The organism is Catenibacterium mitsuokai, from assembly GCF_025148785.1.
Taxonomy (GTDB): Bacteria; Bacillota_I; Bacilli_A; order Erysipelotrichales; family Coprobacillaceae; genus Catenibacterium; species Catenibacterium mitsuoka.
In genome coordinates this window covers 2361611-2417500 of record NZ_CP102271.1, presented here as the reverse complement: position 1 = coordinate 2417500, position 55890 = coordinate 2361611, and the positions used below count along the sequence as shown (strand labels likewise).

Annotated in this window: 57 protein-coding genes, 2 rRNA genes, 1 pseudogene and 1 riboswitch (1 of these 61 running past the window's edge); of the genes and pseudogenes, 34 read left to right on the top strand and 26 right to left on the bottom strand. The window is 35.7% G+C overall.

Features of this window, described 5'->3' with window-relative positions; all coding sequences use genetic code 11:
• Positions 1–53 precede the first annotated feature (53 nt).
• The 6 genes from NQ499_RS12485 (at position 54) to NQ499_RS12460 (ending at position 7577) form a co-directional block, all read left to right on the top strand.
• A 23S ribosomal RNA gene (locus tag NQ499_RS12485) occupies positions 54–2941 on the top strand.
• A 61-nt stretch (positions 2942–3002) separates the two neighbouring features.
• Positions 3003–3111 (top strand): 5S ribosomal RNA (gene rrf / locus NQ499_RS12480).
• Positions 3112–3236: 125 nt separating this feature from the next.
• Positions 3237–3283, top strand: a riboswitch (PreQ1 riboswitch).
• 61 nt (positions 3284–3344) lie between these two features.
• Complete coding sequence (locus NQ499_RS12475; RefSeq protein ID WP_006506789.1) at positions 3345–3821, top strand: QueT transporter family protein; 477 nt, start codon at positions 3345–3347, stop codon at positions 3819–3821.
• A gap of 279 nt (positions 3822–4100) precedes the next feature.
• Entirely contained in the window at positions 4101–5258 is a 1158-nt protein-coding gene (locus tag NQ499_RS12470; RefSeq protein ID WP_259848532.1) for an IS4 family transposase, read from the top strand.
• A 310-nt stretch (positions 5259–5568) separates the two neighbouring features.
• Entirely contained in the window at positions 5569–6588 is a 1020-nt protein-coding gene (locus NQ499_RS12465) for a Gfo/Idh/MocA family oxidoreductase (protein ID WP_040390049.1), read from the top strand.
• A gap of 11 nt (positions 6589–6599) precedes the next feature.
• Positions 6600–7577, top strand: a complete 978-nt coding sequence (locus NQ499_RS12460) for a Gfo/Idh/MocA family protein (protein ID WP_006506304.1) — start codon at positions 6600–6602, stop codon at positions 7575–7577.
• Between the two features lie 21 nt (positions 7578–7598).
• On the opposite strand, the gene NQ499_RS12455 is transcribed toward NQ499_RS12460, so the two are convergent.
• The 4 genes from NQ499_RS12455 to NQ499_RS12440 all read right to left on the bottom strand — a co-directional run bounded on the left by NQ499_RS12455 (position 7599) and on the right by NQ499_RS12440 (position 11284).
• The gene (locus tag NQ499_RS12455; protein ID WP_040390046.1) at positions 7599–7871 is read right to left on the bottom strand and encodes a hypothetical protein; all 273 of its coding nucleotides are present in this window, start codon (positions 7869–7871) and stop codon (positions 7599–7601) included.
• A 109-nt stretch (positions 7872–7980) separates the two neighbouring features.
• Entirely contained in the window at positions 7981–8598 is a 618-nt protein-coding gene (locus NQ499_RS12450; protein ID WP_006506302.1) for a flavodoxin family protein, read from the bottom strand.
• 12 nt (positions 8599–8610) lie between these two features.
• On the bottom strand, positions 8611–9531 hold the full coding sequence (locus NQ499_RS12445; RefSeq protein WP_006506301.1) for an aldo/keto reductase: 921 nt from the start codon (positions 9529–9531) through the stop codon (positions 8611–8613).
• A 1-nt stretch (position 9532) separates the two neighbouring features.
• Positions 9533–11284: an aminopeptidase P family N-terminal domain-containing protein gene (locus tag NQ499_RS12440; protein WP_040390045.1), complete on the bottom strand. Its 1752-nt coding sequence runs from the start codon at positions 11282–11284 to the stop codon at positions 9533–9535.
• A gap of 73 nt (positions 11285–11357) precedes the next feature.
• Between NQ499_RS12440 and NQ499_RS12435 the strand changes: the two genes are divergently transcribed.
• The 6 genes from NQ499_RS12435 to NQ499_RS12410 all read left to right on the top strand — a co-directional run bounded on the left by NQ499_RS12435 (position 11358) and on the right by NQ499_RS12410 (position 15898).
• Positions 11358–13103 (top strand): M3 family oligoendopeptidase, encoded by a 1746-nt coding sequence (locus NQ499_RS12435; protein ID WP_006506299.1) that lies wholly within the window; start codon positions 11358–11360, stop codon positions 13101–13103.
• Positions 13096–13695, top strand: a complete 600-nt coding sequence (locus tag NQ499_RS12430; protein ID WP_006506298.1) for a PTS sugar transporter subunit IIB — start codon at positions 13096–13098, stop codon at positions 13693–13695. The genes NQ499_RS12435 and NQ499_RS12430 overlap by 8 nt, the downstream gene beginning before the upstream one ends.
• Positions 13692–14267, top strand: coding sequence for a sugar O-acetyltransferase (locus NQ499_RS12425; RefSeq protein WP_006506297.1), 576 nt, complete (start codon positions 13692–13694; stop codon positions 14265–14267). The genes NQ499_RS12430 and NQ499_RS12425 overlap by 4 nt, the downstream gene beginning before the upstream one ends.
• On the top strand, positions 14264–14836 hold the full coding sequence (locus NQ499_RS12420; protein WP_006506296.1) for a phosphatase PAP2 family protein: 573 nt from the start codon (positions 14264–14266) through the stop codon (positions 14834–14836). The genes NQ499_RS12425 and NQ499_RS12420 overlap by 4 nt, the downstream gene beginning before the upstream one ends.
• Positions 14833–15630: an MBL fold metallo-hydrolase gene (locus NQ499_RS12415; RefSeq protein WP_006506295.1), complete on the top strand. Its 798-nt coding sequence runs from the start codon at positions 14833–14835 to the stop codon at positions 15628–15630. Before NQ499_RS12420 ends, NQ499_RS12415 begins: the two co-directional genes overlap by 4 nt.
• Before the next feature lie 121 nt (positions 15631–15751).
• Positions 15752–15898, top strand: a complete 147-nt coding sequence (locus NQ499_RS12410) for a hypothetical protein (RefSeq protein ID WP_022424163.1) — start codon at positions 15752–15754, stop codon at positions 15896–15898.
• Between the two features lie 16 nt (positions 15899–15914).
• Here the strand turns inward: NQ499_RS12410 and NQ499_RS12405 are convergent, their stop codons facing one another.
• The 4 genes from NQ499_RS12405 to NQ499_RS12390 all read right to left on the bottom strand — a co-directional run bounded on the left by NQ499_RS12405 (position 15915) and on the right by NQ499_RS12390 (position 21943).
• Positions 15915–17009 (bottom strand): glycerol dehydrogenase, encoded by a 1095-nt coding sequence (locus tag NQ499_RS12405; RefSeq protein WP_006506293.1) that lies wholly within the window; start codon positions 17007–17009, stop codon positions 15915–15917.
• A gap of 67 nt (positions 17010–17076) precedes the next feature.
• Positions 17077–17757 (bottom strand): fructose-6-phosphate aldolase, encoded by a 681-nt coding sequence (locus NQ499_RS12400; protein ID WP_006504381.1) that lies wholly within the window; start codon positions 17755–17757, stop codon positions 17077–17079.
• A 13-nt stretch (positions 17758–17770) separates the two neighbouring features.
• Complete coding sequence (locus NQ499_RS12395; RefSeq protein ID WP_040390044.1) at positions 17771–20185, bottom strand: glycyl radical protein; 2415 nt, start codon at positions 20183–20185, stop codon at positions 17771–17773.
• A gap of 357 nt (positions 20186–20542) precedes the next feature.
• Entirely contained in the window at positions 20543–21943 is a 1401-nt protein-coding gene (locus NQ499_RS12390; RefSeq protein WP_259848531.1) for an IS110 family RNA-guided transposase, read from the bottom strand.
• A gap of 307 nt (positions 21944–22250) precedes the next feature.
• Between NQ499_RS12390 and NQ499_RS12385 the strand changes: the two genes are divergently transcribed.
• The 3 genes from NQ499_RS12385 to NQ499_RS12375 are packed head-to-tail and all read left to right on the top strand — an operon-like array spanning position 22251 to position 24170.
• The gene (locus NQ499_RS12385) at positions 22251–23144 is read left to right on the top strand and encodes a glycyl-radical enzyme activating protein (RefSeq protein ID WP_040389532.1); all 894 of its coding nucleotides are present in this window, start codon (positions 22251–22253) and stop codon (positions 23142–23144) included.
• 28 nt (positions 23145–23172) lie between these two features.
• On the top strand, positions 23173–23928 hold the full coding sequence (locus NQ499_RS12380; RefSeq protein WP_006504326.1) for a DeoR/GlpR family DNA-binding transcription regulator: 756 nt from the start codon (positions 23173–23175) through the stop codon (positions 23926–23928).
• A 41-nt stretch (positions 23929–23969) separates the two neighbouring features.
• Positions 23970–24170: a hypothetical protein gene (locus NQ499_RS12375; protein WP_006504325.1), complete on the top strand. Its 201-nt coding sequence runs from the start codon at positions 23970–23972 to the stop codon at positions 24168–24170.
• A gap of 56 nt (positions 24171–24226) precedes the next feature.
• Here NQ499_RS12375 and NQ499_RS12370 read toward each other — a convergent pair whose 3' ends face one another.
• Entirely contained in the window at positions 24227–25018 is a 792-nt protein-coding gene (locus tag NQ499_RS12370; protein WP_238319807.1) for a metallophosphoesterase, read from the bottom strand.
• Between the two features lie 115 nt (positions 25019–25133).
• On the opposite strand from NQ499_RS12370, the gene NQ499_RS12365 reads away from it, so the two are divergent.
• The 4 genes from NQ499_RS12365 to NQ499_RS12350 all read left to right on the top strand — a co-directional run bounded on the left by NQ499_RS12365 (position 25134) and on the right by NQ499_RS12350 (position 27082).
• A complete protein-coding gene (locus NQ499_RS12365) occupies positions 25134–25739 on the top strand; it encodes a PTS sugar transporter subunit IIB (RefSeq protein ID WP_006504323.1) in 606 nt (201 codons plus the stop codon).
• A 76-nt stretch (positions 25740–25815) separates the two neighbouring features.
• A complete protein-coding gene (locus NQ499_RS12360) occupies positions 25816–26235 on the top strand; it encodes a Fur family transcriptional regulator (RefSeq protein WP_006504322.1) in 420 nt (139 codons plus the stop codon).
• Positions 26228–26812: a rubrerythrin gene (gene rbr, locus NQ499_RS12355; RefSeq protein WP_006504321.1), complete on the top strand. Its 585-nt coding sequence runs from the start codon at positions 26228–26230 to the stop codon at positions 26810–26812. Before NQ499_RS12360 ends, rbr begins: the two co-directional genes overlap by 8 nt.
• 81 nt (positions 26813–26893) lie before the next feature.
• The gene (locus NQ499_RS12350) at positions 26894–27082 is read left to right on the top strand and encodes a hypothetical protein (protein WP_040389530.1); all 189 of its coding nucleotides are present in this window, start codon (positions 26894–26896) and stop codon (positions 27080–27082) included.
• 23 nt (positions 27083–27105) lie between these two features.
• On the opposite strand, the gene NQ499_RS12345 is transcribed toward NQ499_RS12350, so the two are convergent.
• The 6 genes from NQ499_RS12345 to aroE form a co-directional block, all read right to left on the bottom strand.
• A complete protein-coding gene (locus tag NQ499_RS12345; RefSeq protein WP_006504319.1) occupies positions 27106–27939 on the bottom strand; it encodes a bifunctional 5,10-methylenetetrahydrofolate dehydrogenase/5,10-methenyltetrahydrofolate cyclohydrolase in 834 nt (277 codons plus the stop codon).
• Positions 27933–28565 carry a cyclodeaminase/cyclohydrolase family protein gene (locus NQ499_RS12340; protein ID WP_006504318.1) on the bottom strand — a complete coding sequence of 211 codons (633 nt, stop codon included), beginning with the start codon at positions 28563–28565 and terminating at the stop codon, positions 27933–27935. The genes NQ499_RS12345 and NQ499_RS12340 overlap by 7 nt, the downstream gene beginning before the upstream one ends.
• Positions 28566–28626: 61 nt before the next feature.
• Positions 28627–29256, bottom strand: a complete 630-nt coding sequence (locus NQ499_RS12335; protein WP_006504317.1) for a TIGR01906 family membrane protein — start codon at positions 29254–29256, stop codon at positions 28627–28629.
• Positions 29243–29755: a tRNA (cytidine(34)-2'-O)-methyltransferase gene (locus NQ499_RS12330; RefSeq protein ID WP_006504316.1), complete on the bottom strand. Its 513-nt coding sequence runs from the start codon at positions 29753–29755 to the stop codon at positions 29243–29245. The genes NQ499_RS12335 and NQ499_RS12330 overlap by 14 nt, the downstream gene beginning before the upstream one ends.
• Positions 29755–30348, bottom strand: a complete 594-nt coding sequence (locus NQ499_RS12325) for an XTP/dITP diphosphatase (RefSeq protein WP_006504315.1) — start codon at positions 30346–30348, stop codon at positions 29755–29757. The genes NQ499_RS12330 and NQ499_RS12325 overlap by 1 nt, the downstream gene beginning before the upstream one ends.
• A complete protein-coding gene (gene aroE / locus NQ499_RS12320; protein WP_040389529.1) occupies positions 30345–31202 on the bottom strand; it encodes a shikimate dehydrogenase in 858 nt (285 codons plus the stop codon). Before aroE ends, NQ499_RS12325 begins: the two co-directional genes overlap by 4 nt.
• A gap of 95 nt (positions 31203–31297) precedes the next feature.
• Here aroE and chbG point away from each other — a divergent pair, with 95 nt between their 5' ends.
• Together chbG and NQ499_RS12310 are read left to right on the top strand one after the other, a co-directional pair.
• Positions 31298–32035 carry a chitin disaccharide deacetylase gene (gene chbG / locus NQ499_RS12315; protein WP_006504313.1) on the top strand — a complete coding sequence of 246 codons (738 nt, stop codon included), beginning with the start codon at positions 31298–31300 and terminating at the stop codon, positions 32033–32035.
• A 53-nt stretch (positions 32036–32088) separates the two neighbouring features.
• Complete coding sequence (locus NQ499_RS12310; RefSeq protein WP_006504312.1) at positions 32089–33276, top strand: aminotransferase-like domain-containing protein; 1188 nt, start codon at positions 32089–32091, stop codon at positions 33274–33276.
• 24 nt (positions 33277–33300) lie between these two features.
• Here the strand turns inward: NQ499_RS12310 and groL are convergent, their stop codons facing one another.
• From groL to NQ499_RS12280, 6 genes are all read right to left on the bottom strand, one after another.
• The gene (gene groL / locus NQ499_RS12305) at positions 33301–34920 is read right to left on the bottom strand and encodes a chaperonin GroEL (protein WP_006504311.1); all 1620 of its coding nucleotides are present in this window, start codon (positions 34918–34920) and stop codon (positions 33301–33303) included.
• Positions 34921–34932: 12 nt separating this feature from the next.
• Complete coding sequence (locus NQ499_RS12300) at positions 34933–35193, bottom strand: co-chaperone GroES (RefSeq protein ID WP_006504310.1); 261 nt, start codon at positions 35191–35193, stop codon at positions 34933–34935.
• 151 nt (positions 35194–35344) lie between these two features.
• Positions 35345–36367, bottom strand: a complete 1023-nt coding sequence (locus NQ499_RS12295) for a lysylphosphatidylglycerol synthase transmembrane domain-containing protein (protein WP_040389528.1) — start codon at positions 36365–36367, stop codon at positions 35345–35347.
• An 82-nt stretch (positions 36368–36449) separates the two neighbouring features.
• Entirely contained in the window at positions 36450–37247 is a 798-nt protein-coding gene (locus NQ499_RS12290) for a metallophosphoesterase (RefSeq protein ID WP_006504307.1), read from the bottom strand.
• On the bottom strand, positions 37247–38992 hold the full coding sequence (gene rnjA / locus NQ499_RS12285; RefSeq protein ID WP_006504306.1) for a ribonuclease J1: 1746 nt from the start codon (positions 38990–38992) through the stop codon (positions 37247–37249). The genes NQ499_RS12290 and rnjA overlap by 1 nt, the downstream gene beginning before the upstream one ends.
• Positions 38993–39121: 129 nt before the next feature.
• Positions 39122–39982, bottom strand: coding sequence for a DegV family protein (locus NQ499_RS12280; protein WP_040389527.1), 861 nt, complete (start codon positions 39980–39982; stop codon positions 39122–39124).
• A 116-nt stretch (positions 39983–40098) separates the two neighbouring features.
• On the opposite strand from NQ499_RS12280, the gene NQ499_RS12275 reads away from it, so the two are divergent.
• From NQ499_RS12275 to NQ499_RS12245, 7 genes are all read left to right on the top strand, one after another.
• Complete coding sequence (locus NQ499_RS12275; RefSeq protein ID WP_050772140.1) at positions 40099–40893, top strand: mechanosensitive ion channel family protein; 795 nt, start codon at positions 40099–40101, stop codon at positions 40891–40893.
• Between the two features lie 48 nt (positions 40894–40941).
• The gene (trxA, locus tag NQ499_RS12270; protein WP_006504303.1) at positions 40942–41250 is read left to right on the top strand and encodes a thioredoxin; all 309 of its coding nucleotides are present in this window, start codon (positions 40942–40944) and stop codon (positions 41248–41250) included.
• Between the two features lie 238 nt (positions 41251–41488).
• Positions 41489–43099 carry a peptide ABC transporter substrate-binding protein gene (locus tag NQ499_RS12265; protein WP_040389526.1) on the top strand — a complete coding sequence of 537 codons (1611 nt, stop codon included), beginning with the start codon at positions 41489–41491 and terminating at the stop codon, positions 43097–43099.
• An 87-nt stretch (positions 43100–43186) separates the two neighbouring features.
• Positions 43187–44134 (top strand): ABC transporter permease, encoded by a 948-nt coding sequence (locus NQ499_RS12260; protein ID WP_006504301.1) that lies wholly within the window; start codon positions 43187–43189, stop codon positions 44132–44134.
• A 1-nt stretch (position 44135) separates the two neighbouring features.
• Entirely contained in the window at positions 44136–45068 is a 933-nt protein-coding gene (locus NQ499_RS12255) for an ABC transporter permease (RefSeq protein ID WP_006504300.1), read from the top strand.
• 2 nt (positions 45069–45070) lie between these two features.
• Positions 45071–46171, top strand: coding sequence for an ABC transporter ATP-binding protein (locus tag NQ499_RS12250; RefSeq protein ID WP_006504299.1), 1101 nt, complete (start codon positions 45071–45073; stop codon positions 46169–46171).
• Complete coding sequence (locus NQ499_RS12245) at positions 46158–47111, top strand: ABC transporter ATP-binding protein (RefSeq protein WP_006504298.1); 954 nt, start codon at positions 46158–46160, stop codon at positions 47109–47111. The genes NQ499_RS12250 and NQ499_RS12245 overlap by 14 nt, the downstream gene beginning before the upstream one ends.
• Positions 47112–47204: 93 nt before the next feature.
• Here NQ499_RS12245 and NQ499_RS12240 read toward each other — a convergent pair whose 3' ends face one another.
• Entirely contained in the window at positions 47205–47405 is a 201-nt protein-coding gene (locus NQ499_RS12240; RefSeq protein WP_155812546.1) for a transposase, read from the bottom strand.
• Between the two features lie 110 nt (positions 47406–47515).
• Here NQ499_RS12240 and NQ499_RS12235 point away from each other — a divergent pair, with 110 nt between their 5' ends.
• From NQ499_RS12235 to NQ499_RS12220, 5 genes and pseudogenes are all read left to right on the top strand, one after another.
• Entirely contained in the window at positions 47516–47788 is a 273-nt protein-coding gene (locus tag NQ499_RS12235) for a type II toxin-antitoxin system RelB/DinJ family antitoxin (RefSeq protein ID WP_040389525.1), read from the top strand.
• 137 nt (positions 47789–47925) lie between these two features.
• Positions 47926–48018, top strand: a pseudogene (locus NQ499_RS13720) (hypothetical protein); the annotation flags it as partial.
• A gap of 159 nt (positions 48019–48177) precedes the next feature.
• On the top strand, positions 48178–48531 hold the full coding sequence (locus NQ499_RS12230) for a hypothetical protein (protein ID WP_040389524.1): 354 nt from the start codon (positions 48178–48180) through the stop codon (positions 48529–48531).
• Positions 48532–48559: 28 nt separating this feature from the next.
• Complete coding sequence (locus NQ499_RS12225) at positions 48560–49165, top strand: TetR/AcrR family transcriptional regulator (protein WP_006504296.1); 606 nt, start codon at positions 48560–48562, stop codon at positions 49163–49165.
• Between the two features lie 839 nt (positions 49166–50004).
• Complete coding sequence (locus tag NQ499_RS12220; RefSeq protein WP_040389523.1) at positions 50005–51303, top strand: ATP-binding protein; 1299 nt, start codon at positions 50005–50007, stop codon at positions 51301–51303.
• A 198-nt stretch (positions 51304–51501) separates the two neighbouring features.
• Here the strand turns inward: NQ499_RS12220 and NQ499_RS12215 are convergent, their stop codons facing one another.
• The 3 genes from NQ499_RS12215 to NQ499_RS12205 form a co-directional block, all read right to left on the bottom strand.
• On the bottom strand, positions 51502–51759 hold the full coding sequence (locus NQ499_RS12215; protein WP_006504293.1) for a type II toxin-antitoxin system Phd/YefM family antitoxin: 258 nt from the start codon (positions 51757–51759) through the stop codon (positions 51502–51504).
• A gap of 109 nt (positions 51760–51868) precedes the next feature.
• Positions 51869–53083: an L-lactate MFS transporter gene (locus NQ499_RS12210; protein ID WP_006504292.1), complete on the bottom strand. Its 1215-nt coding sequence runs from the start codon at positions 53081–53083 to the stop codon at positions 51869–51871.
• Between the two features lie 10 nt (positions 53084–53093).
• The gene (locus NQ499_RS12205; RefSeq protein WP_006504291.1) at positions 53094–53870 is read right to left on the bottom strand and encodes an SDR family NAD(P)-dependent oxidoreductase; all 777 of its coding nucleotides are present in this window, start codon (positions 53868–53870) and stop codon (positions 53094–53096) included.
• A gap of 160 nt (positions 53871–54030) precedes the next feature.
• Between NQ499_RS12205 and NQ499_RS12200 the strand changes: the two genes are divergently transcribed.
• A complete protein-coding gene (locus tag NQ499_RS12200; protein ID WP_006504290.1) occupies positions 54031–54834 on the top strand; it encodes a MerR family transcriptional regulator in 804 nt (267 codons plus the stop codon).
• Here the strand turns inward: NQ499_RS12200 and NQ499_RS12195 are convergent.
• On the bottom strand, positions 54827–55890 hold the 3' portion of the coding sequence (locus NQ499_RS12195) for an AI-2E family transporter (protein WP_259848530.1). Its footprint extends 202 nt past the window's final position; the window shows 1064 of its 1266 coding nt (coding positions 203–1266); its start codon lies off the right edge, out of view; the stop codon is at positions 54827–54829. The genes NQ499_RS12200 and NQ499_RS12195 overlap by 8 nt on opposite strands.

The window sequence follows — 55890 nt, the reverse complement described above, 5'->3', positions numbered from 1 at the left end:
AAAAAATACTAAGAACAGAAATACTCAAGCGAACTAAAGAGAACCAATCACAAGGTCAAGGAAGAAAGGGCGTACGGAGAATGCCTGGGCACAGAGAGGCGATGAAGGACGCAGCGAACAGCGAAATGCGGCGGCGAGCGGTAAGCACGCGATGACCCGCCGATATCCGAATGGGGAAACCCCTCCGCTTTCGAAGCGGAGACCGCATGACGACCGTCATGACGGGGCAATACGCAGGGAACTGAAACATCTAAGTACCTGCAGGAAGAGAAAGAGAAGTCGATTCCGTAAGTAGCGGCGAGCGAAAGCGGAGGAGCCCAAACCGGACATAGTCCGGGGTTGTAGGACCGCCGAGAAAGATGACATGAAGAGTCAGGAGAATCCCATGGGAAGGGGATCCGCAGAGGGTGAGAGACCCGTATCCGAAGGCTCGACATGGATCGAGGCGGCACCTGAGTACGGCGGGGCACGTGGAATCCTGCCGGAATCATCGGGGACCATCCCGAAAGGCTAAACACTACTCTGTGACCGATAGCGAACCAGTACCGTGAGGGAAAGGTGAAAAGAACCCCGGGAGGGGAGTGAAAGAGAACCTGAAACCGCATGCCCACAAGAAGTCAGAGCCCGTCAAAGGGTGATGGCGTGCCTTTTGTAGAATGAGCCGGCGAGTCACGATCAGCAGGCGAGGTTAAGCAGGAGATGCGGAGCCGCAGCGAAAGCGAGTCTTAACAGGGCGACATAGTCTGAGGTCGTGGACCCGAAACCGGGTGATCTAGCCATGAGCAGGTTGAAGTCGGGGTGAGACCCGATGGAGGACCGAACCGACCCCCGTTGAAACGTTGGCGGATGACTTGTGGCTAGGGGTGAAATTCCAATCGAACCCGGAGATAGCTGGTTCTCCCCGAAATAGCTTTAGGGCTAGCGTCGCAGCGAGAGAGCCGTGAAGGTAGAGCACTGAATATGCGATGGCCGCATCCCGCGGTACTGAGCATAATCAAACTCCGAATGTCACGGTGTCATCTGCGGCAGTCAGACGGCGAGTGATAAGGTCCGTCGTCAAGAGGGAAACAGCCCAGACCATCAGCTAAGGTCCCAAAGTGCATGCTAAGTGGAAAAGGAAGTGGAGACGTGCAGACAACTAGGAGGTTGGCTCAGAAGCAGCCATCCTTCAAAGAGTGCGTAACAGCTCACTAGTCGAATGACTCTGCGCCGATAATTTACCGGGGCTAAGCATGACACCGAAGCTATGGACAGGAATGTGGTAGGGGAGCATTGCATGCAGCGGAGAAGCATGACCGAGAGGGCATGTGGAGCGCATGGAAGAGAGAATGCCGGCGTGAGTAGCGGCACGTGGGTGAGAATCCCACGCACCGATGGCCCAAGGTCTCCAGAGGAAGGCTCGTCCTCTCTGGGATAGTCGGGACCTAAGGCGAGGCCGAAAGGCGTAGCCGATGGACGACGGGTGGATATTCCCGTACCCGATGTGTGGCGATGGAGTGACGGAGAAGGCTCAGGCAACCAGCTGCTGGAATAGCTGGGGCAAGCGAGATACCTGCGCACCAGGGAAATCCGGTGCGCGCAGGGGGAAGGCGCGAAGCATACGGAAAGCTGCGGCAAGTACGGAAAAGCTGAGAGCAGGCTTCCAGGAAAAGCTTCTAGCACAACACGCATCGGCCCGTACCGAAAATGGACACACATGGGCAAGGAGAGAATCCTGAGGTGAGCGAGAGAACTATAGCTAAGGAACTCTGCAAAATGACCCCGTAACTTAGGGAGAAGGGGTGCTCCAGAAATGGAGCCGCAGTAAAACGGCCCAAGCGACTGTTTACCAAAAACACAGCTCTCTGCGAAGGCGCAAGCCGAAGTATAGGGGGTGACGCCTGCCCGGTGCTGGAAGGTCAAGGGGAGCTGTCAGCGCAAGCGAAGCAGCGAGCCGAAGCCCCAGTAAACGGCGGCCGTAACTATAACGGTCCTAAGGTAGCGAAATTCCTTGTCGGGCAAGTTCCGACCCGCACGAAAGGCGTAACGATTTGGGCGCTGTCTCAGCTGTAGACTCGGTGAAGTCTTAGTACCTGTGAAGATGCAGGTTGCCCGCGACTAGACGGAAAGACCCCATGGAGCTTCACTGCAGGTTGACATTGGGCTTGGATGCATGATGTACAGGATAGGTGGGAGGCTGTGAGCCGTGCGCGCCAGCGTACGGGGAGCCGCTGTTGGGATACCACCCTTCATGCATCTAGGTCCTAACCGGAGGCAACGGGCCACGGGACAGTGTCAGTCGGGCAGTTTGACTGGGGCGGTCGCCTCCCAAAGAGTAACGGAGGCGCCCAAAGATACCCTCAGCATGGATGGAAACCATGCATAGAGTGCAAAGGCATAAGGGTGTCTGACTGCGAGACATACAGGTCGAGCAGGGACGAAAGTCGGGCTTAGTGATCCGGCGGATCCGAATGGAAGGGCCGTCGCTCAACGGATAAAAGCTACCCTGGGGATAACAGGCTGATCTCCCCCAAGAGTTCACATCGACGGGGAGGTTTGGCACCTCGATGTCGGCTCATCGCATCCTGGAGCTGAAGTCGGTTCCAAGGGTTGGGCTGTTCGCCCATTAAAGCGGTACGCGAGCTGGGTTCAGAACGTCGTGAGACAGTTCGGTCCCTATCTGTCGTGGGCGCAGGAGGTTTGAGGAGAGCTGCCCCTAGTACGAGAGGACCGGGGTGGACGGACCGATGGTGCACCAGTTGTCACGCCAGTGGCACAGCTGGGCAGCCAAGTCCGGACGGGATAAGCGCTGAAGGCATCTAAGCGTGAAGCCCCCTCCAAGATGAGACCTCCCATTGGCGACAAGTAAGGCCCCTCGAAGACGACGAGGTTGATAGGCCGCGAGTGCAAGCGCAGCGATGTGCTTAGCGGGGCGGTACTAATAGGCCGAGGACTTGGCCAAGATTGGAGAGAGTAGAGAATAGTAGAGATGACGTATCTGGTTTTGAGGGATCCCTCGAGGATCTGGCGGCGATAGCATGATGGACACACCCGTTCCCATCTCGAACACGGAAGTTAAGCATCATAACGGCGACGATAGTGTGAAGACGCGACAATAGCAAGCTGCCAGGTCGCAATTTAAAAATGCGATGAGCCGATGAGTCAAGTACCGCTTGACTCGTTTTTTTTACTCTTTTTCTTGACTCGTTTTTTTTACTCTTTTTCTTGTCTCCTATACTTATAAATGATATAGTAGTTGGGAACTGGTTCGAGAGCCAAACCCAGTATAAAAAACTAAGAACATATGAATATAATTCATGATGTTTGGCTTCTAACTGTTCTTTAGAAGAAGGAGAAAATCGAATATGAAAAAACTAGACATTAAAACGATTGCATTAAACGCAGTCATCGCTGCAGTTTACGCAGCACTCACTATTGGCTTAGCGCCAATTTCTTATGGGCAGGTGCAGATGAGAATTTCAGAAGTAATGATCTTCCTTGCATTCTACAATAAGAAATATATCCCAGGATTAGTATTAGGATGCTTCATTGCGAACGTTCCATCATCTCTTGGTGCTTATGACATGGTATTTGGTACATTTGCGACTTTACTTGCAGTTATCGCAATGAACAAAGTATCTAACCGTTATGTTGGTGGTATCTTAGGTGGTTTAATCAACGGTATCATTGTAGGTATCGAATTAACACTTGCATTCCATACACCATTCCTATTAAATGCAGTTTATGTATTTGTAGGTGAAGTTGTTGTATTAGAAATCGGTGCATTCTTATTTGGATTATTAGAAAAGAATGAATCAGTATTAAAGATTATTAAAGCATAAAAGAACCTCTGGGCAATGTCATTAAGTTAAGAATTGACAGCTATCAAGGCATACAAACAAAATGTATGCCTTTTTTATTGTCTCTTGACAAAAGCCCAATTGTTTATAGATGTCGTCGGAGGTATACATTATGGACAACTATAAACAACTTGAGAAAACTTTAAATCACATTATCAAAAAATGAATGATTCACGTTCTATTTTCTGTGAAAATCCCAGAACAGACTTCATTCGTTCTCGTAAACTGGATTTTCAAAATACCATCAAAATCCTCTTCTGCATGGAAAACGGCTCTTTAAGAGATGAACTATTTAAGTCTTTTGATAATGCACTTGATACACCTACTGCATCTGCGTTTGTGCAGGCTAGAAATAAAATCAAGGTGGATGCTTTTAAACATATTTTCAATAAGTTTAATGATAGAACTCATGAAGACATACTGTATAAAGGATATCGCCTTCTCGCTATTGATGGGAGTGAATTGCCAATCGATAATTCCATATATGATAAAGAAACAAGAGTTCTAAGAACAGGCGGTACCAATAAGCCTTATTCCGCATTTCATATTAATGCCAGCTACGATCTCCTTGAGCGATCATATGATGATCTTATTATACAGGGTCAGGCAGTAAGGGATGAAAATGATGCTTTCTGCCAGCTTGTGGATCGTTATCAGGGAAGGAAAGCGATTTTTATAGCGGACAGAGGATATGAATCTTATAACGGTTTTGAACATGTTGCGAAATCTGGAAACAAGTATCTTGTCAGAGTCAAGGATATCAATTCTAAAACCAGTATGACAAGATCTTTAGGGCCGTATCCGAATGATGAGTTTGATATTGACGTGTTTAGAATGCTTACTCTGAAATGTACATCAATGATAAAAGCATGCCCTCAGCTATATAAAGTATGTCCTACTAATATGCGATTTGACTATATGTCTAAAGAAGATCCCTGGTATGAGTTTAATTGCAGGATAGTTCGATTCAAAATCACTGAAGATACATATGAATGTATAATTACTAATCTTGATAGGACTGAATTCTCATCTGAAGACATCAAGGAACTATATAATAAACGCTGGGGTATAGAGACTTCTTTCAGACATGTAAAGTATGCAATAGGTTTGAATTCACATCACGCAAAGAAGAGAAAATATATAAAGCAGGAGATTTATATAAGTCTTACTCTTTATAATCTGATACAGAGATTTATAAGGAAGATAAAGATTGAAAAAAGAAACAAGAAATATATTTATCAGATTAATTTCACTAGAGCCTGTCATTTAGTAAGAAGTTTTCTAAACAAAAAAGATGGAAAAAATCCATCTTTAGAGAATCTGATAGCTAATGAAATCTTACCAATTCGCCCCGGTAGATCTCATAATAGAAACGTCAAACGAAAGTCGTTCATATATTTTAACTACAGATTTGACTAGTCGGACAAATTATAAACCTTTTTGCGATGAAATAGAATATTTTTTAAAAAATCGTGAAAACGATACTTTTTTGGCTGCAATAAAATAAAAGTCAGAATAATATATCTGCTGATATATCATCTGACTTAAATTCTAGCATTATTAACTTAATGACATTGACCTCTGGGTTCTTTTTTTTGTGAACTATTAGTTCTCTCTAAAAAAAGTTATTCACATCTATTACGTACTTTTTTTACGATTCTAATGTGAATACTTGTAATTGATCTTCAAATAATAAAGAATAGTAGTGAAGAAGAGAGGAACATATATGATGCTTACAATTGGATTTATTGGAAATGGTAAAAGCACGAATCGTTACCATATGCCATTTATACTCACTAGAAAAGATAAAATTAAAGTAAAGACAATCTATAACCGTTCTATTCACTTTGATACTTGGAAGAAAATAGAAGAAATTCACTATACAGATAACTTAGATGAATTACTCCATGATAAAGACATTCAGGTTATTGTAGTGACTTTAAAATCGAGTCTTCATTATGAATATGCGAAAAAAGTATTAGAAGCAGGAAAACATTGCGTAGTAGAAAAGCCATTCGCAGCAAGTTATGCACAGGCAAAAGAACTATTTGATTTAGCTGAGTCTAAAGGACTCATGCTTCAATGTTATCAAAATAGAAGATTTGATAGTGACTTCTTAACTGTTCAGGAGGTCATTGAATCTGGAAAACTAGGGGACCTATTAGAATTAGAAATGCATTTTGATTACTATCGTCCAGAAGTACCAGAAAGCATTCATGAATTCTCAGTAATCGATTCTTATCTCTATGGTCATGCTTGTCATACCTTAGATCAGGTGATCTCTTATTTTGGTAAACCAGATCATGCACATTATGATGTGCGCCAGTTATTAGGTACAGGACGTATGAATGATTACTTTGATTTAGATCTTTATTATGGAACTCTAAAGGTCTCAGTAAAATCATCATATTTCCGTATAAAAGAGCGTCCTAGCTTTGTTTTATATGGTAAGAAGGGAATGTTTACTAAAACAAAAAAAGACCGTCAGGAAGCGGATTTGAAACATTTCTATATGCCTTATGAACATGATGACTTTGGCTTAGATACACCAGCTGATTATGGCACTCTTATCTATGATGAAGAGGGTCATTATCATGAAGAGAAGATCGAGACAGTGAAAGGTGATTATGGTTACTACTATGATGCATTGTATGAAACAATCATCAATCATAAGCCACAGCTTGTTACTAAGGAACAAACATTATTACAGATGAAGATATTAGAAGATGCAATCAAAGGATTAAAATAGGAGGGTATATTATGAAACTTGGTATTGTAGGATCAGGAATGATCGTTAAAGACTTTTTAAAGATGTTTAATGAATTAAAGGGTATTGAACTATTAGGTATCTCAGCACGAAATGAAGAAAACTTAAAGAATCTTTGTGTTCAGTATCCTATTGAACGTTATTATTTAAGTTATGAAGAAATGTTGGAAAATAAAGATATTGATACTATCTATGTTGCTGTACCAAACGACTTACATTTCATTATGTCTAAAAAAGCGCTTCTTGCAGGTAAAAACGTGATATGTGAAAAACCATTCACGACTAACCTCAAAGAGGCCTTAGAACTCAAGGAAATCGCTAAGAAAGAGGATTTATTCCTTTTGGAAGCTATTCCTAATCGATTCTTCCCTAACACTTATCTACTAAAAGAAAAGGTAAAGGAACTAGGTAATATTCGTGTGATTAACTTTAACTTCTCACAATATTCATCAAGATATGATCGTTTTAAAAAAGGAGATATTGCGCCTGCTTTTGATCCAAATCATTCAGGTGGTTCTCTAATGGATTTAGGTGTGTATAATATCAATCTTATTATGGAATTGTTTGGTAAACCTGAAAACGTGGATTATTATCCTAATATTGAAAGAGGTATTGATACATCAGGTGTACTTGTGATGGATTATGGTTATATGAAAGCAGTTTGTGTTGCCGCAAAGGATTGCCAGGCACCGCTATCTTCTACTATTCAGGGAGATGAAGGTTATATTGTCATGAGAAGTCCATCAAGTCAGATTACTGAATTCCAGATGGCTTTTAATAAGCAGGAAGAAGTGACTTATAACGAAAACGGACCACATAACCGTATGTATTATGAATTTGTGGAATTAAAGAACATTATTGAAACAAATGATAAAGAAAAGATGGATGCACTTTTGCAGGATACATTAGATGTTATGGAAGTACTTACTGAAGCAAGAAAAAAAGCAGGGGTTATATTCCCTGCTGACTAAGAGATGTTCAACATCTCTTTTTTATATTTTTAAATCTTTATGAACTATTCCAACAAAAAATAGAATAAGAATTGTGACTAAGACAGTAATCACAAAGAGTTCTAAAGTATTCTGCTTAGGTTGATCTTTCTCTTGAACTGTTACTGAAGCATTCTTATTTGTATTATTTGTATTTTGAACTGTTTCTGTAAGAACAGGTGAATAAGCCTGTACAGAGGTTGGCTGTACACAGCCAATCACTAACATTATAATTGATAAACACTTAATTAATCGCATCATGATAGAGTTACTCATTGAAATGCCTTCTTTCCCCATATACAACTGTATTCTAGTCCTCATATAAACAATCGTCAATATAACAAGCGCTTACAAATATATAAAAAAGAGAAGAAAAATTCTTCTCTTAGTGATGGAAATTTGTATGTCCAGTAGAAAGTTCTGGTCTTTCAAGACCAGCTTTTTTACCTGCTTCAATAGACTTAAGAAGCCAGCTCATATTTTTTGCGATATTCTGCATAGTCGCAACACCTTCTGCATCTTTATAAACATCTTCAGGTTCACTTCCAAAGACTTCATTCCAATAATTGGCAGATACAATAGGCATATGAGAAATACTGAAATGTTTGTTGACAACATCCATGCTTGCCACCTGTCCAGCACGTCTTGCACTAAAGATACAAGCTCCTGGTTTATAGACAAAGACACTCTTATTTGAGTAGAAGGCTCTGTCTAATACCGCAAGTAATCTTGCACTCGGATGAGCATAGTAGACAGGTGAGGCAAAGATAAAGCCATCACAGTCTTTTGCTTTTGTAGTGATTTCATTGACGACATCATCAAATATACATTGATGTTCAGTTACACACTTCTTACAGTTCATACAATCCGCAATAGGCTGATTGCCAATAAAGATGATTTCTGTTTCAATACCTTCTTCTTTAAATGTTTCAGCCATAATATCTAAAGCTGCACGTGTACAGCCATTATTACGGGAACTTCCATTGATCATAAGTACTTTCATAAATTTACCCCCTTATGGTAAAGGTTTATCACTTGCTAGATAAAGATCATACCATTCCTGACGTGTTAATTCGATATTCGCAGCTTCTGCTGTTTCAATTAAATGTTTAGGAGAAGTCGTACCAGTAATTGCTTGAATATGGGCAGGATGTCTTAAAATCCATGCAGTCGCAATTGTGGCAGGAGTAACATTATATTTCTTTGCTAGATCATCAAGAACGTTATTTAATTTCTTATAATCAGGATGATTTAAGAAAGTCCCTTCAGCCCAGGATGCCTGCACAATACTCCAAGCCTGGATTGTAATATCATTTAAACGACAATAATCAAGCACACCGCCATCTTTATCAATCGCAAAGTCTTCCTTCATATTCATGTTCATACCACTATCAATCATCACAGAATGCACAATAGAAAGTTGTAACTGATTAATAATAATAGGATGTTTAATATACTTCTGTAATAAGGCAATCTGTCCTGGTGTATGATTAGATACTCCAAAGTATTTGACCTTACCACTAACATACAGTTCATCAAATGCTTCTGCCACTTCCTGAGGGTCACATAATGCATCAGGTCTATGTAATAAAAGAATTTCTACATGATCAGTATGGAGTCTTTTTAATGACCCATTGACGGCATTCATAATATACTCTTTAGAAAAGTCATAACGTTTTCCAGGTACAATGGCACACTTTGTCTGAATAATCATCTTTTCACGATATTCAGGATGTTTTTCAAGAACTTGTCCAAATAACTCTTCTGACTTTCCTCCACCATAAATATCAGCATGATCAAAAAAGTTAATACCACAATCTAATGCAGTCTTCACAAGTTCCTCTACTTCCTCAATACTCTTATCGGCAATACGCATGCAGCCCAAGGCGATTTCAGATACTTTTAAATCAGTTTTTGGTAGATCATAGTACTTCATATTAAATACCTCTTGTGTAAGTCTTTAACCATTCATTTTCTTCATCAGTTAAGTATGGCTTTAATGATTCTCTTACGAATTCATGATACTTATTCAATGCTTCTCTTTCATCAGTTGTTAGTAAAGAAACATCAAGACCATCTAAGTCAATAGGACATAAAGTAAGAGGTTCAAACTTCATCCACTGGCCATACTCATTCTTGATATCTTCAACACATAATAATTCATTTTCTAAACGGATACCAAACTGACCTTCAATATAAACACCAGGTTCATCCGTTGTAATCATACCTGCTTCCTGAATTGCAGAAGGCTTACGTGGATCACGTAAACGTGGTCTAATATCATTTGGTCCTTCATGGACATTTAAGAAATGACCGACACCATGACCTGTACCACACTGGAAATCAATATGCTGCTTCCATAACTCATGTCTTACAAGACCATCAATCCAGATACCATTTGCACCATATAAGAAAACAGCTTCCTGCATCTTCAACATAGCCTTTAATACATATGTGAAGTATTTTCTTTCAGTCTCGCTGATTTCACCTAAGATGAATGTACGTGTAATATCAGTTGTACCATCTAAATACTGTCCACCTGAGTCAATAAGAAGCATACCTTCTTTTTTAACATGAACATCATGTGCATGAGATGGATGATAATGCATTAATGCCGCATTTTCTTTATAAGCAGTAATTGTATTAAATGAAATATCAGTAAATAATTCCTGTGCTTCTCTAAAGCTTAATAACTTATCAGTAATAGAACATTCAGTCGCATCATCAGGCATAGAAGTCTTTAACCAATACATGAATTTAGTCATTGCTACACCATCTTTTAAATGGGCATGCTTTGTATTTTCAATTTCTATATCTGACTTAATACTCTTGAAGTATTGAGATGGGTTAGATCCTTCCATGATTTCGCAGTCAATAAATGAATAGATGGAATAGTTGATGGCACTTAAGTCTACAAGTACCTGACCACTTAATCTCTTTGTATCTAGATAGATATCATCATAAGAACGGATTTCAACACCATCATTCTTATAAGCTTCAATCATTGTTTCATCATAAGTACCATCCTGAAGATATAAATAAGCGTTATCTAAAGTAATAATACTAAATGCCATAGCCATTGGAGAATGAGGAATATCCTTACCTCTGATATTGAATGTCCATGCAATATCATCTAATGATGTAATGATGTGCGCATTACATTCATTTTCTTCCATATAACCACGAATCCATTCAAGTTTCTGTGCTGTGCTTTGTCCATGATACTTCACATCATAGATATAAGCTGGTTCATGAGAACGTTCTGGACGATTAGTCCATACATCAGTCATATCGATATCTTTTAATTCAAAATCAGTTTCTCTGCCTTCATCCAAATCAATGATAAATGAAGCAGTTGTTACTTTACCATTGAAGCCAAGTACATCACCATCATCAAGATGATCAATGAGGAAATCCTTCACACTAGGAACATCTGCATTACCCATCTTCATGAGCTTAATACCAGGATAGAGTTCTTTTTCTGCCTGAATGAAATAACGTCCATCAGTCCATAACCATGCTTCTTCCTGTCCTACAACTAGGACTCCAGCAGAACCCGTAAAGCCGCTTAGATACTTTCTAAACTGGTCATGTTCGCCTACAATTTCACTCTGATGATCATCATCAGTAGGCACATAATAGAACTTGATATTTTGTTCTTTTAATCTTTTCTGTAATTCTTTTATCATTTTTTTATCACCCATGATAAGTTTAACACAAATGAGGGAGATAAGGTATAATACAATTAGGAGATGATTAATAATGAACGAATGGAATCTTGATGCCCTATATACGTCATTTCAAGACAAAAAATTTCAAGAAGATTTAAATACGCTTAAGGATTTAAATAAGAACTATTCCACTTATAGAAGCGAGAAAACAGAAGCGGCATTACATAAAATAATAGAGACAAAAATAGAAATTGAAAAGAGAGTAGAAAGGCTGCATTTTTTTATACAGCTTTCTTTATCAGCTCATACAGATGATGCCAAAGCAGCACGTTATCTTGATCAATTAAATAATATAACTGCCTCAATGGTAGGAGAAGATATCAAAAATAATGCCTATATTGCTGAGTTTGATTTAGATAGTTGTCAGGATTCTTTTATCAAGGAACATGAGTATATTTTAAAAGAGATTCAACATAATCAAAAATACCGCTTAGATGAAAAACAGGAATCAATCATAGCCCATATGAAAAATACAGGTTCTTATGCCTGGATGAACCATAAGGATGCGGTTGTATCTTCTATTAAAGTGAATATAGATGGATATGATTATCCACTTACTGAAGTACTGAACATGGCTCATAGTCCCGATAAGCAGACAAGAATGAAAGCTTATTTCGCAGAACTAGATGCCTATAAACCATATGAAGAAACGATTGCGACATGTTTAAGTGGAATCAAGGGTGAAGTACTCTATACAAGTAAACTGAGAGGTTATGAATCACCATTAGAAGAATCATGTATCAAATCACGATTAAAGATGGAGACTCTTAATACATTACTTTCAGTTATGAAAAAGAATATGCCAGAAATAAGAGAATACCTTAAAATCAAGGCAGACTATCTAGGCTATCAGAACGGCTTACCTTGGTTTGAACTTTATGCGCCTGTTGTTGAAGATGATGAAGACTATCCATTTGAGAAAGGTTCTCAATTTGTCGTGGATCAGTTCTATACATTCTCAAAACATTTAGGTGATTTTGCGACTCATGCAATTAAGAACCATTGGGCTGATGTCTATCCAAGAGAAAATAAAGTCGGTGGTGCATTCTGTGAAAATATTAGAAGTTTGAAACAAAGTCGTTTCTTATTCAACTATGGAAATCATTTTTCTGATGTGATTACTGTAGCCCATGAGTTTGGTCATGGTTTCCATGGAAGATGTTTAGGTGATCAAACAATATTGAATACCCATTATCCAATGCCGATTGGAGAAACAGCCTCTAACTTCTGTGAAACAATAGTGGGAAAAGGTGCATTAAAATCAGCAACATCTACTCAAAAGATTGTGATATTAGAGAATACATTAAGTAATGCGGTACAGGTGATCTGTGATATTTATTCCCGTTTCTTATTTGAAAGCCGCTTCTTTGAAGCAAGAAAACAAGGACCAGTGAGTGCGGAAGAAACAAAGAAAATCATGCTTCAAGCACAGATAGAAGCGTATGGTGATGGATTAGATCATAATTATCTCCATCCCTATATGTGGACATGGAAACCTCATTATTATGATCCGGATTATTCATTCTATAACTACCCATACGCCTTTGGTTCATTACTTGCGAAAGGACTTTATGCACGTTATCAAAAAAATCCTGAACACTTCCCAGAGGATTATGAAACATTCCTTTCAGTCACCGGTAAGATGGATTTAGAAGATATTGCGAAAACACTTGATATAGATCTCACAGATGAATCATTCTGGCAGAGTTCTATTGATATCATCAAAGAAGATATTGATACATTTAAAACGCTTCTAGAGGAATACAAACATGATTGATACGTTCTATCAAAAAGAAAATCTAGAAGTCTATAAGCGATATCTCTATTTCCAGTTAAAAGATGATTCCCGTTTTCAAACAGTATTCAATGACAATGAATATCACATTACTTATCAATCACGCGCAGCATCTATTCACTTCCATGATATAGGCATGATAGAAGAAGAAATCATCAGCGGTGATAAGCAGATCTTTTATCTTCATTTTCCATTGACTACATTTCCTATTGCCTTAGAACTTTATCGATGTATGATTAATAAACTCATAGAAGAAAAAGTCGAACCAATGAAGGTGATATTATGCTGTAGTGGGGGAATGACATCAGGATTCTTTAAGGAAAAGATGCAGAACTATATTTTAAAAAACAACCTCCCATTGATTATAGAAGGGGCAGCAGTTCATACTGTAGAAAAGAAGTGTCTCTATTATGATCTTGTATTATTAGCACCACAAATGGGTTATAAGAAAGAAGAGATAGAGACATTGACACATAAACATGTAGGTGTGATTGATCCTCAGGTCTTTGCGACATATGACTGCGGTGCATTATACAAACAGATTCAATATTACTATAGGAGGAATAACGAATGAGTGATACAAAAAGCGATATGATCTCTGGTGAACTCTATCAGCCATTTTCAAAAGAACTCTATAATGATCGTCTTTATTGTAAGAGTCTCTGTCATGAGTTAAACAATCTTTCACCGCTAAAAAGAGATGATATCAATCTTATACTCGATAAACTATTAAATGAATGGAATGAAGCTTTTATTGAACAACCTTTTCATTGTACATATGGCTATAATATCTCTTTAGGGAAGAACTTCTATTCTAAAGATAATCTCTTTATTGATGATAGTGGAATAGTGTCTATTAGCGATAATGTGACTATTGGATATAATGTCACAATACTCACATCAGTTACACCAATCAGTAGCCAGGATCGTGCAAAAGGATTAGAAAGTACACTGCCAGTACGTATTTATGAAGGAGTATGCATTGGTTCAAATAGTATTATTTATCCAGGTGTAAAGATCAATAGAGAGTCTATTATTGAACCAGGATCAGTTGTAAAGGATGATATTCCACCATTTGTGATTGCGGGAGGCAATCCATGTCGTGTAATGAGCGCAATTGATGATAAGGACTTGAAGAGAAAATGAGAGAATTAGGACAATTATATGACTATACACTCCTTCATTTCCTTCATCATCTTGCTGAAAGTACAAATGGTGCACTTACACCATTCTTTCGCTTTATCTCTTATTTTGGTGATAAAGGCATCTTCTTTATCGCTTTATCCTTGGTACTCATTTATTTTAAAAAGACAAGAAAACTCGGTATATGTATTCTCATTAGTCTTGCGATAGGCGCTATCTTTACAAGCCTCTTTTTAAAGAATGCGATAGGACGTCATCGTCCTTATTTATCCGGTGTAGACGAATACTATAACTGGTGGAAGTATGTAGGAGGCTTACATTATAAAGAATTCTCATTTCCTTCAGGACATACTACAGCCACTATGGCTGTTATGATGTGTATATTCTTAACATGTAATAAGAAATACAGCTGGTTAGTTTTTATCTTTGTCGCATTAATGGGTCTAAGTCGTAATTATTTCATGGTGCACTACCCAACAGATGTTCTAGGTGGTATTATGGTAGGCGGAATATCTGGTCTTATTTCATATTTGATATGTTATAAGAGTAAATTATTGGGAGGAAGAATATGAAACTAACAATGTTAGGTACGGGGAATGCCTTAGTCACTAAGATTTATAACACATGTTTCGTCTTAGAAGACAACCATCAATACTTTATGGTTGATGCAGGAGGAGGAAACCAAATCCTAACTCAGCTAAAAAAAGCAGGATATGACTGGAAGGATATGAAGCATATCTTCTTGACTCATAAGCATATTGACCATTTATTAGGTATGGTCTGGATGATGCGTATGATTACACAGTTTATGAATGCAGGTAAATATGAAGGTGATGCTTATATTTATGGTCATGATGAAGTCATTCATATTTTAAAGGATATGGCTGATACACTTCTTGTACCAAAACAGAGTGCACTTATTGGAAAAAGACTTCACTTAGTAGAAGTGAAGGATCAAGAAACTAAAGAAATTATGGGACATCCAGTCACTTTCTTTGATATTCATTCAACTAAAGCCAAACAGTTTGGCTTCGTGGTGGAATATGATGGTAAGAAGCTGACATGTTGTGGTGATGAACCTTATTGTGAAGAAGAGAAAGTCTATGCAGAAAATGCAGATGTACTCTTGCATGAAGCATTCTGTTTATATGAAGAAAGAGACTTCAGACATCCTTATGAAAAACATCATTCAACAGTGAAAGATGCCTGCGAACTTGCACAAAAACTTCATATTAAGAATCTTGTACTCTATCATACAGAAGATGATCATGTAGACAATCGTAAAGAACTCTACAAGGCAGAAGGTGCACACTATTATACAGGAAATATATTTGTTCCTGATGATTTAGAAGTAATGGAATTTTAGAGCTATCATTTGATAGCTTTTTATATTAATAATTTTTTGAAAAAGCGCGATATATATATATTAATTAACAAGTAGTATATAATATAAATAGATATAAAACTTGAAAGAAAGGATGATGATTATGAGTAAAAAGAAACGCGTCATTTCAGAAGAAAAGACAAAAGAACTTCAAAAAGATTGGCAAGGCTATGGCGCGATGACAGTGGCATATAGTCTTGTAGTTATCATTATCGTTCTTATTGCGATTATCGCAAAATTGTATTTCTAATAGAAAAGCCTCTGGATTATTTTCCAGAGGTTTTCCATTTCTGTCCATATTGATCTGCTTTGATAATAGCTTTTAATAAATTCTTTGAAGTCACTTCAAAAGGCATATTTAATGTCGTAGATCCTTCTTTAACTGCTTCTAAACATACATGCAGTAATGCTTCTTCATCTACTTCTTTCATCCCTAAATCAGAAAGTGTAGTAGGTAACTCTAAAGCTTCTAAAAACTCATAATAGCTCTTTAATGTATCCTTAGGAGTATTTTCTAATACCAATTGTACAAGTGTACAAAAAGCGACTTTTTCACCATGCATCTTACTCTTTGTTTCAGGAATAAGAGTGAATGCATTATGCAGGCCATGTCCGATTGCTTCTCCACCAGACTCAAAACCAATACCACTTAAATAAATATTAGCTTCTATCACATTTTCTAGTGCTTCTGTGACTTTATGCTGCTTACAATCTTCTACAGCCTGCAATCCATAAGAATAGACAATATCAAAACAAGCTTTAGATATCGCCAAAGCGCTTCTTGTCACCTGACTATGAAGACAATTCTCACTATGACTCACATAACAAGCCTTGGCTTCAAAATAAGTACTAAATGCATCACCAATACCCGCTCTCAGTAATCTTACTGGGGCATTCGCAATGACCTGTGTATCCACAATCACTTGATCTGGACTCTTAGGTAAATATAAATAATGATCAAACTTATGATCATCATGATAAATCACTGATAAAGAAGAACATGGGGCATCCGTACTTGCCGCAGTAGGTATAACGACAATAGGTTTTTTCGCATAATAACCACATGCTTTAGTCGTATCTAATACCTTACCTCCACCGACGCCGACAATTACTTCACCATTCGTTTCTTCTACAATATGTTGTATTCTTTCAATCTCACTCATACTACATTCATTTTGAAACAATACAACAGTCATTTCCTGTTCATGTAAGCTTTCCTCTATCTGAGGTATAAACATCTCTTTCAAGTTTTCACTTGTAATTACGACTATTCTTTTATAATCTTTTAAATCATCACCAAGACACTTTAATTCATCTTTACCTTGTCTATATCTTGTTGGTGCACCAATCACCTTACTCATAACATCACGCTCCTATTTCTATTATAGAACATGAAAAAAACATTGAGGAGAATTTTCTCCTCAATGTTTACATATCGCAAAGACCTTTGTCTTCTCCGTATACTGAATACCAATCATTATTGAAATCAGTCACAGCTTTAGAAATACTTGGATTTTCAAAGATTGCTTTTAATACACTCACTGGTGCAGTGATAGCCTGACTACCTGCATTAAATGCATCTCTTACCTGCTGTACACCCTTGAAGCTTGCTGCAAGAATCTTGCAGTCATAACCGTCTTCTACAATTCTATTAGATAAATGAGCCATTAATTCAAAAGGATCATTTCCTAAGTTTCCAATTCTATTTGTATAAGGTGCAATATAATCAGCACCTGCTGCAAGTGCCATATAAGCCTGCATCAAATCATAAACAGCTGTGGCAGTTACATTTTTACCTTCAGCCTTTAAGATTTTCATTGCCTTAACACCTTCATAAGTAGTAGGGACCTTTACATATACCTTGTCATCTACTTCTTCAAAAATCTTGTGTGCTTCTTTCACAATTTCATCTGCTTCTGTCGCAATGACCTGAATATGTAAAGAACGTTCATCACCAATGATTTTTCTGATTTCTCTCATATGTCCAAAGAAATCCTTTGGGCTAGTCTTCTTTACAATACTTGGGTTACTTGTGACACCTACGATTGGTAAGTGATCTACCGCATCTCTAATTTCTTCTAAATCTACTGTATCAATAATAAATTCCATTGTTTTTCTCCTCCTATAAACTCTGTTCAGTTCTACCGATAATATCATCCTGAGTTGCTTTAGATAATACATTGAAGAATGCACTATATCCTGCAACACGTACAATTAAGTCTTTATGATTTTCTGGATGCTTCTGTGCATCAATAAGTGTTTCTTTAGAAACAATGTTGTACTGTACATGGTAACCATGGAGACGATTGAAGAATGTACGAATCAATAATTCTAGTTTCTGTTTATTTTCTTCTGTAGAAAGCATCTGTGGTGTCATCTTCTGGTTAAGAAGTACGCCTCCTGTGATCTTTTCAGTACGAAGCTTAGATATACTCTTGAACACTGCAGTAGGACCATTCTTATCTGTGTTATGTGCTGGAGAACATCCTTCAGCGAGTGGTTCATGTGCATTTCTTCCATCAGGAGTAGCCATTGTACCCATACCCTGACCAACATTGGCACTAATTGAAGAAGTACCTGCATAACGGATACCACCAATAGGACCTCTATTATAACGAGTATTTGGATACTTTTTGATCTCATCAATATAAGAATCATATGCTTCTACAATTAAGTTATCTGCATAATCATCATCATTACCATACTTAGGTGCTTCATCATTCAACATTTCCTGAATCTTCTTGTTTTCAGGTGACTGGAAATCATCTAAGATAGCATTCCATAACTGTTCTCTTGTGATCTTCTTTTCATCATAAACAAGCTTTTTGATAGCAGCCAAGCTGTTTGCCATATTCGCAATACCGACCTGAAGACCTGAAATGAAGTCATACACTGCACCACCTTCTTTGATAGTCTTACCTCTACCAATACAATCATCAGTCAATGCAGAACATAGAATATCAGGTACATCTCTTTCAGATGCCTTATCAATAAAGTTTTCTACAATAACACTATAACGTGTCATTTCTCTTACTGTTTTATCCCATGCTGCGAGTAAATCTTCATATGTTTCCATTTCAGTAAAGTAACCATGGCCCTTAGTGAAACGTTTGTTTGTAGTTAAGTCAACACCATTATTCATTGTGCATAATAATACTCTTGGGAAGTTGACATAAGACATACCTGTACAACGATATCCCCATTTACCAGGAACAGCTGTTTCTACACATCCGATAGCACTATAATTATAAGCATCTTCTTCCTTAACACCCCAGTTAATAAATGAAGGAATAATGATTTCATCATTATTTAAGGCTGGCATACCAAATCCTAGTTTCATTACTTCAATACATTCATCAAAGAAATGTTTATTCAAGTTTGCATGATAACGTACAGTTAAGTTAGGCTGAGTAAGTCTTGTCTGTGCCACGGATTTTAATACCGCAAAACTTAATTCATTCACTGCATCCTTCTTGTCAGTAGTCTGACCACCAATAGTCACATTCTGATACATTGGAGAACCAGCTGAACTTAATGTATGAGCCTGTGAACGTACCTTATTGACTGTGAGTGTCTTGATCCATAAACAAGTAAGAAGTTCTAATGCTTCTTCTTCAGTGATCTTCTTTTCATTGATATCTTTAATATAGTAAGGATACATATACTGATCAAAACGACCATAACTTAATGAATGACCATTTGATTCAATCTGAAGAATCAACTGAATAAACCATACAGACTGTACTGCTTCACGGAATGAATGTGCTGGTTCATAAGGCACCTTTGCACAAATTCTGCTTATTTCTAATAATTCTTCTTTTCTTGCAGGATTTGTTTCTTTTTCTGCCATTTCCTTTGCAAGAGAACTATAACGAAGAGCAAATGTATGCACTGCTTCAATAACAGTTAAAACTGAATTATAGAACACATACTTATCAACACTATCAGGCTGAGCCAAATCAAGCTTTTCTTTCATTTCTTTTGTATAAGCTTCATAACCCTTTAAACCCTGTGCAAGAATACGTTCATAATTAACTGCAAGATGTGCATCCCCGGCATTCAACTTACCTTCCATGCCAAAGACACCTGTTTCCATAAATACACTCACTTCATCAGGTAGTAAAGCTTCACCTCTTGCACGTAGGTTATTATTTTCCCAGAAAGGGGCAATATCTCTTAATTGCTGTTTTGTTTCTTCAGTAATATAGAATACATCACCATCTCTCTTTTCAAAAAGATCTAATTCATCCATGATGAACTTCATTGTATATTCAGGGAATACTGGCGCATTACAATTCTTTGTAGACTGGTTACCTACAATAAGTGTTTTATCTTCAATATAGATAGACATGTTTTCAAGAATCTTCTTCAACATTCTTGCACGAACCATCACACGTGGCTGATTTAAGTTTTCCTTATAAGCCTCAGTCGCAAGAACAGCACGTTCTCCATCTACATAAGGCTTTTCATCTAATACTTCTTCTCTGAAAGCTTTCATTCTTTCGGTTAACTGACCAAAATGCTGAGTATTTTCCATTTTTGTTCCTCCTAAAGTTTCATACGTAAGTTTTATATCTTTCATTACAAGCACATCATACGCATAAAAGCGTTATCAGTCAACTATAAATTATGAAAATAATATTATAAACTTTCATATGAAACATTTATATTGCGAATCATAAGTAGAAATGATAGGATAGAAGCGAAAAGACAAACTATTAGATGTCAATAAATAATCTATTTTTTAGGAATTTATTGAATTTATAGGCATTTGTCTTGATTTAGAGGTGAATCCTCTATAAAAATCCTCTTTCTTTTCTAAAAAAGAGTACACTAAAAAGAACTTTTCAACATCGTATCGTTGAAAGCTCTTACACTAGACTTTTATATACTATTAAATAATCATCGTCTCTTCTAATTTGGTGTATACAAACTTGTGTACTTCACCGTCGATATCAGAATGCTGATAGATCTGTTTTCTAGTATTTTCAGGAAAGTCTAATGATATTGAATTGAAGAACGTATTTTGGGTTTCTTCTGGTAATCTCATGATATGTTCATGAAAAATTACAAAGCCGCTTTCGTTTTTCATAATGGAATAGATATATCGTGCAATTTTATTTGCGATTGCGATATTAGCCAGCTTATGTCTTTTCTTGTTTCCATTCTTGATTCTTTCAAACTGTTGTTTGAGAACTGGATTATGACGTCTGGCAAATTCAGCAATCATGTAAATTGCATGTCTGAGATATCTAGAGCCTCTTTTAGAAATCTTGCCCATGGTTTCTACAGACGTTCCAGAGCGCTTGTTTCTAGGGCTTGTTCCCGAATAAGAGACAAAACAGTCTGCGTTTTTAAATCGTTTTATATCGCCAGTTTCAGCAATAACAGTTGCAGCAGTTAAAGGACCACATCCTGTAATTGTAAGAAGCAGTTTATAAGCTGGATTTAAAGAAGCAACATCTCTAATATATCTTTCAATCATTTTAAGCTGACCTTTTATGTTTTTTATGTTTTCAACGAGGTCTAGAATGATACTTCTTCCATAAGAAGAAATATTATCAGGAACCAGAGTATCATGACACAAATCAAAGAGCTTATCGATCTTATCCATCGAACAGCGATGTTTCGTAGCTTCATAAACGACATTGAAGACTTCAAGTCTTGAAGCATTTATGATATCATGTGTCGTAGGATATGAAGATAAGACAGCGATAAAAGCAGCTGATTTAGGTTCGAAAACATATTGAAGTTCAGGAAATAAACAATCACATTGGGCGATGAGACGGTTGATTTCTTGAGAATAGATTTTTTTGATCTGATAATGTCTGTGTACTAAAGCTTTCAAATCTTGATATCCGTTTTTATTTTTAAAAACGTTGTCATTGACATATTGAACATCGGAATCAGTACCAATGATAGTTGAAATGGTTTGAGCATCTAAAGGATCAGATTTAGCAATGTTATGAGCGTTACGCCATTGATTGACAAAATCAGTATTCAAAAATTTGATGCTTTCATTATCATTGAGATTGTCTTTAATAAAGTTATAGACATTAGTAGAATAGATACCAGTAACTTCTAAAGCAAAACAGATACTGGTACAGTTATCATCGGAATAACTTCTTACAGTTTCCAAAAAAGAAGTAACTTCTGATTTAACAAATTTAAAAGATAATTTTTTTCGCAAGAATTTAGGTTTAACAGATCTACGATCACTGACCTTGAGGATAGCAGCATCTGCTTTGCCTTTAGAGGAGTCCATGCCAACATAAAGAATATAATTGTTTTCCATAAATAATGACCTTCTTTCAAATGTAATCGGTTTTGAATTGCACCTCTAAATCAAGACAAACGCAACCTCGCAAATACGGAGACAAGTGTAGAAACACTGCTGCAACAAACTAATTCGGGTATAAAGTGATGTCAAGTCTAAAGGATTAAGTCTTTTTGAAGTGGACGTACATGAAGTAGCCACAGGGGGATGGAATAAAACCTTCATTCAAAACAAAACTATTATCTAGAAATTAGAATGTACAATCAATAATGAATAATAAAATTCATTAACTGATTACGTACATATTATACGAGAGGGATATGATATGGAAGGAATTATATTTAATATACAGAAATTTAGTATTCATGATGGACCTGGTATTCGTACAACAGTATTTTTTAAAGGATGTCCATTAAGATGTGAATGGTGTGCTAATCCTGAGAGTCAGGCAGTGAGTCCTCAGGTTTTATACAATAATGAGAAATGTCTTCATTGTGCGACATGTGTACATACCTGTCCTAAAGGTGCTATAAAGATGGAAGATGGCTTGATTCGAATTGATCATAAAACATGTGATCATTGTATGGAATGTGTTAAAGCCTGCCCTGGTAAAGCCTTAACACAGGAAGGTGAAATCAAGACTGTAGAAGAAGTTGTTGATATTTGTATGCAGGACATTGATTTCTATGAAGAATCTAATGGTGGTGTCACTTTATCTGGTGGAGAAGCCATGGTGCAATATGATTTCATGATGGCTCTTGTCCATGCATTAAAAGAAAAAGGACTTCATCTTGCGATTGAAACAACAGGTATTGTGGATCATGAGAAGTTTAAGAAAGCAGCTCCTTTATTTGATCTCTTATTATTTGATGTGAAGCAGGCTGATCCAATGAAGCATAAGAAGGGAACACATGTCACAAATGAAGTCATTCAAAAGAACTTCAAATGGGCTATTGAACAGGGATTGAATGTATTGCCTAGAATACCTGTTATTCCTGGCTTTAATGAAACATTAGAAGATGCGAAAGAACTCGCAACATGTATTAAAGAAGCAGGCGCAAAAGATGTACAGCTTCTTCCATTCCATCAATTTGGTGAAAACAAATATAAACTACTTGGTAAAGACTATAATCTTCATGAAGTGGAAGCATTACATCCTGAAGATTTAGTAGATTATCAAAATGAGTTTATCAAGTGTGGGTTGAATTGTTTCTTCTAGATTAATATAATGAGTGCGGAGGTAATCTATGAAAGACCGCTATAATAAAATATTAGAACTACTTACAAAAGAAAAGAAAATAGAAGTCAATGAATTATCTCAAATACTTGGGGTATCCAATGTCACTATACGTAAAGATTTAGATGCACTTGAAGAAAAAGGGATTATTAAAAGAGGACATGGCTATGCCATCCTTGCGAATAAAGATGATATCAATGGACGCTTAGCGTATCATTATGAAATAAAGAAAAGAATTGCACAAAAGGCTGCAGAACTTATTCATGATGGAGATACCATTATGATTGAAAGCGGGAGCTGCTGTGCGATTCTTGCAGATACGATTGCATCAGAGAAACAAGATGTCACTATTGTGACTAACAGTGCTTTTATTGCAGGATATATTCGCGATAAAAAGAATACCAATGTGGTTCTTCTAGGTGGTGCTTACCAGAAAGATTCACAGGTTATGGTAGGACCTATCGTGGCACAATGTGCGCAAAATTTCTGTGTAGACCAGTTATTTATTGGTGCTGATGGTTATAATCCTCGTGTAGGTTTCACAAATAGTGATCATTTACGTGCACAGGCTGTTAGAGATATGGCTGAACAGGCAGAACATATTATTGTCTTAACTGAAAGTGAAAAGTTTAATCAACATGGTGTTGTACCTCTTCAGTTAAAAGAACGTATTGATACAATCATTACAGATGATCATATTCCAGAAGACATCAAAACACATTTGTTGTCAGAAAATAAAACATTATTAACTATAGAAAATGAGTGATTGGTTGTTATTCTATCTAATAAATACAAATAGAGGTATGAATGATGAAGGATAAATTTGAACCTATACCAGATCCAACACCAGAGCAAGGCTTTGAAGGTTTATATGCCGGGACTATAGAAAATGGTTCAGAGTATGAACCAGGAGAATATTTTTATGATTTGCGTGGTTTGTCAAAATATTTACGAGAAAATCATCTAAGTCGACCAACAGAAGAAATATTAAAAATGTTTAGAAAATAATTAGTATTTATTTAGATAAACGAATAAACGGAAGGGATTCATCATTCCCTTCCGTTTTACTTTAAGTCTTTTATAATGCGTTGTAATTCTCCAGGCTGACCATCCTTATAAGGTATTTTATAAGAAGAACCATCTGTTAAACATAAACAATTTAATTGTCCTCTATCTGCCACAGCGAGTCCACCATCAATACCAATCTTATTATGATAATCAGGATCGTACCAGATATTAAAAGAATGATCATCATTCACATAACATAAAGGCGTATGACCAAATATATAAGTATATTCAGGATTACATGGATTCATATAGAAATATTCTCTAATCCAGGCAAGTAATTCAGGATCACTATCTTCTATATTGGTTACCTCAGGATCCACTCCTGCATGCACCATCACATAATGCTTGCCCTGATAATCAAGTTCTATATAGTTAGGTAGACTATCAATAAAATCAATAATTTCCTGTACAAACTCTTTCTTTATATCAAAATATTCCTCATAAGGAATAGAATCTTTCTGTAAGAACTCTCTTATACTATTTACAGTACCTGTGGCACCATTCTGTTTCCATAAACGATATGCATTATTCAAATCAGAATCTAAATCATTATATTTTAAGCTGGCTGCTAAAGATTGTCTCATCATGATTTCATGATTACCCTTGATCATATGAACATTAGGCATTGCTTTCACAAAGTAATATATATCAATTGAATTAGGACCACGATCCATAATATCACCTAGGATATATAACTCATCTTCATCAGTGAATTGAATCTTATTGAGCATCAGCTGCAATAACACAAATTGTCCATGTAAATCAGACATGACAAAAATTCTCTTCACTAATACTCACCTGCCTCTCAAATACATTTTATCATACCCAAAAAGGAATGCAAAACAGAACATAATCATCAAAAAAAATAGTTGAATTATGATATGATTATTATAGGTGAGGGATATGGATGAATTTTATCAAAAGACCTATTTAATGATTGTTTTTAAATGGTCTTACTACTATACAAGAAAGAATATGAAAAATGTCAGATGTGACATTATTGAAGATACTAAAGACTATCATACTGTACGTTTTTATTTAAAGAATCGTGTTGCTTTTTTAACTGTCTGGCATAATGGCATTATTGAAGAACAGATTACAGATGAAGAAGGGAAAGAAATCTATTTCTATCTCCATTATACTTTAAAGAGCTTATCCCAGTTTTTATCTTATTATAGAGATTTTATGGTTGTGTTCTTAAGAGATGCAGATCCTAAACGTGTGAAAGTAGGGATTGTAGACCAGGATGGCTTTTCTTCTAGTTATTTAATTAGTTTAATGAAAGAAAGTCTGATAATAGAAAAGTCTAATCTAGAAGTGGAATCAGTGAGTCTTTCTTCATTAGAAGAAGTAGAAGGAGACTATGATGCACTTTATTTATCTCCTTCAGTCATGCATTTAAAAGGGGATATAGAGTCCATTGTCTCTGTTCCTGTGTATGTAATTGATCCTCTTGTTTATGCAACCAATGATTTCTATACACTTATACATACAATTTTGTCAAAATAATGCATCTGGCTTGCATTCTTACTAGTAAATAGTATACTAATAGTAGTAATCATTACTGATTAGGAGAAGGGAACATATGGCGGAGACAAGACTTAGAAGATCTAAGCAGCGAGATACGATATATGATATGCTCGTGAATGATCACACGCATCCTACAGCAGAAGTTATTTATTCTCATGTAAGAAGAATCATTCCGGATATATCACTAGGTACTGTTTATCGTAATCTGAATGTTTTAGTTGAAAATGGGTATATCAGAAAATTAAATATAGATGGTGTGACTGTACATTACGATGGTAATGTGACACCACATCATCATATGGTATGTTCAAAATGTGGAAAGATTGTGGATATACATATTCCACATGGTGCATTTGATGGACTTGTTCATGATATAGAAGAACTAGATCAAGTACACCTCACACATGTTGATATGTTATTTCAAGGAATCTGTAATGATTGTAAGAATATAAAGGAGGATAAAGAAGATGTCTAATTTAAAAGGTACTGAAACATTAAAGAATTTAATGGCTGCATTTGCAGGTGAATCACAGGCAAGAAATCGTTATACTTTCTGGTCTAGTATTGCGAAAAAAGAAGGTTATGTAGAAGTGTCTAAAATCTTTGAAGAAACAGCAAACCAGGAAAAGGAACATGCGAAACGTTTAATGAAGCTTATGAACACTGCTGCTCAGGGCGAAACATTACCTGTTGCTGGTGAATTCCCAGTATTAATGGGTACAACTGTAGAAAACTTAAAAGCTGCAGCTGCTGGTGAAAACGAAGAATGGACACATATGTATCCAGAATTTGCTAAGAAAGCTGAAGAAGAAGGATTACCTGAAATTGCAGCTATCTTAAGAGCTATCGCTATGGCTGAAAAGATGCATGAAGAAAGATACTTAAAACTTGCTAAACAGATTGAAGACGGCACAGTATTCAAGAAAGATCATAAAGTACTATGGAAATGTAACAACTGTGGATTTGTCGTAGAATCTTTAGAAGCTCCTACAGTATGTCCAGCTTGTAACCATCCACAGGCTTACTTTGAAGAATACAAATTCTTTGATTAATATAATTGTGTGCAAAGACAGCGAAAGCTGTCTTTTTTTCTTGCTTAGAGTGCTATGATAATAGCAAGGAGGGAACAGGATATGAAAGGAAAGATACTCTATCTGTTAGATTTCATCTATGCAATCGTATTATCAGTTTTTTTGCTAGTCACAATGATCATCTATATTCATACAAAAGCATCAGAGATATTGATTATTGTGGCGGCTGTGTTATTTGCGCTTTCAATTGTGAAAGGGTATTGGATTTATAGAAAATGGAGAAGACCATAATAAAAAGACCTCGAAAGAGGTCTTTAACGCATTTTAGCTGCCTGGATTAAATGTTTTGCAAGTACTGCAGTTGTGACAGTACCAACACCACCAGGAACAGGGGTAGCGGCAGAGGCTTTGCCATCAAGAGTCGCATAGTCTACATCACCACATAACTTACCATTCTCATCCACATTGATTCCTACATCAATCATCACAGCATCCTGTCCACAATAATCACTATTTAACATCTTTGCACGTCCTGCAGCCGCAACCACAATTTCTGCATCAGAACATGTCTTCTTTAAATCGACAGTTCTTGTATGAGTCATAGTTACTGTTGCATTCTCTTTAAGAAGCAGCATAGACATTGGTTTACCTACAACCATACTTCTTCCTACGACAGTCACTCTTTTACCGGTTAACTCAATATCATATGCCTTTAATACTTCAATAACTGCTTCTGCAGTACATGGAGAAAATCCAGTTGTATCTCCCGCAAATACCTTTGCAATATTAATAGGAGAAATACCATCTAAATCCTTTTTAGGATCAATCATATTTTCAATATCTTTTTCATTAATAGTACGAGGAAGTGGTCTTAATAATAAGATTCCTGTCACTTCATCATCTTCATTAATATCTTTAAAAGCTTTCTTGAACGCTTCATCACTGATATCTTGTGGGAAAACATAAGAAGCCACATCTAAACCAAACGATTTTAATTTCTTAGTTGCACCACGCTCATAACTCATATCATCAGGGTTTTCACCCACTCTCACAATCGCAAGCTTAGGTACAAAAGATAATGTTTCTAACTCTTTTGATACATATTCTTTAATCCCATCAGAAACCTTTTTTCCTCTTAACTCTAACATGATGTTCCTCCTAACTTTTTAATAACACTATTAGTTATTCCATCTGCAAGCAGTTGCCCTTCAACTAATAGCTTCTCAGCACGTTTATTCATCTTCTCAGCCATTTCTCTATTCTTCATAGACTTCGTATTAATATAGACATTCATAATAGAACCAGTCAATGCACTACGTAGACATTGTACACCAACACCTACATCACTGATTGCCATCACTGAACCTTTCTCATTTAAAGTAGAAAATAACTTTAAAGACTGATAACTTAAATCCATGACCTGTAATGGTACAAGAGATGCATCCAATAAACATGACTCCATCACAAACTCTTTATGTTTCTTTTCTTCCTCAGTATTCTTAGGAAGTCTATAAGCCTCTGCAAGAGGCTTGAAGTTTTCTGCATCATCATCTACAGAAGTTACAAGCTTCTTCTTTAAGTCTTCTAACTTCTCTATGATTTCTCTTATTTCATCTTCTACATCTTTATATTTCTTCTTACCTACAGTTAAGTTACCTACCATGAGTCCTAAAGCACATCCAATAGCGCCCACTAGTCCTGAAGCACCTCCACCACCAGGAGTCGGTGAAGATGAAGATAACTCATCTAAGAAGTCTTTAATCATTTCTTTCATTTTTTAACTCCCTCATATGAAAAGACACGAGAATCTCGTGTCTATTTTTCATAAATTATACTCATTTATTTGTATTAATGCAATTAATATGTTTGAAATATATACCTAAATTAATAAGAACACCTATTCCAATTAAACTAAATAGCGCAATTCCTAATGTCACAAAATAACTTTCTGGAAAGATATTGATAATAGGATCAATATCAGGATTGATCAGCCAGTAGTTATTGTTGAAAAGGATATGATGCATCATAGTAAATGCCCCGTCAAAATCAACATAGGCTGTTCCACCTACAATAAATACGAGTCCTAAAGTAGTGAATCCTGCCCATTTAAAAGGTCTATAATCATTCTCCTTGACTGTAGAATAGATGAGATAAATAGTTCCAATCAGTACCACTAACCCAATCACTTCTAAACGATTCATTAATACCTTCACTTCATAAAAATGAAAAGCTGTATTTTTAGTCATAGGAAATGCAGGAGTAGAAAGTGCTTTATGTGAGAATAGACTTAAATAGTGGATAATCGTCATATAGCTTTCTCTTACTATCTTTTCACTTACCCCAATATTAGAGGCTATTAATGAAGAAGGATAGAGTACAGGCACAAATGTGACTAAGAGAATAGCACAATCAATAATCAAAAAAGTCAAACATACAGTTAAAAGAATACCTTTAAATTTCTTCATTGTATAAGAAGTCTTCTCCCTTTTGAACCTCTACTGTAGATAAATCAGGATAACCCTGCTGTCTTAATGCTTCATAAACACCAATGGCTACAGTATTAGATAAGTTCAAACTACGTGAATCTCCATACATAGGAATACGTACACAATCATCGATATACTTCTTTAAGATATCATGAGGAATACCATCATGCTCATGACCAAAGAAAAGATAATGTTCACCTTCCTGTTTAAAATCATCTTCACTATATACTTTTTTAGAATAACGTGTAAAGAAATGATAAATACCAGGATTCTCTTTTTCAAACTCTTCAAAGTTTTCATAAACCTTAAAAGTGAGGTGATCAAAATAATCCATAACCGCTCTTTTCATTCTTGGATCATTTAACTTAAACCCTGTAGGTTTAATAATATGTAAAGGTGTATGTGTCGCTGCACATGTTCTCATAATATTACCTGTATTTTGTGGAATCGCAGGATGTACTAATACAACATGATTCATTATTTATGTTCCTCCTCTAAATAATCATATAAAGCCTTTAATGCCTTTGCACGATGAGAGACTTTATTCTTTTCTTCCATAGTCATCACTGCAGAAGTCTTCTTTAATGGTGGATAATAGAAAATAGGATCATAACCAAAGCCATTTTCACCATCAATACAATCATTGATTTTTCCTTCAAAAGTACCTAAGAAAGTCTTTGTTTCTTCATCAGGAATAGCCAAAGCCATCGCACATACGAAACGTGCTGTCTTATCTTCTTTATCCTTTACAGCATCAATAATCCACTGATTCTTAATATCATAACTTGTATCTTCACCCATAAAACGAGAAGAATAAATACCAGGCTGTTTATCTAATGCATCTACTTCTAAACCAGAATCATCTGCAAGAGTAGGCATATGAATCATATTCATCACTGTTTCAGCTTTAATCACTGCGTTTTCAGTAAAAGTAGTCCCTGTTTCTTCAATATCAGGATTATAACCTAATACATCTTTAATAGACTTTACTTCAATCCCTAACTTTTCCAACATTGCGGAAATCTCTTTAAGTTTCCCTTTGTTTGTTGTTGCAACTACGATTTCTTTCATTCACTTTCCTCCATTCCTAACGCTACTTTGACTTCATGGATAGGCATATCCTTTCCAGTCCAGAACTTAAAAGAACATGCACCCTGATAGACAATCATACGTTCTCCGTTCATATAATCAAGACCTCTTTGTCTTGCATAACTTAATAGCTTTGTTTCCTTAGGGTTATAAATAATATCAGCTACTTTTAAACCATCAGGTAACATATCAGCACTCTCAATAATACATCCTTCAGGATGAGGTGCCATACCAACACTTGTTGTATTGACTAATAGATAAGTATCCTTTAAGTCTTCCTTAATACTTTCCTGATCAATTTTCTTTAAAGTAATAGGGCAATCTAATTTCTCATTAAGTTCTTTAATAAATGGTTTATCAGAACGATTATAAACCACAATTTCCTTAGCACCTGCTAATGCAAGAGAAATAATAATTGCACTTGCTGCACCACCAGCACCAAGCACTACAATCTTATGTTTCGCAATACCCCATCCTTTATTTCGGCAGGCCATCACAAAACCTTCTCCATCAGTAATATGACCAATGAGTTTACCATTCTCATTCTTTACCGTATTGATACTCTTCGCAAGTCTTGCCTGTGTTGTGAGTTCATCCATATATTTCATCATATCCTGTTTATAAGGCATAGAAATATTGTATCCTTTAATAGGTAATGTCTTAACAGACGTAATATAATCATCTAACTGATCTTTAGTCACTTCAAATGCAAGATAAACATCATTAATACCTAATGTTTGAAATGCAGTATTATGCATCATTGGTGAAAAAGAATGTTTAATAGGATTTGCGACAACCCCATATAAACCTGTATATCCAGTAATTGTATTTTTCATAACGGTCTCCTTTTGTCTTGTATTATACATCATTTTCTCGATATGTGTGACTGTTCTTATAATATTTAGTACAATGGATTCAAGAGGTGAAAAGTATGATTAAGAAATTAATTATTAATGCTGATGATTTCGGTATGTGTGAAGGAAACTCCCTAGGTATCCTTCTTGCACACGAGCAGGGACTTGTAAGTTCCACTACAGTGATGATGAATATGCCATATGCTTTATGGGCCCTCGAGAAGGCGAAGGCATATCCAAATTTAGGAATAGGTGTTCATTTAACACTCACTGCAGGTAAACCATTATTACCTGGCAAGAAAAGCTATACAGATGAAGAGGGAAACTTCCTAAGACCAAGTGCTTATGAAGATGAATTCCCAGATGGAGAACCAGAGGAAGTTTATGAAGAATGGAAAGCACAGATTGAAGCTTTTATCGCACACACAGGACATCTTCCTACACATCTAGATTCTCATCACTATGTCCATATGGAACATAGACAATTGGAAGTCATCAAGCGTCTTGCCAAGGAATATAACCTTCCTATCAGACAAACAAGATATGTGGATGGAAACTACTTCCCAGCACGTTGTGAATTTTATAAAGATGGTGTAAGCTTTGAAACATTCAAAGAAATCTGTTCAACAGAGGGCTATGATACAGTAGAACTTGTTTGTCATCCTGCTTTAGTTGATGAAAGACTCATGAACGTATCTAGTTACAATATGAATCGTATCAAGGAATTAGAATTACTTAAGAGTGATGCATTCAAACAGTTCATCAAGGATCACGATATTCAGATTATAACTTACGCAGACATAAAAAATAATTAGGTATTTTTAAATAATAGTAGTAGAATGAGAAAAAAGTGAATGGAGTGACATATATGAGATACGCAGATAAGATGAAAAACGTAAAAAAATCCGCCATTAGAAGTGTCATGGCTGATGCAAGTGAGAATGGTACTGTTGACTATATTAGTTTTGCGAGTGGATTCCCTGATCCAGAAGCTATTCCACAGGAGAAACTAGAAGAAGTAGGACATAAGATTCTTCAAGAAAAGACTTATGAAGTTTTGCAGTATGGCTCTGCGCAGGGTTATACAGGTTTAATAGAATCTTCTAAATCATTCATTAATAAGCATGAATGTATATGTACAAGTGATGATGATATTATTATTACAACAGGATCACAGCAGGGATTAGATCTTGTGTCTAAGATATTCTGCGATGAAGGAGATTATGTTGTAGTAGAGAACCCAAGCTATTTAGGTGCTTTAAACTCATTTAAATGTAATGGGGCAAAGCTGCTTGGTGTTTCTTTAGAAGAAGATGGTGTAAATCTAAAAGAACTAGAAGAAGCCTTTAAGAAAGGACCAAAGGTATTCTATACAATTCCTAACTTCCAGAATCCTACCGGAGTCACAACATCTCTAGAAAAAAGAAAAGAAATCTATAACCTTGCAGTAAAGTATGATGTAGTTATTCTAGAAGATAACCCTTATGGTTATTTACGTATTACAGGCGAAGAAGTCCCTTCTATTAAATCTTTAGATCAAGACCATCGTGTTGTTTATGCAGCCAGTCTTTCTAAGATTATCTCACCTGGTATGCGTACAGGAATCATCTGTGCAAGTAAAGATATTATCTCTAAGCTATTTATGGCTAAACAATCAGGAGATAATCATACAAACAATCTTTCACAATATATGATGGATGCATTCTTGAGAGAAACAGATATGGATGTACATATTAAACATTTGCAGTCTCTTTATGCAAAGAAATGTAATTTCATGTTAGAGATGATCAAGAAGTATTTCCATCCTTCTATTCATGTCATTGAACCAGAAGGTGGTATGTTTATATGGTTTGATTTACCTGATGGAGTCAGTATGCCAGAATTCGTTCATGCTTCTATTAAGAAGCATGTAGCCATCGTACCAGGTAATGAATTCATGGTAGATAGTACTAAGCCATGTCAATCTATTCGTATGAACTTCTCAGCGGCTTCTATGGGGAATATCGAAAAAGGTATTCAGATTTTAGGAGAACTAACATATCAATTCTGCAAGTAAAAAAAAGCCATTTCTGGCTTTTTTTTAATACATGCCACCTTGTGGCATAACAGGCTGTTGTGGTTCTTCTTTCTTAGGAAGTTCTGCCACACCTGCTTCAGTTGTTAAGAACAAGGCTGAAATACTAGCCGCATTTAATAATGCGCTACGAGTGACTTTAGTAGGATCAATAATACCTGTTTCGAACATATTGACCCAGTCACCTGTCTTTGCATCAAATCCAAAGTCCTTTTCAGCAGTCTTCTGGATAGATACAATTTCTTCTTCATCATAACCAGCATTGATTGCAATCTGAGTAAGAGGCGCAAATAAAGAATTCATAACTACGTTAATACCCTTCTGGATATCTACATTCGTATCTCTGACCTGATTCTTTAATTCTTCATAGGCTTCTACTAACGCAGCACCACCACCAACAACGATACCTTCATCTACAGCGGCCTTAGTCGCATTGAGAGCATCTTCAATTCTTAATTTCTTTTCTTTTAATTCTGCTTCAGTTGTAGCACCGACTTTAATTGTTGCAACACCGTTAGATAATTTACCAATACGTTCTTTTAGAGTCTTCTTTTCATAATCACTCTTAGTATGAGTTAATTGTGTCTTTAATTCTTCAACACGGTTATTCACTGCTTCACTTGAACTATGACCAATAAGAGTCGTATTGTCTTTCTTTACAATCACTTTCTTGATTGTACCAAGATCTTCAATAGTTAAATCAGAAAGCTTCATATTAAGATCTTTGTTGTAGAATTTAGCACCAGTTAATACTGCAATATCTTCCAACATTTCTTTCTGTTTATCACCAAATCCTGGAGCCTTAGTTGCTACAACATTAAAGGCACCTCTTAACTTATTCAATACAAGAGAAGAAATCGCTTCATTCTCATAATCTTCAGCAATAAGTAATAATGGTTTATTAGCCTTTAATACCTGTTCAAGTACTGGAAGGATTTCCTGTAAATTAGTAATCTTCTGATTAGTGACTAAGATCAATGGGTTATCCATTTCTACTTCCATCTTATCTGTATCACTTACAAAATAAGGAGATACATAACCCTTATCATACTGCATACCTTCATTCACTTCTAATTCATCATCAAAACTATTAGATTCATCTACGTTGATAATACCATCTCTACCAACCTTATCCATAGCCTGAGCAATCAATTCACCAATATGACTATTAGAAGAAGAAATAGTGGCTACAGATGCAATATCCCTGCTTGTTTCTACTTTATGAGAATTCTTTAATAATACTTCAGCCACTGCTTTAGAGGCTCTTTCAATACCTTCTCTCATAAGTACAGGGTTTGCACCTTTTTCAACCTGCTTCATACCATTCACAATCATATCTCTTGCAAGAATTGTGGCAGTTGTTGTACCATCACCTGCAATATCATTTGTATTATTGGCTACTTCATATACAAGTTTTGCACCCATGTTTTCAAAATGATCTTCTAACTCTATTTCCTTGGCAATAGAAACACCATCGTTCGTAATTAAAGGAGAACCATAACTCTTCTCTAATACTACATTTCTACCTTTAGGACCAAGTGTAACACTCACTGCATCAGCAAGAGTATTCACACCTTTCAACATTGATTGACGTGCATCACTAGAAAAACGTATTTCTTTACTCATAGTTCATTCCTCCTATTCAATACATGCGAGAACATCTTTCTCGTCTATCACAATATATTCAACACCATCAAGTTTAACTTTTGTACCAGAGTATTCCTTGAATACAACACGATCTTTTTCTTTTAAATCATTTTCACATTGTGGACCTACAGCCACAACTTCTCCAACAGTAGGAAGACTCTTTGTCTCAGTAGTGAGAATAATACCACTAGCTGTCTTATTTTCTACTTCTTCTTTCTTTAATACGATATTCTTATTTAAAGGTTTCAACATTTTCTATTCCTCCTTGTTAGCACTCTCTTTATTCAATTGCTAAAAAGTATTATAGCTCGTTTTAGCACATTGTCAAGGCGAGTGCTAATTTGTTTTTGGGCAGATTGGATAAAAGTGCACAAAAAAAAGCCACTCCTGAGTAAAGAGTGACTTAATCGTCTTTTCGTTTTGTATCTTTCGCAACGATAAATGTGATCATACCAAGTATTAATCCAAAATAGAAAGAGAAGAAACGCCATAAGAACATAGAACTAGAGGCATTAGCTCGACCAAGAAAACCAAATAAGATCATATAACATCCTTCACTGCCACCTGATGCACCAGGAATAGGGAGGAATGTATTAATAAGATTAATAATGGATGCAAGTCCTAAGAACTGTACAAATAGGGTAACTGGTACTTTTATTCCTAAAGCAAGACAAGAAAAGAATGGTGTAGAGTAAATGATTGTAAGTTTCACTACATTACATAATACTGTCTGTAATAATGCTTTTTTATTTTTCTGTAGTACATTCATCTGTTCTCTAAATTCACTGAAATAATTCTGGATTCTAAAGCATGTCGATTCATAATCATTTATAAGTGGAGTTTTAGACAGTAGATAAACGACTTTATCTACTATAAAGTTCTGGAACTTCTTACTTTTAGCTCCGGCAAATAATAGAAGAGTGACAACTGCATTAATAAGAAATCCTACGGTTGCCATAGAAGATACACCAACACCTTTATCAAGGAAGTAGGATGAATCCACTATCATAATCACAGCTGTAAAGCCCATGATCACTATTTGATAACTAATAAAGCACATGAGTAATATACTTGTAGATATTGCAGGAGAGATGCCTTGGTTATTAAATACGAACACCTGGGCAAATTGTCCTCCAGAAGAAGAAGGTGTTAAACCACTAAACAAAGTACCTACAAGTCCATTCACAAAACCTTCTTTGAGAGTAAAGTCTTTTTTATAGAAACGCGCAAAGATCATAGTAGCCAGTCCGTCAAATATATAATACATAAACATGATGAAACATAAGATGAATAGCCAGAAGGGATGCGCTGTTGTAATTGTCTTAAATACAGTAGAAACTTCAGAACCTACTGATAAATATAAAGAAATACCACTAATCACAAGAATTAACGCAATATTCAAGATATAGCTCTTCTTTGTTTTCATGGGAATCACCTCATTTCCCTATCTCTATTTTACCAATCTTACTCATTATATGAAAGCAAAAAAAGAGTAGGGATAAAAATCCCTACTCGAATGTAATCATAATAATTTCATTTTCACATAATACTTTAAAATGATAGTTCTTACGTGGCGCAATACCGTTACTTACAATAAGTTCAGAATTATTTTCTGTATAAGTGCCATGATTATAAGTGATTGCATTTTTACATTTTACAAGTGGTCCAATACCTGGGAACCAGATGGTACCGCCATTACTATGTCCAGATAACTGTAATTGTGTATGTCCTTTGTTTTGAATAAAACTATCAGGATAATGACTTAAAGTAAGGACAAAACCATCATAATCAGGAATATCTTCCTGGCTGTTAAGAGACTGTCCATAAAGGATAAAAGAACTATTACGATAATGAATTGTACGTGTACTATTGTTTAATACTTCAAATCCACCCTCATTAAGGATATTAGTCACTTCATCAGCATGGGCATGATCTTCATCACCTAATACTGCAAACTTACCATATCCAGGCTGAAGCTTCTTTAAGATTTTCTGTACTTTTGTATCTTCAATAGGTTTGCCTTCATACAAATCACCAGTAAAAACAACCATATCATAACTTTGATCTTCAATCTCATCTACAATCTGTTCAAGACGATCAATATCCTTAGATGTAGTAATGTGGACATCGGATAAATTGGCAATCTTGAAACCTTTAAAACCATCAGGTAACAAACTAGAACTATAATTTATTCTTGAAAAAGAATAATGTGTTCTAGAAAAGAGACATGTATAACCACCAAACAACACCAATGCTAAGACAATAATAGCAAGAATACCAGTACGAATAATTTTCTGTTTCTTCATTATTTCTTATTCATGATGACAGGAATAATCATCGGTCTTCTCTTTGTCTTAGTATAGAAATAAGTTGTTAATGTTTCTCTAATTGTATTCTTAATTTCTCCAAATGTTGTCTTTTCCTGTAATAAAGCACGTAGCTTACGATCTACAGCCATTTCAGCACCATAAATCATAGGCTTACTATCTTTCATGTATACAAATCCACGGCTCATGATGACTGGCTTATGAAGTAAAATACCAGCATGTGAATCCATGCTAATAAGAACTGCAACCATACCATCTTCACTTAAAATCTGACGGTCATGTAATACTGCAGTAGATAAACCAGTTAAATCATTACCATCTACATAAATATCATCTGCATGTACACCTCTTGTCTGGAATACTTCATGATCTTTTAAGCATAAGCAATCCCCATTACTTAATACAAATGCATGATCAGCCTGTCCGCCTACTTCTTCATATAATTTCTTATGAATACAAAGCATCTTGTGTTCACCATGAATAGGGAAGAAGTACTTAGGCTTAGTCAATAACATCATCAGTTTCTGTTCTTCCTGAGATGCATGTCCTGAAGTATGAAGGTTACTGATCATAGAGTTTTCAAGAACTCTTGCCCCAGAACGATATAATTTATTAATTAAACGTGATACAGAAGACTGGTTACCTGGAATAGGGTTAGATGAGAATAACACTGTATCCCCAGGCTTAATCTTAATTTGACGATGTGTACCATTCGCAATTCTATTTAAGGCCGCAAGTGCTTCACCTTGAGATCCAGTACATAGAATCAAGATTTCATTATCAGGAAGATGTCTTGCTTCATCATTCTTAATAAAGAAACGATCAGGACATTTGATATAACCCATTTTTCTTGCAACATCAATATTGTTGACCATTGAACGTCCATATACAAGAATCTTACGATTAAACTTAACAGCTGCTTCTACAATCTGCTGTACTCTATGTATATTAGATGCGAATGTTGCAACAATAATACGTCCTTCAGTTTTTCTGAATTCTTCTTGTACTTGTGAAGCCACTGTCTTTTCACTAATAGAGAATGTAGGTACTTCAGCATTTGTACTATCACTCATTAATAAATCAACACCTGTTTCACCTAAGAAACTCATAATCTGATAATCAGCAGGATTTGCTACAGGAGATAAGTCAAACTTAAAGTCACCTGTTTCTATAATACGTCCGTCAGGTGTATTCACAATAATTCCCATAGATTCAGGAATAGAATGGTTAGTATTAAAGAAACCAATATTAAAATATTTAGTTTTGATAGAACTTTCGTGAGTAATAGGAATCATCTTAGTCACATGAGTGAGATGATGCTCCTCTAGTTTTCTTCTGATCATGGCACAAGCCAATGGTGAAGCATAAATAAATGGAATATTCACTAGTCTTAATAAGAAAGGAATACCACCAATATGGTCTTCATGACCATGTGTAATAAACAATCCCTTGATCTTTTTATTATTCTTTCTTAAATAAGTATAATCTGGAATAACATAATCAATCCCAGGAAGACCTTCAGATGCAAACTTAACACCTGCATCAATAATAATCATTTCATCATTGCATTCAATGCAGTAAGTATTCTTACCAACCTCATTCAAACCGCCTAATGCGAATATTTTTGTCCCTTGTGTTTTAACATTATGATGTGTTGAAGGGAATCTTCTTTTAGAACGATGAGGTTTGAATGTCTTTTTCTTTTCAGTATTATTGACTGACATAAACTACTATCCACCTCTTTCTCAAATAATGTAAAATCATTCATTAAAATAATAATATAAAAAAACTGAATAATCAATGTTGTAAGGGAATACAAGCAAAAATTAAAAAAAGATGTTCTATCGAACATCTTAATAAGAACCTTTCTTATAAGCAGCTACTGCAAGTGAACCTGGACCAATATGACAAGCAACACTTAATGATAAACGGTCAAAGATGACCTCTTTATCAGGAAATGCTTCTTTCACTTGTTCTAAATAATCTAAAGCAGCTTCTTTATCATAAGAATAAACACATGCTACTTCATAATCATCACCCCAGCCGCGATCACTAATATCCTGCTTTACCTGGTCAATCATCATTTTACGGGCTTTTTTCATAGTACGTGAAGTACCATATTTATCTAACTTTTCACCCTGAATAGTAAGAATAGGCTTAATCTTTAGTAAACCCGCAAGCGTTGCAGCAGCAGGTGATAAACGTCCACCCTTCTTTAAATATTCAAGGGTATCTACAGTAATATAGATAGTGGCATTCAACTTATTGTTCATAAGATAATCATAAATCTCTTTGGCACTATATCCCTTATCTGCCATAGCAATAGCATCTAGAACATCAGCTTTTTGCGTAGCTGAGATTCTTTGAGAATCCACAACAAATACTTTCCCTTTATACTGATCTTCATCTGCCATCATCATTGCTGTCTGACAACTTCCAGATAAGCCGCTGCTCATAGGAATGTGAATAATAGCGTCATGTGTTTTTAATATTTCATCCCACTTCTTTGCGATAATCCCAATTGTAGGCTGTGAAGTAAATACTTCTGCGCCGCCCATTAATTTTTCATAGAAATGTTCTTGTGTTAAATTGATATCTTCCTCAAATTCTTTACCATCTATAGTGAAAGGCATCGGAATACAATAGATACCTAATTCTTTTGCTTCTTTTTGTGTAATGCCAGAGTTACTATCTGTCATGATTGCAATTTTCATACAAGGACCTCCTTCAGTCAAACTCAATTTTAACAATTTTGAGGAATAAATCAACATTTTCTTGACTAATCAAGGTAGACGAATTATTGTAAATGCACATGAAAGGAGTTACAGAAATGATAGAAAAATACTTAGAAACACTTTATGGCATGGGAGAGAAAGCTCTTCAGGCCCTTATCATTATAGTTATTGGATATATTGTATATAAGATTTTTGATAAGTTATTTACAAAATTCATTGAGAAATCATCTCAGGATGAAATTGTCTTAAACTTCTTTAAGACAATCATCAAGACAGTCTTTATTGTGATTATTGCGATTATGGCTTTATCACAGCTTGGTATTAATACAAGTTCTATTCTTGCTATCTTCACTGCAGCTTCTGCTGCTTTTGCACTTGCTATTAAAGACTCACTCGCAAGCTTCTTTGATGGTATTATCATCTTACTAGCAAAACCTTTTTCAAAAGGAGACTTAATTGAAGTTGTAGGTGTCACAGGAAGAATCCAGGAAATCTCTTTACTCTATACAAACCTACTTACTTTAGATAATAAGAAGATCGTGATTCCTAATTCACAGTTAGCACACTCAACGTTAGTGAACTATTCAAGTGAAGAAATGCGTCGTGTAGATTTAAATTTCGACGTTATAATGGATAGTGATACAGAATTAGTTAAGAAGGTTATTATGGAAGAAGCTTTATCTAATCCTTATTGTCTCCATGATATTCCACCATTTGTGAATATGACAGAATATAAGGATAGTGCATTAACCTTTACACTTAGAGTATGGGCAGCTACAGAAAACTATGAAACACTTAGATGTAGTTTACTTGAAAATATGAATAAGCGTTTCAACGAAGAAGGCATAGAACTTGCCTATACGACCTATGATATTCATCTAAGCAAATAAGTTGCGGAATATTCCTCAATCTGTTTAAATATAGGTGAGGTGAAGAATATGAAAATTGTAGATCAGAACGGTTTTAATGAAGCATTAAACAATAAGTATGTATTAGTAGACTTCTATGCAGACTGGTGTGGCCCTTGTAAGATGGTTGGTCCAGTATTAGAAGAATTAGATGCTGAAAATGATCAGTTAACAGTTGTTAAAGTCAATGTAGACAATGAACTTGATTTAGCATCTAAATACGGTGTCCAGTCAATTCCAAACATGATTTTCTTTAAAGAAGGAAAGGCTGTTACACAGATCATTGGTTTCGCAAATAAGGATGCAATCCTTGATAAAATCAACCCATTTATGGACTAAGGGGCACCTGATTGGTGCCTTTTTTAAACGCCTGATTTTTCTCTTTATGATAAAAAATTAAGTGCAAAAAATATATAAATTGGTCAATTTGTGGAAAAAACAAATAACTAAAATAGATTCATGAAATGCACAAAGATTTGTGCTAATGAATATTGACATGTATACACAAAAAGTGTAAGATGTTTTTCATGATAGCTGGATGCTATCATACAATTATATCCATTATGGAGGGGAAAATATGAAAACAGTAAAGGTTTTAGTTGCTGCAAGTATGGCAGCGGCATTACTTGCTGGATGTGGAAGCAAAACTGATACAGATACTTTCAGATTTGCAAGTGAATTAGATATCCAGGGTATGGATTCTGCAGTAGTTGATGATGGTATGTCATACAACGCAATCCACGCAATCACAGACGGCTTAACAGCATTAAATGACAAAGGCAAGACTGTTCCAGCATTAGCTAAGAACTGGGATGTAAGTGCTGATGGTAAGACTTACACTTTCCACTTAAAAGATGCTAAGTGGTCAAATGGTGATGAAGTCACTGCCAACGATTTCGTTTATTCTTGGAAGAAAATTATTAAGAATGCAGGTACATATGCTTACATGTTAGGTGATGATGGTGCATCAGTTAAGAATGCGAGTCAGTTGATTGACCTAGGCCCAAAGGCAACTGATGAACAGATGAACACTTTAGGTGTTAAAGCAGCTGATGATAAGACTTTAGTTGTTGAATTAAACAACAAGGTTCCATATTTCACAGACTTAATGGCTTTCCCATGCTACTATCCACAGAACGAAAAGTTCGTTGAAAAATGTGGTAAGAACTATGGTACTAAACCAGAATATACATTATCTAATGGTGCTTATAAGATGACTAAGTGGATCAAAGGGAACAAAGCAACATTCACTAAGAACGATAAGTACTATGATGCAAAAGCAGTTAAGACTAAGAACCTTGAAATGTTCCTAGTACAGGATCCTAAGACTGCTGCACAGAACTTTGACAATGGCAAAGTTGACTATGCAACAATTAACTCTACATTAGTAGATAAGTATAAAGGTAAAGATACTTTCACAACATTCAATGAAGGTTTCTTATTCTACTTAAACTTAAACTTCCAAGTTAAGACTCTTGCTGATAAGAACGTAAGAGAAGCATTATCTTATGCAATCAACAGAAAAGACTTATGTGAAAACGTCTTAAAGGATGGTTCTAGAGCTGCTACTGGTATGGTTCCATCACAGTTATCTAAGAGCCCAGCTGGTAGAGACTTCCGTGATGATGCAGGTGTTCTTGTAGGTTACGATATTAAGAAGGCTCAGGAATACTTAGATGCAGCTAAGAAAGAATTAGGTACTGATACAATCACAGTTGATTTATTATATGGTACTGATGAATCACCAATGGATACTATGGCTGAATACTTACAGGGTTCATTCACTAAGTTAAAAGGCTTAAAGGTAAACATGGTTGCAACTGTTAAGAAAGACAGAATCTACAACAGAGAAGAACATGGTACTTACGAGATTGCATGTACTCGTTGGGGTCCAGACTACGCTGATCCAACAACTTACTTAAACTTATTCTTGACTGGTAACTCAAATAACTTTGGTAAGTACAGCAATGCAAAGGTTGATTCATTAATGAAACAGGTTCAGACTGAATCAGACGTAAATAAACGTTGGGACTTAATGACTCAGTTAGAAAAGACTGCACTTGATGATTTAGCTTATATTCCAGTATTCGAAAAGGGTGCTGCAGCATTAAAGGCTAAGAATGTAAAAGGACTTGTTCATTCAGCAGTTGGTGTTCCTTATACATTCAAATACGTAACTATTAAATAAGAATAAACAGAACATAGTGAGAATAAACACATTATAGCTCTTGCTATAATGTGTTCTTCTTTTTTAAATGAAAGGTGTGATATTTATATGGATAAATCCATGATTAGGTATATCTTAAAGAGATTGCTTATTTCAGCAATTACTCTATTTGTTATACTAACAGTTCTGTTCATTATGACTCGTTGTATGCCAGGTTCTCCATTCAACTCAGAAAAGTTGAGTCCAGAACAGCAGAAAGTCATTATGGCAAAATATGGTCTTGATAAGCCAGTTCTTGTACAGTATGGTACATACTTAAAGAATATGTTATCAGGCGACTTCGGTGTTTCTTACGTTTTATACAAAGATCAGAATGTTTCTGAATTAGTATTTGACGCAGCTAAGATCTCATTTGCTTATGGTATTGCTGCATGTATCTTAGGTACATTAGTAGGTATGTTACTTGGTATCGTTGCTGCATTAAACAAGAACACTATTTGGGATACAATCGCAACTATTATTTCTATCTTAGGTGTATCTATCCCATCATTCGTATTCGCATTATTACTTGTTATCTTGTTCAGTAATGATCTTCGCATCTTACCAACAATGTATGATGATATGAATCCAATCTTCTCATCTATATTGCCAGTTATCGCTTTATCTATGAGCGTTATTGCCAATGTAGCACGTTTCACTCGTACAGAAATGATTTCTGTATTAAATAGTGAATATATGACTCTTGCAATGGCTAAAGGTTTAGATCGTAAGACATTAATTTTTAAGCATGCATTACGTAATGCCTTAATTCCAGTAATCACTATCTTAGGTCCAATCCTAGTTAACTTGATGACCGGTACAATGGTAGTAGAACAGATCTGTTCTGTACCAGGTTTAGGTAAACTATTAATTAACAGTATTCGTGCCAATGACTACAACATCATCGTTGCATGTTCATTCTTATATGCATTCATGTATATCGTTATGATGTTAGTAATCGATGTATCTTATGGTATTATCGATCCACGTATCCGTTTAGGAAAGGGGGACAACTAAGATGGATGACAAGAAGTATGAATTTTTGCCAGATGATTTTGAGTTTATCGGTGATAAACAGAATATCAACATTGATGAAGTTGCTCCTGCAAGACCTGCTTGGAAAGACGTTATTTACCGTTTTACTCAGAACAAAGGTGCAATCTTTGGTTTAGCTTGTATTATTATCATTGCTTTACTTGCTATCTTTGTACCAATGATTTCTCATTGGAAATATGATGCAATTGATACAACTATTGCGAATGTTCTTCCAAATGGTACTCATTTCTTCGGTACTGATAAATATGGCCGTGACTTGTTCGTAAGAACATGGCAGGGTACTCGTATTTCATTAATTATCGCATTAGTTGCAGTAGTTATTGATATCGTTGTTGGTATGACTTATGGTTTAATTTCTGGTTACTTTGGCGGTTTAGTTGACTCTGTCCTTCAGAGAATTCAGGAAATCATCAACTCTATCCCAACACTAGTAGTATTAACTATTCTCTTAACAGTATTAAAGCCTTCTTTATATACCGTTATTCTTGCATTAATCTTCACTGAATGGATTCCTATGTCTCGTATCACAAGAGCACAGGTATTAAAAATCAAGGAAGATGAATTCATTCTTGCTTCTAGAACATTAGGTGCAAGCAATATCTTTATCTTATTCAAGGAAATCTTACCAAACATCTTTGGTCAGTTAATCATCATGTCTATGATGACTATCCCAAATGCAATCTTCTATGAAGCATATCTAGCATTCGTTGGTTTAGGTTTAACTGTTCCTCAGGCTTCACTTGGTACTTTGATCAACTCAGGTTTCGAAGTATTCACAGTATATCCAACTCAGATGACTATCCCAGCTATTATCCTTGCAGTATTAATGTTAGGATTCAACTTATTAGGTGATGGTTTAAGAGATGCACTTGATCCTACTATGAAGGAGATGTAATTATGGCTGACAGAGAAAGAATTTTAAAAATCAGAGACTTAAATATCTCCTTTAAGATTGAAGGTAAGAAAGTGAATGCCATCCGTGGTGTTAACTTAGACCTTTATAAGGGAGAAACAATTGCAATTGTAGGTGAATCTGGTTCAGGTAAATCAGTTACTACAAAAGCTATCATGGGTATCTTAGCTAAGAATGGTAGTATTGAAAGTGGTTCAATCGACTATACTTGGCATGATCCAGATACTGATGAAAAACATACAGTAGATATTACTAAGATGACAGAAAAGGAAATCCAGAAGGAAATCCGTGGTCGTAAGATTGCGATGGTCTTCCAGGATCCAATGACTTCTCTAGACCCAACAATGACAATTGGTAAACAGATCATGGAACCAATGATGTATCATTATGGAACATCTAAAGAAGAAGCATATAAAAAGGCTGTAGAACTTCTTGAAGAAGTAGGAATCACTAACGCAGAAAAACGTATGAAGAATTATCCTCATCAGTTATCTGGTGGTATGAGACAGCGTGTTGTTATCGCAATCGCTTTATCTTGTGATCCATATGTATTAATCTGTGACGAACCTACAACAGCCCTAGATGTAACTATCCAGGCTAAGATCCTTGAATTAATTCAGGACTTACAGAAGAAAAAAGGTATTTCAGTTATTTATATCACACATGACTTAGGTGTAGTTGCTAAGGTAGCTGACTTCGTAAACGTTATGTATGCAGGTAAGATTGTAGAAACAGGTTCTATTGAAGATATCTTCTACAGACCTTTACATCCATATACTTGGGGTCTTTTATCAGCAATGCCTGATTTAAATACTGATGATCCAGAATTATATACAATTCCTGGTTCACCACCAAACGTTACAAAAGAAATCAAAGGTGATGCATTCGCACCACGTAATAAATATGCATTAAATATCGATAAGAGAATTGAACCACCTATGTTCAAAGTAGAAGGTTCTACAACTCATAAGGTAGCCAGCTGGTTAATGCATCCAAATGCGCCAAAGGTAGAAATGCCTGAAGCATTAAGAAAGAGAATCGATAACATGATGAAAGAAGGTGTACCAAGTAATGGACAAGAATAGTCAGACTCCAATTCTTGAAGTCAAGAATTTAAAACAGTATTTCTATCCAACTAGAAAGTTTACTGTAAAAGCCGTTGATGGTATTTCATTCAAAATCATGCCAGGTGAAACATATGGCTTAGTAGGTGAATCTGGTTCAGGTAAATCTACTACTGGTCGTGCCATTATTAGATTATATGATCCAACTGATGGTCAGATCATCTTCGAAGGTGAAGATATCACTGGTAAGATGTCTAAGAAAGCTCTTAAGACATTACGTACTAAGATGGCTATGATTTTCCAGGATCCAATGGCTTGTTTAAACCCTCGTAAGAAGGTTATTGATATTATTGCTCAGGGTCTTGATATTCATCATGATTATAAAGATGAAAAAGAAAGAGAAGAAAAGGTTTATAAGATTCTTGAAATGGTAGGTTTATCAAAAGAACATGCGAACCGTTTCCCACACCAGTTCTCTGGTGGTCAGAGACAGCGTATTGGTATCGCAAGAGCCTTAATTATGAACCCTGATCTAATCATTGCCGATGAAGCAATCTCAGCCCTAGACGTATCTATTCAGGCACAGGTTGTAAACCTAATGAAGAAGATGCAGAAAGAAACAGGTGCTGCTTACTTATTTATCGCTCATGACTTATCAATGGTTAAATACATCTCTGATAGAATTGGTGTATTACATTTAGGTCACTTAGTAGAAACAGGAACTGCAGATGAAATCTTTAGTAATCCTCTCCATCCATATACAAGATCATTATTATCTGCCATCCCTCATTCTAACCCAAGAGTAGAGAAGGTAAGAAAATCATTCTCTTATGATTATGAAACAAGCGGTCTTGATTATAATGCTGGTACTCAGCATCAGATTACTGAAACACACTTTGTATTAGGTACTGATGAAGATGTTGAACAGTTCAAGAAAGACGCAGCAAACTTCAAATTATAACATCAAAAGACTATGACACTTATGTGTGATAGTCTTTTTTTAAGTTTTAAATTATTGAGGTTACCCTTTAACGCGCCCATATTACTTCTATCTTCATCTATTCTTATTTTTATAATATCTTCTCTTTCTTTCTCTTTTACTTGTTTCGTTAATAGTGTGAGATGAAGGATTAGAGGATTTATTAAGAGAATACATTAGTCTATTTCTCATTCTTGCAAAGTTCTGATATCCACATGTATTTGAAAGTATCTTATCTATTCTAGAGTTGATTCCTTCTACTGGTCCATTAGATATACTTCGACCATTACTAAATCAAAAACGCTATTTATGTATCTTATGCAATGACAATGTGTTGACGATACACATTTATTTGAGTATATTATATTTGAATGGAGGTGTTCTGTATGGCAACAACTAATTTAAATATTCGTACAGACAAGGCAATCAAGGACCAGGCGGAGGAAATCTTCAATGAACTTGGTCTGAATATGACAACCGCTGTAAATATGTTCCTGAGAGCCGCTATCTGTGAGCATGGTATTCCTTTTGGATTAAAATTGGAAGTACCGAATGATACGACAGCTGCTGCCATTGAGGAAGGCAGAAAAATGATGAAGGATTCTTCTGCTCCGTGTTATTCTAGTATGGATGCGCTTAAGGAAGTTCTTGACGTATGAAATACGACATTCAGTTTACCAATCAGTTTTAAAAAGATTTGAAGCTTGCCAAAAAGCAAAATAAAAATCTTGATAAGCTGTTTGAGGTAATCGATATTCTGGCGAATGGTGGTATACTTAATGCAAAATAGAGGAATCATGGCCTTACAGGAAACTACAAGGGCACGCGTGAGTGTCACATCGACCCAGACTGCTTATTTATGAGATTTGTGGAGATGTTCTTATTTTGATGCTTTATCGCCTTGGTTCACATTTTGAGCTGTTTAAGAAATAAGTGCAAATCGCAATTTGTACAATTCTTGAACTCAACACAAACTGCAATCAGTGTTGTTCCGTTGCTCGTTCTTTGCTGGTATCATTGAACCTTCAAATGAAGGAGAAAATAAGTCATGAATACAGATAAAATCTATGCAGAACAACTCGCAAACGAATATGCACCCAAGGACACTACTAAGGTGGTCGCTCTTCGCAAGCTGGATATAAAAGCCAAGCTTCCCGCAACTGTTTTTACCTACACATTCGGTATTATCAGTGCGATGGTAGCTGGTGTTGGGATGTGCTTTTCCATGAAGGTTATCGGCAACGGTAGTGCTGGTATGTTTGTTTTCGGAGTGATTGTCGGCATTATCGGGCTGCTGGGTATGGGCGTTAATTACCCCATCTACAAAAAATTGCTGGCTCAGGGCAAGCAGAAATACGCTTTTGAAATCATGGAATTGGCAAAAGAAATCAGTGAGAAGTAAACAATAACACGAAAGAAGGTGAGAATGATTGAATAAATCAGAAAGCAAATATTTTGCTACTGCAGCTAGAATGGACGATGCCTTTCTGACTATTCTGGCAAAAAAGGATTTTAAGTATATTACAGTCAAAGAAATCTGTGAAGTAGCTGGGGTCAATCGTTCTACCTTCTATCTGCACTATGAAACGATGTCAGACTTGCTCTCGGAGAGTATCAGTCGTATGAACGAGCAATTTCATGCTTGCATGGAGAAAGATTCAGACGTCTTTTCTGCAAAGTTGCGGAATTGTCCGAGGGATGAATTATACCTAATTACGCCGGATTATTTAACACCTTACCTCAGCTACATTAAGAACAACAAGAGACTGTTCCTCACAGCAACAGAAAATGCGGCGGTGCTGGGGATGGATAAAAGCTATGATAGGATGTTCCGTCATGTGTTTTCGCCGATTCTCGACCGCTACGGTGTACTACAACAAGATCGACCTTATATCATGGCCTTTTATATTCGGGGACTGATGGCAATTATCTCAGAATGGCTCAAGAACGACTGCACCGATTCCATTACGTATGTTGCAGGTGTGATTCAGCAGTGTGTAAAAATGCCACAAAGCGAAACAACGAACGCGGTTTGACAACTTGAAATTTGTAAAATCCACATATTTTAAGAAGGAGCCTTCGCTTATGCGAAAGCTTCTTTTCTAAACACCTTACTTTTTCAGCTTTAAGCCATCTCGGAATGCATCGCCCATACGCTCGGTGACTTTATAATACTCGTGGGTGTAGAGGTCAAATGGGATGGCGTGACCTTAGACATATCAATTTTTCCATCCACCATAATGCTTTCATTGTTGAGCGTCACTTTAAATGTAAATTGATTTTTCAAATTATTTGAATCAGATTCTTTCCACGTGTTTTATATTTTATTCTGAAGTTTTATCTTTTGCACATATAGTCCTTAATATTCATTTTATTGCCACACTCCGGACAAGAAATAATGGTTCTCTTAAGCGTGATAAAATAAATCACTTTTTTTCATTAATTTCAATCGTATATGACTGTACAAAGGATTCATAATCCTCTAAAATGATTCTTAGATTATTGTTCAATTTGTGATCTCCTTTCGCTTTGATTTAATATGAGCAAATTAATGATACAGCGAAAGGTTTTTAATTACACAAAAATATTTAAAAAAGTGGGAGCTACAGTGGGCCCTCACAGATTTAAAGGTGCTGTTTCCAAGACCCTCCACAAAAATTTAAGAACCCTTATGTGATAGTCTTTTTTTTAGGCTCAAAAAATGTGAACTACTACACTTATTCGGTGTAAAAAGTGTAGTTGTAGCACATTTATTCACTGCAAAAAATGTATTATAGTCACACTTTTACGCTGTAAAAAATGTATAATGCTGCATTTATTCACTGTAAAAAGTGTTAAAAAGTGTTATAATAAAGTAAAACGAGGGGGTGTCTATATGTATCGTTTAGCTATAAAAAAATTATTTAGATGGAAAGAAAAGCCAAATCGTAAACCTTTGATTATTGAAGGTGCTAGACAGGTTGGAAAAACGTGGCTGATGAAAGAATTTGGAGAGAAAGCATATAATCAGACTATCTATATTAATTTTGATTCAAATACAACAATGTCTGACTTATTCTCTTATGATTTAGATACAAATCGTTTAATAACTGGGATTGAATTGTATAGTGGTCAGAAAATTGATCCAGATAACACGCTTCTTATATTTGATGAAATTCAAGAAGTTCCGCAAGCATTATCTTCGTTAAAATACTTTTATGAAAATGCACCTGAATATCATATTATATGTGCAGGTTCGCTTTTAGGTATCGCGCTTCATCAAGGTACATCATTCCCGGTAGGGAAAGTGGATTTTATGAATCTTTATCCTCTTAATTTTAAAGAGTTTTTAATGGCTGCAGGTAAAGAACGATTTGTAGAACTACTTGATCAACAGAATTATCAAATGATCAAAAGTTTTAAGCAGACATATATTGATGCGTTGAAACAGTATTATTATGTGGGTGGGATGCCAGAAGCTGTCCAATTTTTTGCAAATTATAATGATTATAATGAAGTGCGTAATATTCAGAGAAAAATTCTATTCGCTTATGAACAGGATTTTTCTAAACATGCACCTAATGAAATTGTTCCTAAAATAAGGATGCTTTGGAATAGTATTCCATCACAGCTAGCTAAGGAAAATAAAAAATTTATATATGGTCTTGTTCGTACTGGTGCGCGTGCTAAAGAATATGAAACAGCTATTATGTGGCTATCTGATTGTGGATTAATACATAAAATTAGTCGTGTAAATCAAGCGGGTATACCTTTAAAGGCGTATGAAGATTTAAAGGCTTTTAAAATTTATTTATTAGATGTAGGGCTTTTAGGGTGCATGACTGGTTTGAAACAAAAGACGCTTATTGAAGGTAATAATTTATTTGTGGAATTTAAAGGTGCACTGACTGAACAATATGTATGCCAACAACTCAAGACAATAGAAGATTTGAATATATATTATTATACAAACGAAAGAGGAAACTGTGAAATAGACTTTGTGGTAGATAGAGACAATCAGATTATTCCAATAGAAGTCAAAGCAGAAGAAAATTTAAGGGCGAAGAGTCTTAAAACATATAGTGAAAAGTTTTCTCCAGATATTTGTGTTCGTACTTCTATGTCTGATTATAGAAAAGAAGATTGGCTTATTAATCTTCCTCTCTATGCAATAGAAGAAATAAAGGAACTATGAAAAAACGACATAATCAAGTGTCGTTTTAATGTTAGTTCATAGTTTTCTGTAACTTCTTAGTGACAAGTACTAATACAATCGCAGAGTAGCTGTACTGATATAATCCATTATATAAGATTCAGTGGCATCAAAGTAGTTTGTGAAATCTTAAGTCCTACAAAAGCACTGATATCATAACTAATAAAGAATAAACCAAATTTAGATGCCATACTTGCTCCTTATTTTAGATATTGCAGTTTCTCCCTCTACTGTGTTTCCAGATTTCACATCTTTCAAACCATCCAGGATTGTTGTTGCTTCATCCATCTTTCTCATAGTTTTTTCATAGTAATCGATATCCATAACAACCAATCTGCCGTATCCATTCTTGGTTACGAATACAGGACCGTTTTCTTCTGCACAGCGATGTTCTACTTCAACTGTATTTTTCAAATCACGCATTGGAATAATCTTCATACAATCAGCTCCTTTCTTGTGGCTATATTATAATCTATATTTAGCTACGAGGTAAGTGACTATGAATTATTACGATTAAAAAAACGACACATCAAGTGTCGTTTTAATGTTAGTTCATGCTTTTCTGTAATTTCTTAGCTACTAGTACTAATACAATTGCAAGTGCTGCAAGAATAGCTGAACCAATATAACCCATTACATAAGATCCAGTGGCATCGAAGAAACTTGCTGAAATCTTAGGACCTACAAAAGCACCAATACCATAACCAATAAAGATTAAACCATAGTTTCTGTTATAAAACTTAGAACCAAAGATGATCTTAACCATAGGCGCAAATACGACTAGTAATCCACCAAATGAGAATCCTACTAAGGCAATACATAAGATGAAGTAGGCATAAGAATGAGCCATCGTTAACATCAACATTGAGATACCATTAATAAGTAATACAAGAATAAGTGAGTTCCATCCCTTTAATTTATCATAAACAAAACCAAATGAGATACGACCAAACATATTAAATAAAGTCATAAGTGATACACAAAGTGCTGCACTCATTGCATTTAAACCAATCTGTTTCTGAGCGATTGGTGAAGTAGCAGAGACCATCATAGTTCCTGCTGCATTCGCAAAGATAAACATTACTACTAATACCCAGAAGATAGGCGTTTTAACCATTTGTGGGATGTTATAGTCTTTTGTATTTAATTCTTTAGATTGTGTAGTTGATGGTGTCCATCCTTCAGGAGTCCATCCATCAGGACAAGGTGCGATCATCCAAGCAACAGCACCAACACCAATTAAGAAGATCACACCAAGAATCTTACATGCAGTCTGTGCACCATATGTAGAGATAAGCATCTGAGCCACTGGTGACATAATGAATGGTCCACATGCAGCTCCAGCCTGTACTAAACCAGAAATAGAACCACTCTTGTCAGGGAACCATTTTAAAGCTGTTGGAAGACACGCTGGATAGATCATACCAGCTCCTGCTCCGGCAATCACACCATAAGCTACATATAAGAATGGGATTGTATTCGCAAAACCTGTTAATACCCATCCACCTGCAAATAATGCAAGACCCATATAGATAGCCACTCTAGGCTGTAACTTTTCAGCTAAGATACCACCGATAAAGCCTACAGCACAATAAATAAACATATAAATAGTATAAGCCATTGAGAAATCAGATGTACTCCATCCAAACTGATTACATAATGGCAAACAGAATAAACTGAAGAAGGCAGTGGCAGAAGTGAATAAAGACTGAATCCATACTCCTGCAAACACACGCCAGCGTGTTGCTTTCGTAATATTCATGATAATCCTCCTACTGTAATGTACCTAAGTCTAAAGCGACTTCACGGCCATTAAATTTACCCGCTTCACGGCTAGTACCTAACCAATAAACCATAGAAGAAATATCTTCTACATCAAGGAATGGTACGCCATTGTACATTTCTTCAACAGATTTGAAATCTTTACCTGTTAAATCATTAATAAACTGTACATATTCCATTGTTTCACACATAGGTGTTTTAACTTTTGTAGGACATAATGCATTCACGATAATACCCTTAGAACCTACTTCTTTCGCAAGTGTCTTAGTTAATCCTAAGATTCCCCATTTACTCATACAATATGTTGCAAGCTTTGGTGTGCCATATAATCCTGAAGTAGAAGAAATATTAATAATACGACCAAATCCCTGTTTCAACATATACTGTGCTGCATACTTATCTGTACGCCAAGTACCGATAAGGTTAATGTTGATGACTTTTTCTACCTGTTCATCTGTTAGTTCCCAAGTGTAGGCAAAGTTAATAACTCCTGCGTTCGCAATGACAACGTCAATACGTCCAAAAGTATCCCATGCACTCTTGAATAAGTTTTCCATATCTTCTGTAGAAGTGATGTTTGCCTTAACAGCAAGTACTTTTGCACCTAATAATTCACAATGTGCGATTGTTTCTTTAAATGCTTCACTTGTTGGTTCCTGCATATCAGCTAATACAACATCAAATCCATTTTCTGCATATTTATATGCATGTGCACGTCCTTGACCCATGGCTCCGCCAGTGATCAAAACTACTTTTCTTTCATTCATTTTATTTCTCTCCCTTTGTTAAAAAATTTACAAGTTGATTATAGAGTCTCAAATAGTTTGAGAGTCAATAGTCTAAATTTGCTTAAAATAAGCATAAATGATAGGGTTTTCTTTGGTATAATGGGTAAGAACTCTCAAATGGTTTTAAGGAGGACGTGAAATGTATAATACTTATACAATTGGAGAACTTGCGAAAATACTAGGTATTACACCAGAAACAATACGTTATTATGAAAGAAAAGGAATCATTGCTCCTATTCATGATGAAAAGACAAACTATCGCTATTATACAACCTGGGATCTTCATATGATTATTCGTGCACGCTGTTATTTAGGTTTTGGACTTTCAATTGATGAAACATCTAAAATCCTTCAGAAGCGCACATTAGAAGAAATAGATGAAGTATTAGATAACCAGGAAAAAATCATTGAACAGAATATCATCTATAATATGAATCTTTTAAAGAAGATGCGTACTAATAGAGCTCTCATTAATAATTTTGAAGAAAAGAATCTCACTCTAAGAACAAGTCCAGGTATATATCGTATAGATACGCAGAAATGTTATACTCTGGATTTGAGTGAACAGGAAAAAGAAGAATTGAAGCAGTTTACACAATATGTTCCTTTTATTTTCTCTACCGCATTATTCCCAAAAGAACATATAGAAACAGAAAATAAAGATTTCTATTTTGGAATTGGGATAGAAGAACAGTTTGCATCATTATTTGATATTAAAGAAACAGAGTATGTGCATTACTATCCTCCTAGAACTTGTCTTTATATGAGTTTCTCCTCACGTTCTTCACAAATACTCACTTATGAAGTATTAGAACCTGCTTTTGAATATATGAAAAAAAACAATCTAGAGTTAGATGGTGATATCTTTACTCAGATTGTTTCTATGTGGAAACCAGAAGAAGAATACTTTAACTGGCACAATATTTGGATTCCTGTTAGATAGAGGAATCCTTTTTTGGTTTGACTTTATTTTCTAAACGATTTCCATCTTCATCTAATTTATAGAGGTTATTGTATGTGACTTCTATATGTTTCTGATAGAGTCCGATATTAATGATTCTAGAGATAACGGCATAAATAAGGGCAGTAAGAGGTACACCAATAAGTATGCCAATAACACCCCATAAATTACCAAATATCGTAATACCAAGTAAGACAAATAACCCACCAATACCAACGGACTTACCTACAATCTTAGGATATACCACATTTCCTTCAAACTGCTGTAAGCATAGATAAATAATCGCAAAGGCAAGCATACTCTTACTCTGTGCTGCAGCTACTAAGATTAATCCTGCAAAGAAGGTAATGAAATTACCAAACATTGGTACAAAACTAAACAAGAAAGCCATAATCGCAATTAATTCAGGGAAAGGCATCCCAAATAAACGCATCGCAATATAGACTTCTAACATAAAACATGTGGCTTCTAACATCTGTCCTGTCACAAAACTATTAAAATAATGATTGGCTTCACTCATGATATCAAAGGCTATACCTGCACGTTTATGACCTAATATATATGCAATAAGTTTTCTGCCTTGTTCAAGATGTTTTTCTTTATTTGCAAGAAGATAGAGAGCCATAAAGAACGAAGTGATGGCAGTAATGAATGAACCACCAACATTTGATACAAATTCTGTTGTCTTAAAATGAGGATCACCTAAGAAGGTTCCTGCAGTCGCAAGGATTGTACTTAAATCAATAGAGGCAAACCATTTCTGTACTTCATCTACTGTTACTGAATAATCAATATTAAATCTTTTACATATAGAAGTAATATAAACAGATAATCTACTTGCATAATTATCTAAGTTAGAGAATAAGAGTGAAAAGCTTTCTCCAATTCTAGGAATAATAAAAGAGAAGAACATCACTAATATTAATAGTAAACATATAATAGTGATAGCCATCGCAATACCACGTGTACCTTCTAATAAGAATTTTGGGAGTTTTGAATCAGGATTTTTCTTCATCCACTGACCTTTTGCTTTCACAA

What these genes read in the sequence shown, in the direction of transcription:
- NQ499_RS12475 (WP_006506789.1), top strand. Translation starts at nt 3,345, where the DNA reads ATGAAAAAACTAGACATTAAAACGATTGCATTAAACGCAGTCATCGCT.
- NQ499_RS12470 (WP_259848532.1), top strand. Translation starts at nt 4,101, where the DNA reads ATGGAAAACGGCTCTTTAAGAGATGAACTATTTAAGTCTTTTGATAAT.
- NQ499_RS12465 (WP_040390049.1), top strand. Translation starts at nt 5,569, where the DNA reads ATGCTTACAATTGGATTTATTGGAAATGGTAAAAGCACGAATCGTTAC.
- NQ499_RS12460 (WP_006506304.1), top strand. Translation starts at nt 6,600, where the DNA reads ATGAAACTTGGTATTGTAGGATCAGGAATGATCGTTAAAGACTTTTTA.
- NQ499_RS12455 (WP_040390046.1), bottom strand. Translation starts at nt 7,871, where the DNA reads ATGAGTAACTCTATCATGATGCGATTAATTAAGTGTTTATCAATTATA.
- NQ499_RS12450 (WP_006506302.1), bottom strand. Translation starts at nt 8,598, where the DNA reads ATGAAAGTACTTATGATCAATGGAAGTTCCCGTAATAATGGCTGTACA.
- NQ499_RS12445 (WP_006506301.1), bottom strand. Translation starts at nt 9,531, where the DNA reads ATGAAGTACTATGATCTACCAAAAACTGATTTAAAAGTATCTGAAATC.
- NQ499_RS12440 (WP_040390045.1), bottom strand. Translation starts at nt 11,284, where the DNA reads ATGATAAAAGAATTACAGAAAAGATTAAAAGAACAAAATATCAAGTTC.
- NQ499_RS12435 (WP_006506299.1), top strand. Translation starts at nt 11,358, where the DNA reads ATGAACGAATGGAATCTTGATGCCCTATATACGTCATTTCAAGACAAA.
- NQ499_RS12430 (WP_006506298.1), top strand. Translation starts at nt 13,096, where the DNA reads ATGATTGATACGTTCTATCAAAAAGAAAATCTAGAAGTCTATAAGCGA.
- NQ499_RS12425 (WP_006506297.1), top strand. Translation starts at nt 13,692, where the DNA reads ATGAGTGATACAAAAAGCGATATGATCTCTGGTGAACTCTATCAGCCA.
- NQ499_RS12420 (WP_006506296.1), top strand. Translation starts at nt 14,264, where the DNA reads ATGAGAGAATTAGGACAATTATATGACTATACACTCCTTCATTTCCTT.
- NQ499_RS12415 (WP_006506295.1), top strand. Translation starts at nt 14,833, where the DNA reads ATGAAACTAACAATGTTAGGTACGGGGAATGCCTTAGTCACTAAGATT.
- NQ499_RS12410 (WP_022424163.1), top strand. Translation starts at nt 15,752, where the DNA reads ATGAGTAAAAAGAAACGCGTCATTTCAGAAGAAAAGACAAAAGAACTT.
- NQ499_RS12405 (WP_006506293.1), bottom strand. Translation starts at nt 17,009, where the DNA reads ATGAGTAAGGTGATTGGTGCACCAACAAGATATAGACAAGGTAAAGAT.
- NQ499_RS12400 (WP_006504381.1), bottom strand. Translation starts at nt 17,757, where the DNA reads ATGGAATTTATTATTGATACAGTAGATTTAGAAGAAATTAGAGATGCG.
- NQ499_RS12395 (WP_040390044.1), bottom strand. Translation starts at nt 20,185, where the DNA reads ATGGAAAATACTCAGCATTTTGGTCAGTTAACCGAAAGAATGAAAGCT.
- NQ499_RS12390 (WP_259848531.1), bottom strand. Translation starts at nt 21,943, where the DNA reads ATGGAAAACAATTATATTCTTTATGTTGGCATGGACTCCTCTAAAGGC.
- NQ499_RS12385 (WP_040389532.1), top strand. Translation starts at nt 22,251, where the DNA reads ATGGAAGGAATTATATTTAATATACAGAAATTTAGTATTCATGATGGA.
- NQ499_RS12380 (WP_006504326.1), top strand. Translation starts at nt 23,173, where the DNA reads ATGAAAGACCGCTATAATAAAATATTAGAACTACTTACAAAAGAAAAG.
- NQ499_RS12375 (WP_006504325.1), top strand. Translation starts at nt 23,970, where the DNA reads ATGATGAAGGATAAATTTGAACCTATACCAGATCCAACACCAGAGCAA.
- NQ499_RS12365 (WP_006504323.1), top strand. Translation starts at nt 25,134, where the DNA reads ATGGATGAATTTTATCAAAAGACCTATTTAATGATTGTTTTTAAATGG.
- NQ499_RS12360 (WP_006504322.1), top strand. Translation starts at nt 25,816, where the DNA reads ATGGCGGAGACAAGACTTAGAAGATCTAAGCAGCGAGATACGATATAT.
- rbr (WP_006504321.1), top strand. Translation starts at nt 26,228, where the DNA reads ATGTCTAATTTAAAAGGTACTGAAACATTAAAGAATTTAATGGCTGCA.
- NQ499_RS12350 (WP_040389530.1), top strand. Translation starts at nt 26,894, where the DNA reads ATGAAAGGAAAGATACTCTATCTGTTAGATTTCATCTATGCAATCGTA.
- NQ499_RS12345 (WP_006504319.1), bottom strand. Translation starts at nt 27,939, where the DNA reads ATGTTAGAGTTAAGAGGAAAAAAGGTTTCTGATGGGATTAAAGAATAT.
- NQ499_RS12340 (WP_006504318.1), bottom strand. Translation starts at nt 28,565, where the DNA reads ATGAAAGAAATGATTAAAGACTTCTTAGATGAGTTATCTTCATCTTCA.
- NQ499_RS12335 (WP_006504317.1), bottom strand. Translation starts at nt 29,256, where the DNA reads ATGAAGAAATTTAAAGGTATTCTTTTAACTGTATGTTTGACTTTTTTG.
- NQ499_RS12330 (WP_006504316.1), bottom strand. Translation starts at nt 29,755, where the DNA reads ATGAATCATGTTGTATTAGTACATCCTGCGATTCCACAAAATACAGGT.
- NQ499_RS12325 (WP_006504315.1), bottom strand. Translation starts at nt 30,348, where the DNA reads ATGAAAGAAATCGTAGTTGCAACAACAAACAAAGGGAAACTTAAAGAG.
- aroE (WP_040389529.1), bottom strand. Translation starts at nt 31,202, where the DNA reads ATGAAAAATACAATTACTGGATATACAGGTTTATATGGGGTTGTCGCA.
- chbG (WP_006504313.1), top strand. Translation starts at nt 31,298, where the DNA reads ATGATTAAGAAATTAATTATTAATGCTGATGATTTCGGTATGTGTGAA.
- NQ499_RS12310 (WP_006504312.1), top strand. Translation starts at nt 32,089, where the DNA reads ATGAGATACGCAGATAAGATGAAAAACGTAAAAAAATCCGCCATTAGA.
- groL (WP_006504311.1), bottom strand. Translation starts at nt 34,920, where the DNA reads ATGAGTAAAGAAATACGTTTTTCTAGTGATGCACGTCAATCAATGTTG.
- NQ499_RS12300 (WP_006504310.1), bottom strand. Translation starts at nt 35,193, where the DNA reads ATGTTGAAACCTTTAAATAAGAATATCGTATTAAAGAAAGAAGAAGTA.
- NQ499_RS12295 (WP_040389528.1), bottom strand. Translation starts at nt 36,367, where the DNA reads ATGAAAACAAAGAAGAGCTATATCTTGAATATTGCGTTAATTCTTGTG.
- NQ499_RS12290 (WP_006504307.1), bottom strand. Translation starts at nt 37,247, where the DNA reads ATGAAGAAACAGAAAATTATTCGTACTGGTATTCTTGCTATTATTGTC.
- rnjA (WP_006504306.1), bottom strand. Translation starts at nt 38,992, where the DNA reads ATGTCAGTCAATAATACTGAAAAGAAAAAGACATTCAAACCTCATCGT.
- NQ499_RS12280 (WP_040389527.1), bottom strand. Translation starts at nt 39,982, where the DNA reads ATGAAAATTGCAATCATGACAGATAGTAACTCTGGCATTACACAAAAA.
- NQ499_RS12275 (WP_050772140.1), top strand. Translation starts at nt 40,099, where the DNA reads ATGATAGAAAAATACTTAGAAACACTTTATGGCATGGGAGAGAAAGCT.
- trxA (WP_006504303.1), top strand. Translation starts at nt 40,942, where the DNA reads ATGAAAATTGTAGATCAGAACGGTTTTAATGAAGCATTAAACAATAAG.
- NQ499_RS12265 (WP_040389526.1), top strand. Translation starts at nt 41,489, where the DNA reads ATGAAAACAGTAAAGGTTTTAGTTGCTGCAAGTATGGCAGCGGCATTA.
- NQ499_RS12260 (WP_006504301.1), top strand. Translation starts at nt 43,187, where the DNA reads ATGGATAAATCCATGATTAGGTATATCTTAAAGAGATTGCTTATTTCA.
- NQ499_RS12255 (WP_006504300.1), top strand. Translation starts at nt 44,136, where the DNA reads ATGGATGACAAGAAGTATGAATTTTTGCCAGATGATTTTGAGTTTATC.
- NQ499_RS12250 (WP_006504299.1), top strand. Translation starts at nt 45,071, where the DNA reads ATGGCTGACAGAGAAAGAATTTTAAAAATCAGAGACTTAAATATCTCC.
- NQ499_RS12245 (WP_006504298.1), top strand. Translation starts at nt 46,158, where the DNA reads ATGGACAAGAATAGTCAGACTCCAATTCTTGAAGTCAAGAATTTAAAA.
- NQ499_RS12235 (WP_040389525.1), top strand. Translation starts at nt 47,516, where the DNA reads ATGGCAACAACTAATTTAAATATTCGTACAGACAAGGCAATCAAGGAC.
- NQ499_RS12230 (WP_040389524.1), top strand. Translation starts at nt 48,178, where the DNA reads ATGAATACAGATAAAATCTATGCAGAACAACTCGCAAACGAATATGCA.
- NQ499_RS12220 (WP_040389523.1), top strand. Translation starts at nt 50,005, where the DNA reads ATGTATCGTTTAGCTATAAAAAAATTATTTAGATGGAAAGAAAAGCCA.
- NQ499_RS12215 (WP_006504293.1), bottom strand. Translation starts at nt 51,759, where the DNA reads ATGAAGATTATTCCAATGCGTGATTTGAAAAATACAGTTGAAGTAGAA.
- NQ499_RS12210 (WP_006504292.1), bottom strand. Translation starts at nt 53,083, where the DNA reads ATGAATATTACGAAAGCAACACGCTGGCGTGTGTTTGCAGGAGTATGG.
- NQ499_RS12205 (WP_006504291.1), bottom strand. Translation starts at nt 53,870, where the DNA reads ATGAATGAAAGAAAAGTAGTTTTGATCACTGGCGGAGCCATGGGTCAA.
- NQ499_RS12200 (WP_006504290.1), top strand. Translation starts at nt 54,031, where the DNA reads ATGTATAATACTTATACAATTGGAGAACTTGCGAAAATACTAGGTATT.